This is a genomic window from Bradyrhizobium sp. HKCCYLRH2047 (genome assembly GCF_051168175.1).
Taxonomy (GTDB): Bacteria; Pseudomonadota; Alphaproteobacteria; order Rhizobiales; family Xanthobacteraceae; genus Bradyrhizobium.
Map to the genome: position 1 here is coordinate 56,426 of NZ_JBNPUM010000001.1, position 56,057 is coordinate 112,482.

General features: G+C 66.3%; 51 protein-coding genes and 1 tRNA gene (2 of these 52 running past the window's edge). 27 read left to right on the plus strand and 25 right to left on the minus strand.

Going from position 1 to position 56,057, the window contains the following annotated elements; translation table 11 throughout:
* Both ACQR1D_RS00250 and ACQR1D_RS00255 read left to right on the plus strand, forming a co-directional pair.
* Positions 1-1,139, plus strand: the 3' portion of a protein-coding gene (locus tag ACQR1D_RS00250) for a hypothetical protein (RefSeq protein WP_434838858.1). It extends 94 nt beyond the left edge of the window; only the last 1,139 of its 1,233 coding nucleotides appear in the window; its start codon lies off the left edge, out of view; the stop codon is at positions 1,137-1,139.
* Between the two features lie 523 nt (positions 1,140-1,662).
* Positions 1,663-2,697, plus strand: a complete 1,035-nt coding sequence (locus ACQR1D_RS00255) for a hypothetical protein (protein ID WP_434838857.1) — start codon at positions 1,663-1,665, stop codon at positions 2,695-2,697.
* A 41-nt stretch (positions 2,698-2,738) separates the two neighbouring features.
* Here the strand turns inward: ACQR1D_RS00255 and ACQR1D_RS00260 are convergent, their stop codons facing one another.
* Entirely contained in the window at positions 2,739-3,074 is a 336-nt protein-coding gene (locus ACQR1D_RS00260) for an MmcQ/YjbR family DNA-binding protein (RefSeq protein ID WP_315800673.1), read from the minus strand.
* A 191-nt stretch (positions 3,075-3,265) separates the two neighbouring features.
* On the opposite strand from ACQR1D_RS00260, the gene ACQR1D_RS00265 reads away from it, so the two are divergent.
* Positions 3,266-3,874, plus strand: a complete 609-nt coding sequence (locus tag ACQR1D_RS00265; protein WP_434838896.1) for a hypothetical protein — start codon at positions 3,266-3,268, stop codon at positions 3,872-3,874.
* A 47-nt stretch (positions 3,875-3,921) separates the two neighbouring features.
* On the opposite strand, the gene ACQR1D_RS00270 is transcribed toward ACQR1D_RS00265, so the two are convergent.
* Positions 3,922-4,680, minus strand: a complete 759-nt coding sequence (locus tag ACQR1D_RS00270) for a DUF7168 domain-containing protein (protein ID WP_434838856.1) — start codon at positions 4,678-4,680, stop codon at positions 3,922-3,924.
* Positions 4,681-5,141: 461 nt separating this feature from the next.
* Here ACQR1D_RS00270 and ACQR1D_RS00275 point away from each other — a divergent pair, with 461 nt between their 5' ends.
* Both ACQR1D_RS00275 and ACQR1D_RS00280 read left to right on the plus strand, forming a co-directional pair.
* Complete coding sequence (locus ACQR1D_RS00275) at positions 5,142-6,197, plus strand: sugar phosphate isomerase/epimerase family protein (RefSeq protein ID WP_434838855.1); 1,056 nt, start codon at positions 5,142-5,144, stop codon at positions 6,195-6,197.
* A gap of 11 nt (positions 6,198-6,208) precedes the next feature.
* On the plus strand, positions 6,209-7,384 hold the full coding sequence (locus ACQR1D_RS00280) for a Gfo/Idh/MocA family protein (RefSeq protein ID WP_434838854.1): 1,176 nt from the start codon (positions 6,209-6,211) through the stop codon (positions 7,382-7,384).
* A gap of 87 nt (positions 7,385-7,471) precedes the next feature.
* Here ACQR1D_RS00280 and ACQR1D_RS00285 read toward each other — a convergent pair.
* From ACQR1D_RS00285 to ACQR1D_RS00295, 3 genes are all read right to left on the minus strand, one after another.
* Positions 7,472-7,561: transfer RNA gene (locus ACQR1D_RS00285), tRNA-Ser, on the minus strand.
* A 230-nt stretch (positions 7,562-7,791) separates the two neighbouring features.
* Positions 7,792-8,448, minus strand: a complete 657-nt coding sequence (locus tag ACQR1D_RS00290) for an outer membrane protein (protein WP_409997874.1) — start codon at positions 8,446-8,448, stop codon at positions 7,792-7,794.
* A gap of 473 nt (positions 8,449-8,921) precedes the next feature.
* Positions 8,922-10,061 (minus strand): ROK family protein, encoded by a 1,140-nt coding sequence (locus ACQR1D_RS00295; protein ID WP_316238515.1) that lies wholly within the window; start codon positions 10,059-10,061, stop codon positions 8,922-8,924.
* 350 nt (positions 10,062-10,411) lie between these two features.
* Between ACQR1D_RS00295 and rplU the strand changes: the two genes are divergently transcribed.
* From rplU to ACQR1D_RS00310, 3 genes are all read left to right on the plus strand, one after another.
* Positions 10,412-10,795, plus strand: a complete 384-nt coding sequence (rplU, locus tag ACQR1D_RS00300) for a 50S ribosomal protein L21 (RefSeq protein WP_035648644.1) — start codon at positions 10,412-10,414, stop codon at positions 10,793-10,795.
* 139 nt (positions 10,796-10,934) lie between these two features.
* Complete coding sequence (gene rpmA, locus ACQR1D_RS00305) at positions 10,935-11,204, plus strand: 50S ribosomal protein L27 (protein ID WP_434893702.1); 270 nt, start codon at positions 10,935-10,937, stop codon at positions 11,202-11,204.
* A 142-nt stretch (positions 11,205-11,346) separates the two neighbouring features.
* Positions 11,347-11,937 carry a GNAT family N-acetyltransferase gene (locus ACQR1D_RS00310; RefSeq protein WP_434838853.1) on the plus strand — a complete coding sequence of 197 codons (591 nt, stop codon included), beginning with the start codon at positions 11,347-11,349 and terminating at the stop codon, positions 11,935-11,937.
* 162 nt (positions 11,938-12,099) lie between these two features.
* On the opposite strand, the gene ACQR1D_RS00315 is transcribed toward ACQR1D_RS00310, so the two are convergent.
* Positions 12,100-13,017, minus strand: a complete 918-nt coding sequence (locus ACQR1D_RS00315) for a DMT family transporter (protein ID WP_434838852.1) — start codon at positions 13,015-13,017, stop codon at positions 12,100-12,102.
* Between the two features lie 201 nt (positions 13,018-13,218).
* Here ACQR1D_RS00315 and obgE point away from each other — a divergent pair, with 201 nt between their 5' ends.
* The 11 genes from obgE to ACQR1D_RS00370 all read left to right on the plus strand — a co-directional run bounded on the left by obgE (position 13,219) and on the right by ACQR1D_RS00370 (position 24,399).
* Positions 13,219-14,289 (plus strand): GTPase ObgE, encoded by a 1,071-nt coding sequence (gene obgE / locus ACQR1D_RS00320; RefSeq protein ID WP_315800681.1) that lies wholly within the window; start codon positions 13,219-13,221, stop codon positions 14,287-14,289.
* A 317-nt stretch (positions 14,290-14,606) separates the two neighbouring features.
* The gene (gene proB, locus ACQR1D_RS00325) at positions 14,607-15,743 is read left to right on the plus strand and encodes a glutamate 5-kinase (protein WP_315800923.1); all 1,137 of its coding nucleotides are present in this window, start codon (positions 14,607-14,609) and stop codon (positions 15,741-15,743) included.
* A gap of 74 nt (positions 15,744-15,817) precedes the next feature.
* Positions 15,818-17,107: a glutamate-5-semialdehyde dehydrogenase gene (locus ACQR1D_RS00330; protein WP_316180345.1), complete on the plus strand. Its 1,290-nt coding sequence runs from the start codon at positions 15,818-15,820 to the stop codon at positions 17,105-17,107.
* Between the two features lie 63 nt (positions 17,108-17,170).
* Positions 17,171-17,794, plus strand: coding sequence for a nicotinate-nucleotide adenylyltransferase (locus ACQR1D_RS00335; protein WP_315800924.1), 624 nt, complete (start codon positions 17,171-17,173; stop codon positions 17,792-17,794).
* 310 nt (positions 17,795-18,104) lie between these two features.
* Entirely contained in the window at positions 18,105-18,461 is a 357-nt protein-coding gene (rsfS, locus tag ACQR1D_RS00340; RefSeq protein ID WP_316180344.1) for a ribosome silencing factor, read from the plus strand.
* Positions 18,462-18,517: 56 nt separating this feature from the next.
* Positions 18,518-19,000: a 23S rRNA (pseudouridine(1915)-N(3))-methyltransferase RlmH gene (rlmH, locus tag ACQR1D_RS00345; protein WP_315800684.1), complete on the plus strand. Its 483-nt coding sequence runs from the start codon at positions 18,518-18,520 to the stop codon at positions 18,998-19,000.
* A gap of 33 nt (positions 19,001-19,033) precedes the next feature.
* Complete coding sequence (locus ACQR1D_RS00350; protein ID WP_316180342.1) at positions 19,034-20,404, plus strand: murein hydrolase activator EnvC family protein; 1,371 nt, start codon at positions 19,034-19,036, stop codon at positions 20,402-20,404.
* On the plus strand, positions 20,401-21,753 hold the full coding sequence (locus tag ACQR1D_RS00355; RefSeq protein ID WP_315715943.1) for a S41 family peptidase: 1,353 nt from the start codon (positions 20,401-20,403) through the stop codon (positions 21,751-21,753). Before ACQR1D_RS00350 ends, ACQR1D_RS00355 begins: the two co-directional genes overlap by 4 nt.
* A 182-nt stretch (positions 21,754-21,935) precedes the next feature.
* Positions 21,936-23,156, plus strand: a complete 1,221-nt coding sequence (locus ACQR1D_RS00360; RefSeq protein WP_434838851.1) for a divergent polysaccharide deacetylase family protein — start codon at positions 21,936-21,938, stop codon at positions 23,154-23,156.
* A gap of 88 nt (positions 23,157-23,244) precedes the next feature.
* Positions 23,245-23,751 (plus strand): RNA pyrophosphohydrolase, encoded by a 507-nt coding sequence (locus tag ACQR1D_RS00365; protein WP_315715941.1) that lies wholly within the window; start codon positions 23,245-23,247, stop codon positions 23,749-23,751.
* A gap of 141 nt (positions 23,752-23,892) precedes the next feature.
* Entirely contained in the window at positions 23,893-24,399 is a 507-nt protein-coding gene (locus ACQR1D_RS00370) for an RNA pyrophosphohydrolase (protein ID WP_434838850.1), read from the plus strand.
* Positions 24,400-24,483: 84 nt separating this feature from the next.
* On the opposite strand, the gene ACQR1D_RS00375 is transcribed toward ACQR1D_RS00370, so the two are convergent.
* The 6 genes from ACQR1D_RS00375 to ACQR1D_RS00400 form a co-directional block, all read right to left on the minus strand.
* The gene (locus ACQR1D_RS00375) at positions 24,484-26,172 is read right to left on the minus strand and encodes an adenylate/guanylate cyclase domain-containing protein (protein WP_316180336.1); all 1,689 of its coding nucleotides are present in this window, start codon (positions 26,170-26,172) and stop codon (positions 24,484-24,486) included.
* Positions 26,173-26,336: 164 nt separating this feature from the next.
* A complete protein-coding gene (locus ACQR1D_RS00380; RefSeq protein ID WP_315715938.1) occupies positions 26,337-26,744 on the minus strand; it encodes a F0F1 ATP synthase subunit epsilon in 408 nt (135 codons plus the stop codon).
* Between the two features lie 98 nt (positions 26,745-26,842).
* Positions 26,843-28,285, minus strand: a complete 1,443-nt coding sequence (gene atpD, locus ACQR1D_RS00385) for a F0F1 ATP synthase subunit beta (protein WP_434838849.1) — start codon at positions 28,283-28,285, stop codon at positions 26,843-26,845.
* Between the two features lie 96 nt (positions 28,286-28,381).
* Complete coding sequence (locus ACQR1D_RS00390; RefSeq protein WP_315800690.1) at positions 28,382-29,260, minus strand: F0F1 ATP synthase subunit gamma; 879 nt, start codon at positions 29,258-29,260, stop codon at positions 28,382-28,384.
* Between the two features lie 155 nt (positions 29,261-29,415).
* Positions 29,416-30,948, minus strand: a complete 1,533-nt coding sequence (gene atpA / locus ACQR1D_RS00395; protein WP_172112905.1) for a F0F1 ATP synthase subunit alpha — start codon at positions 30,946-30,948, stop codon at positions 29,416-29,418.
* Entirely contained in the window at positions 30,948-31,508 is a 561-nt protein-coding gene (locus tag ACQR1D_RS00400) for a F0F1 ATP synthase subunit delta (RefSeq protein ID WP_315800691.1), read from the minus strand. The genes atpA and ACQR1D_RS00400 overlap by 1 nt, the downstream gene beginning before the upstream one ends.
* A 77-nt stretch (positions 31,509-31,585) precedes the next feature.
* On the opposite strand from ACQR1D_RS00400, the gene ACQR1D_RS00405 reads away from it, so the two are divergent.
* Positions 31,586-31,927, plus strand: a complete 342-nt coding sequence (locus tag ACQR1D_RS00405; RefSeq protein WP_434838848.1) for a hypothetical protein — start codon at positions 31,586-31,588, stop codon at positions 31,925-31,927.
* Positions 31,928-32,162: 235 nt separating this feature from the next.
* Complete coding sequence (locus tag ACQR1D_RS00410) at positions 32,163-32,708, plus strand: septal ring lytic transglycosylase RlpA family protein (protein WP_316215523.1); 546 nt, start codon at positions 32,163-32,165, stop codon at positions 32,706-32,708.
* A 120-nt stretch (positions 32,709-32,828) separates the two neighbouring features.
* Here ACQR1D_RS00410 and ACQR1D_RS00415 read toward each other — a convergent pair whose 3' ends face one another.
* The gene (locus tag ACQR1D_RS00415; protein WP_434838847.1) at positions 32,829-35,039 is read right to left on the minus strand and encodes a primosomal protein N'; all 2,211 of its coding nucleotides are present in this window, start codon (positions 35,037-35,039) and stop codon (positions 32,829-32,831) included.
* Positions 35,040-35,472: 433 nt separating this feature from the next.
* On the opposite strand from ACQR1D_RS00415, the gene ACQR1D_RS00420 reads away from it, so the two are divergent.
* Positions 35,473-36,375, plus strand: coding sequence for a tyrosine recombinase XerC (locus ACQR1D_RS00420; protein ID WP_434838895.1), 903 nt, complete (start codon positions 35,473-35,475; stop codon positions 36,373-36,375).
* An 82-nt stretch (positions 36,376-36,457) separates the two neighbouring features.
* Positions 36,458-37,048: a DUF4337 domain-containing protein gene (locus ACQR1D_RS00425; protein WP_315800696.1), complete on the plus strand. Its 591-nt coding sequence runs from the start codon at positions 36,458-36,460 to the stop codon at positions 37,046-37,048.
* A 201-nt stretch (positions 37,049-37,249) separates the two neighbouring features.
* Here the strand turns inward: ACQR1D_RS00425 and ACQR1D_RS00430 are convergent, their stop codons facing one another.
* The 11 genes from ACQR1D_RS00430 to ACQR1D_RS00480 form a co-directional block, all read right to left on the minus strand.
* A complete protein-coding gene (locus tag ACQR1D_RS00430; protein WP_316180326.1) occupies positions 37,250-37,789 on the minus strand; it encodes a hypothetical protein in 540 nt (179 codons plus the stop codon).
* A gap of 130 nt (positions 37,790-37,919) precedes the next feature.
* On the minus strand, positions 37,920-39,323 hold the full coding sequence (lpdA, locus tag ACQR1D_RS00435; protein WP_315800698.1) for a dihydrolipoyl dehydrogenase: 1,404 nt from the start codon (positions 39,321-39,323) through the stop codon (positions 37,920-37,922).
* 45 nt (positions 39,324-39,368) lie between these two features.
* Complete coding sequence (locus ACQR1D_RS00440; RefSeq protein WP_315800699.1) at positions 39,369-40,115, minus strand: SDR family oxidoreductase; 747 nt, start codon at positions 40,113-40,115, stop codon at positions 39,369-39,371.
* A 66-nt stretch (positions 40,116-40,181) separates the two neighbouring features.
* Positions 40,182-41,423, minus strand: a complete 1,242-nt coding sequence (gene odhB / locus ACQR1D_RS00445) for a 2-oxoglutarate dehydrogenase complex dihydrolipoyllysine-residue succinyltransferase (RefSeq protein ID WP_315800700.1) — start codon at positions 41,421-41,423, stop codon at positions 40,182-40,184.
* Between the two features lie 136 nt (positions 41,424-41,559).
* On the minus strand, positions 41,560-44,517 hold the full coding sequence (locus ACQR1D_RS00450; protein WP_434838846.1) for a 2-oxoglutarate dehydrogenase E1 component: 2,958 nt from the start codon (positions 44,515-44,517) through the stop codon (positions 41,560-41,562).
* A 139-nt stretch (positions 44,518-44,656) separates the two neighbouring features.
* Positions 44,657-45,541 carry a succinate--CoA ligase subunit alpha gene (sucD, locus tag ACQR1D_RS00455; protein ID WP_172112915.1) on the minus strand — a complete coding sequence of 295 codons (885 nt, stop codon included), beginning with the start codon at positions 45,539-45,541 and terminating at the stop codon, positions 44,657-44,659.
* Between the two features lie 55 nt (positions 45,542-45,596).
* Positions 45,597-46,793, minus strand: coding sequence for an ADP-forming succinate--CoA ligase subunit beta (sucC, locus tag ACQR1D_RS00460; RefSeq protein ID WP_434838845.1), 1,197 nt, complete (start codon positions 46,791-46,793; stop codon positions 45,597-45,599).
* 127 nt (positions 46,794-46,920) lie between these two features.
* Positions 46,921-47,889 (minus strand): malate dehydrogenase, encoded by a 969-nt coding sequence (mdh, locus tag ACQR1D_RS00465; protein ID WP_315800703.1) that lies wholly within the window; start codon positions 47,887-47,889, stop codon positions 46,921-46,923.
* 227 nt (positions 47,890-48,116) lie between these two features.
* A complete protein-coding gene (zapE, locus tag ACQR1D_RS00470) occupies positions 48,117-49,298 on the minus strand; it encodes a cell division protein ZapE (protein ID WP_316215518.1) in 1,182 nt (393 codons plus the stop codon).
* Between the two features lie 191 nt (positions 49,299-49,489).
* Positions 49,490-50,029, minus strand: coding sequence for an RNA 2',3'-cyclic phosphodiesterase (thpR, locus tag ACQR1D_RS00475; protein WP_315800705.1), 540 nt, complete (start codon positions 50,027-50,029; stop codon positions 49,490-49,492).
* A gap of 205 nt (positions 50,030-50,234) precedes the next feature.
* Complete coding sequence (locus ACQR1D_RS00480; protein ID WP_315800706.1) at positions 50,235-50,867, minus strand: arylesterase; 633 nt, start codon at positions 50,865-50,867, stop codon at positions 50,235-50,237.
* 55 nt (positions 50,868-50,922) lie between these two features.
* Here ACQR1D_RS00480 and ACQR1D_RS00485 point away from each other — a divergent pair, with 55 nt between their 5' ends.
* The 4 genes from ACQR1D_RS00485 to ACQR1D_RS00500 all read left to right on the plus strand — a co-directional run bounded on the left by ACQR1D_RS00485 (position 50,923) and on the right by ACQR1D_RS00500 (position 55,978).
* Entirely contained in the window at positions 50,923-51,660 is a 738-nt protein-coding gene (locus ACQR1D_RS00485) for an ABC transporter ATP-binding protein (RefSeq protein WP_315800707.1), read from the plus strand.
* A complete protein-coding gene (locus ACQR1D_RS00490; RefSeq protein WP_434838844.1) occupies positions 51,657-54,227 on the plus strand; it encodes an ABC transporter permease in 2,571 nt (856 codons plus the stop codon). The genes ACQR1D_RS00485 and ACQR1D_RS00490 overlap by 4 nt, the downstream gene beginning before the upstream one ends.
* Positions 54,228-54,503: 276 nt before the next feature.
* Positions 54,504-55,295: a Bax inhibitor-1/YccA family protein gene (locus ACQR1D_RS00495; RefSeq protein ID WP_315800709.1), complete on the plus strand. Its 792-nt coding sequence runs from the start codon at positions 54,504-54,506 to the stop codon at positions 55,293-55,295.
* 155 nt (positions 55,296-55,450) lie between these two features.
* The gene (locus ACQR1D_RS00500) at positions 55,451-55,978 is read left to right on the plus strand and encodes a GNAT family N-acetyltransferase (protein ID WP_316180312.1); all 528 of its coding nucleotides are present in this window, start codon (positions 55,451-55,453) and stop codon (positions 55,976-55,978) included.
* Positions 55,979-56,019: 41 nt separating this feature from the next.
* Here ACQR1D_RS00500 and ACQR1D_RS00505 read toward each other — a convergent pair whose 3' ends face one another.
* Positions 56,020-56,057, minus strand: partial view of a DUF2794 domain-containing protein gene (locus ACQR1D_RS00505; RefSeq protein WP_315800711.1) — the final stretch only. The gene runs 328 nt beyond the window's last position; only the last 38 of its 366 coding nucleotides appear in the window; its start codon lies beyond the right edge, outside the window; the stop codon is at positions 56,020-56,022.

Consider the following 56,057-nt stretch of genomic DNA (forward strand, 5'->3'; position numbering starts at 1 on the left):
GCGACTTCAAGTACGGTGGCGGCACCGTTCTGGACTCGCGCATCCTGCGGGCTGTCTTTGCCGAGGACCGGCTGTGGCTGCTCAGCAGTGACGGGCAGCTCTGGAGCATGACGGAAGCCGGTGAAGGGATCGACGTGGCGACGCCGGACCGCGTGATCGAGCTGTTCGTACAGCACGGACATGCGGCGATCGTGACCTGCCCAAGAGACTCCTGCACGCAATGGACACCGAACGCGCGATGGACTTTGCGCGGATGGCGAGGCAACGATTGGGAAACGACCGGTGAGATCGTAACGCACGGCGAGAACTTCGTCACCGCAATTGCCACCGGCGATACGACCACGCTGGTGACGGTAAAGCGGATGATCAATCTAGCGGGCGGCGTCCAGACCGAGACGGCGCTGAGCTGGCCGTCCTCCGTCACGTCCTCTCACATGTTCGATCCATCGCAGCCGTTAGACCGGCAGCAGCCCAAGGCACCATTCCCGTTTCCGCTCACCTATCTGTATCGGCCCGAATCAGGGCCAACGACGCCGTTGAAGGCCTGGCCGGTCGGCGCCGTCCTCGCCACCTCGAAACACATCTTCGTCGGTTATAGCGTGGGCGAGTGGGGCGGCGGGCTGAAGCGGATCGATCGGCTGACCGGCATCCTATCCGAGATCGAGGATGTCGACGGCGACCTGTGCGGCGGCAACCTGAATCCGGCGTGCGATCCGGTCAACGGCATAGCGATCATTCCATGGAGACCGGACTGCATCGCCGTCGCGATCGGCTTGATCCACATGAGTTCGCATGGGCGCATGGTGGAAGTGTGCGACAACGCCGTCCGCCCGCTCTACACCCACGAGATCCAGGCGCGTCCCGCCACGACTCCCGGCGGACCGGACGGGAGCATGTGGACGACCACGACAGCCTTCTTCGGGTTGCAGCAGACGGGCGAAGATCTGCTCGCGATGGGGCATGACGGCCTGTACCAGATCAGCCGGGGCGATACGGTTCGGCAAATCCCGTTGCCGCACTTCAAGGATGTGGATGGCGTCGCGGTGAGCTTCGACATTCCCGGCCTGGTGCTGGTGCTGACCACCGCCAATCGGCGCTTCTCGGTAAGCAGCAGCACGCCGATGCTGGTACCGCGCTAGTCAGTCCTCCTCGCCCTGGCACGCCGCGATCGGTCTCGCTTCGACGAGCGACGTTCGACTATCGCACGTCCTGCTCGGCGACTTGCGCGTCAGCCTGATCTCCCAACGCCGCTCACGCGGCGGTTGTGACTCCAAAGACGCAGGTCGCCATCGTTCACCACTGCCACTGCCGCTACACGCGCGGCGCGGTTTCGAAACCGGCGAATCCGTGTTAACCATTGGTTTAGAACATGGGTGTTGGGCGCACGGCTGACCGGCCCGGCCCCGCGCGGACCAGAACCTTCCGGGCGCCGCCTCATTACGTGGCGCTTGTGACCGCAAGCCCTCCGCATCATCGGCGGACCAGGGCGCGGGAGACGCCAACGATTTCTTCGCGCGACGCCAGCCCGGCCGCAAGAACGAAGGCCCGCTTCGAGGCGGGCCGCTGCCCGATTCCCCATCAGACGTGCACCCGATGCCGGCGCGGTCAGCGCTGCGTGCAAACGCAGCGTCGCGCCCATCACCACCGATTGGAGCAGCCCCGATGGCTGATGAGTCCGTAGTCGCATCCATCATTCCCTGGCGAGAGCCGAAGACGGCCAAGCCGCGTCCGAAGCGCGCCAAGGTCGTCAAGCCACGCCCGCGGCCCCGAGCCGACAAGGCCGAGAAAGCCAAGATGGCGGCGCTCGACGACGAGATGCTCGCGTCCGAGACGCTGATCATGCCGGACTTCCTGGACTACGTGAACGAGCCGGCGAAAGCGCCGGCCGTTGCCGAGGCGTCGCGCACGGGGGCGGCTGCCAGCGCGGCCGCCGCGGCGATCCCGGCCGCAGCGCCGCCGGCCACGATACCGCCGCGCGATGCGCCGGCCGCGACCGAGGGCGAGGTCGTGCCGGCCGCCGCGCCGATCACGCCGACGAAGCCCGCGCGCGCTGGCATCACCGCCTCGTCGGTCCTGCTGCAACTGGCCGCACTGGCGCTGGCCGCGGTCGGCATGGCCATGAACGGCTGGTTCGCCCATTCGCTCGGCTCGAACAGCACCGCGGGCTATATGTTCCTGGCTGTCGGCGTCACCGCCGACCTCGTCGCGCTGGTGATGCCGACCTGCGCCGCGCGGCTGTGGCAGGCGCGCCACCGCGCCTCGGCACTGACCGGCTGGGCGGTGTGGCTGATGACCTTCGTGTTCGCGGTCACCGCCGGCATCGGCTTCGCCTCCACCAACATCAGCGACGTCACCTTGGCGCGCGCCTCGCGCGTGACGCCCGCGGTGCAGGCGGCGCAGACCGCGCTCGCCGACGCCATGACCGCGCGCGACCGCGAGTGCAAGGGCGGCGTCGGCAAGTTCTGCCGCGAGCGCGAGGCCGCCGTTGCCGAGCGCCGGCTGGCGCTGGACGCGGCGATGTCCACGGTCAGCCAGACCGCCGATCCGCAGACCGAGGCCGCGATCAAGCTGGTGGCGTGGGTGTCGCGCGGCGTGGTGAAGCCCTCCGCCGACGACTTCGTCATGCTCCGCCTGATCCTGCTGGCGCTCCTGCCGCAGATCGGCGGCATCCTGCTGATGGTCGGGCGAAGGGTGTGAGAGTTCTTGTCGCCGCCGGCGATTGTTTCGCCGGGGTCGGCTCAGCGCCTGCTGCGGCCGCGTGAACGCTGCGGACGATGCGCGGCGCGCCACGCGCTCTCGAGCACGCTGCGCAGGCGAGCGGCATCGACGTCGGCGAGCGACACGGTGGTCCAGCCCTGATCACCCCATTTGTTGGGGACCCGGCGAAACACGCCGGGCTGCAGGCCGGCATGGTGCTCCTGCTCGTCGGGCGAGAGCAGGACATTGGCGGATGCGCCATCAGCGGCGAGGGTCGCGAAGGTCCGGTGCAGCTTGAACGCGGTGCGATCGAAGTGAGGCGCCTCGGTCGCTCCGGCGAACGACAGAGCGAGGCTGCGAAATTCGTCACCGGTCATCTCGACGCGCCCCTTGCGATCGTATTCGAAGGATATGACTAGCACCGGCCAGCGCGGTCCGCCATGCGGTGTCCCCGCCGCCCTGCACGCGAACGTGAAGACCGCCACCCCAAGCCCTTGATGCACGTCAAAACTAAACGCCATCGTTTCTATATGGCTTGTCGCAGGATGCGATCAAAGGAGAGCAAGACATGGCGGCACAGAGCACGATGCAGGTTTACTTGAACTGGGCCAGGGAGCGCCTCCATGAGATGGATGCAGCGCTGGAGTCGCTCGGCGTCAAGGCAGCCGAGGCCGAAGCAGCATCCAAAGTGACGACCGGCGAGATCATGGCGGACCTGAAGAAGCGCCGCAGCGATCTCGAGGCCCTGCTCAAGACGCAAGCCGAGGCCGGCGAAGCCGCGCTGGCCAGCGCGAAGACGGAACTGGACGCGCACTGGGCCGGATTCGAGGCGCAGATGAGTGCCTATTTCGAAGCGGCCGGCAGGCAGGCCGCGCAGCAGCAGGCGACCTTCAAGGACATTGCCGCCGCCCAGGCCAAGGCTTGGCGCGAGTCGGCCGACAGGTTTCGCGAGGCCGCGACCAAGGTGACGACGGCCGGCACCACCGACCTCGACGCCGTGCTGAAGCAGCTCAAATCCGACGCGTCGGCGGCCGGCGCCCATCTCGAGAAGCTGAAACAGACGGGCAGCGAGTCCTGGTCGGTGCTCAGTGCCGCCCTGAGCGAATCCCGCAAGGCGTTCGATCAGGCCAATCAGGCGGCCTGGAATGCGTTGAAGGGGCCGGGCGCGAAGAGCTGAGGGCAAGCCCGCAACAGCGAGAAGGCAACGACCGTTGGGGACTGAGTTCAGTTCCCGTTCGGTCGATTCCGTTGCGGGGCGCCGCTCACGCCCGGACTGATCGCGAGCGTGGTGCCGGCGGCACCTCCGGCCTCATAGGCGGCCGTCGACACCATCCGGCTCGTGCTTCGCGCCGACCGCAGCTTCAGATCGAGCTTGTCGAACTCGGCATCGACCACCGAGGTCTTGAGCACGACCAAGCCGCGGCCGGTGGTTTCGTTGGCCTGATCGCGGCTCGCCTTCATTGCCACGAGGCGGTCGGCGATCGACACCACCATGCCGAGGGCGAAGGAGGCATTGGCGAGATGCCGGTCCTGATGCCGGAACCGGCGGTACTCGGCCGAGGTCTTGTAGCGGCCGAGCTCGGCGCGCACGGCGTTGTCGATCAATTCCGCCAGATAATGCGCAACCTCGACATCCGCCGGGAGACCGAAGAACACGTAGCTCGCTTCGCCGGCCGGGTTCTTCTCGCGCCAGACCCGGCAATCGCAGAAATGCGCGATCGCGCCGATGCAGTCGTCCAGCGGAATGCGCTTCTTGCGATGGGTTTCGTAGACCTTGCGCTCGCACGCCGACGCCCGCAGCTCGAGGTCGGACAGCGACAGGTCGTGGCGATCGAGCAGTTCAGCGACCTTGGCGGCCGCGGACAGCGCCTCGTCCTCGGTGCAGCCATTGGCGATGGTTTTCGCGCGCAACGCCTGGATGCGGGCCTTGAGCCTGTCGAGGGCGACAGGATCAGCGGCGGGACGATCGAATGTCTGGCTCACCGGTCAGGCTCCAAAGAAGGCGCGGCAGGATTGCGCCGTGGACACGAGCACCCACCACAGACGCCGACGACCGACGTCGTGTGATCCCTCGTTCTCATCAATGCGCAAAGCGTCGTGCGTCCCAGGCCAGTGACATCGCAGGCGTCATTCATGGTGCTGGTGAGCCGTTGGAGGACCGCAATCGACTTGGCTCGTCATTGGCAGATGGAGCAACCGGGGACATTCGCAGACAGCACTCATCGACTGTATCTCACGGGCCTCGCGCCTTGAAAAGCCTGGCGGGGGGATGCCGAGGACCGGCGTTACGGCCGGGATTGCAGTGCGCGCAGCGCGAGCGTCCGACGCAGCAAATTGAGACTGGTGGTGAAACGCAGAGTGGTTCCAGCGTGGCGGATGCGCCGGTGCGATGGCACTATCGGAGAGCGTGCACGGGCGCATCCACGGGGAGAAGGGAGCATGCGATGAAGCAGATCAAGGGTCCCGCCATCTTTCTCGCCCAGTTCGCCGGAGATACTGCGCCTTTCAATTCGCTGGATTCGATTTGCGGATGGGCGGCCTCGCTCGGCTATGAGGGGGTTCAGATCCCCAGTTGGGACGGCCGGCTCTTCGACCTCCATAGGGCGTCCGAGTCGCAGGACTATGCCGACGAGGTGAAGGGCATTGCGGCGCGCCACGGATTGGCGATCACCGAGCTCTCGACGCATCTCCAAGGCCAGCTCGTTGCCGTTCACCCGGCCTATGATGCGGCCTTCGACGGGTTCGCGGCGCCCGAGGTTCGCGGCAATCCGCAAGCGCGGACCGATTGGGCCATAGATCAGGTCAAGCGGGCGATCCAGGCTTCACGGCGGCTCGGGCTCACCGCGCATGCGACGTTTTCCGGCGCCTTGGCGTGGCCCTACATCTATCCATGGCCGCAGCGTCCACCTGGACTCGTCGAAGCTGCGTTCGACGAACTCGCGCGGCGCTGGCGCCCCATCCTCGACCATGCGGAGGAACATGGGGTCGATCTCGCCTATGAGATCCATCCTGGCGAGGACCTGCACGACGGCGTCTCCTACGAGATGTTCCTGCAGCGGGTGGGCAATCACAAGCGCGCCAATCTGCTGTACGATCCCTCGCACTTCGTTCTGCAGCAGCTCGATTATCTCGCCTACATCGATATCTATCACGAGCGCATCAAGGCGTTTCACGTCAAGGACGCCGAGTTCAATCCGACCGGGCGCCAGGGCGTCTATGGCGGATTCCAGAGCTGGGCCGATCGGGCCGGCCGCTTCCGCTCGCTCGGGGACGGCCAGGTCGATTTCGGCGCGATCTTCTCGAAGCTGACGCAATACGGCTATGGCAGCTGGGCCGTGCTGGAATGGGAGTGCGCCATCAAGCATCCCGAACAGGGTGCGCGCGAGGGCGCCGAGTTCATCAGGAGCCATATCATCGAGGTCACAGAGAAGGCCTTTGATGATTTCGCCGGCTCCGGCGCGGACGACGTGGCGAACCGCAAGATGCTGGGCCTGTCCTGAGGGAGGAACAGATGGCCATCGACGCAAGCCACGAAGCCGGTCGCCATGCGCGCATCCGGCTGGGAATGGTCGGCGGCGGACAAGGGGCCTTCATCGGCGCCGTCCACCGCATCGCCGCACGCATCGACGACCAGTTCGAGCTGGTGGCCGGCGCGCTCGCGTCCGATTCCACCCGCGCCAAGGCCTCGGCCAAGGAGATCGGGCTTGCCGACGATCGCGCCTATGGCTCGTTCGAAGAGATGGCCAGGGCCGAAGCGGCGCGCACTGACGGCATCGAGGCGGTCGCGATCGTCACGCCGAACCACGTGCACGCCCCGGTCGCGAAAGCCTTCCTTCAGGCCGGCATCCATGTGATCTGCGACAAGCCGCTGACGACGACCTTGGCCGAGGCCGAAGAGCTGGTGGCCCTGGTCCGATCGACGGGCAAGGTGTTCGTGGTGACGCACAACTACACCGGCTATCCGATGGTGCGGCAGGCGCGGGCGATGGTCGCGAGCGGCGAGCTCGGCGACATCAGGCTGGTGCACGCCGAATATCTCCAGGACTGGCTGACCGAGCGGCTGGAGCAGAGCGATCACAAGCAGGCGGCGTGGCGCACCGACCCCGCCCGCTCCGGCCCGGGCGGCTGCATCGGCGACATCGGGACGCACGCCTACAACCTCGCCTGCTTCGTCAGCGGGCTCGAGCTCGATGAGCTGCTCGCGCAGCTGTCGACCTTCGTCCCGGGGCGTCGTCTCGACGACGACGTCCAGATCCTCCTCAGATGGAAAGGCGGCGCGAGGGGCATGCTGTGGGCGAGCCAGGTGGCGGTCGGTCATGAGAACGGCCTGACCTTGCGCGTCTCCGGCAGCAAGGGCGGCCTCGAATGGGCGCAGGAGAATCCGAACCAGCTCTGGTTCACGCCTTACGGACGGCCCAAGCAGCTCCTGACCCGCGGCGGGGCGGGCACGCTCGGCGCGGCCGCGCGCGTCACCCGCATCCCCTCCGGCCACCCCGAGGGCTATCTCGAAGGCTTTGCCACCATCTACGCCGAGGCCGCCCACGCCATCCGCGCGGCCAGGGTCGGCGAGAAGCCGGATCGCGACGTGCTCTTCCCGACCATCGAGGACGGCCTGGCCGGCGTGAAGTTCATCGATGCAGCCGTCAGATCATCGGCCGCCAAGGGCGCGTGGATCCGGATGAGTTGACGCCGACACGCCGTCCCGAAGCTTCTGGCGTTATAGGCGCTCGAACGCCAGCCGGAAGACTGCAACGGACATCTGCGAACGTTTTGCTGGCGGAGAGGGAGGGATTCGAACCCCCGATAGGCTTGCACCTATGCCGCATTTCGAGTGCGGTGCATTCAACCACTCTGCCACCTCTCCAGGCGCAAATCAGGGGCGAGCCCCCGGGTCGGGCGCCGTTCTAGGGCACGATGCGGGGAGTGACAAGGCAGCCGGTCGAAATTTTCCGGGGGCTCGCGCAGGCGCGCCATTGCGGTCCGCTCGGGGAAGCGGACCGCACGCGGCGGCTGAACGGCTGCACCGCTCGCCCCGCGCTCCGACGGCCCCAGACTGACGCGGGCCGTCGAACCCGATGGTCTGCGCAGCGCCCGTCAGCGGAACAGGTCGAAATGGTAGTTCAAGCCGACCCGCACGGAGTGGATCTTGGCCGCCCGCCAGTCCGGCAGGTCGTCGTGCTTGAGATCTGTGTAGAGATATTCGAGCTTCGCCGACCATTTCGGCTGGAACGCCCATTCGGCGCCAGCGCCCGCGGTCCAGCCCATCTTCATCTTGTGGATCGGCCCGTCCTTCAACTCGCCCGCCGCAAGACCCGCCGTACCATACAGCCACAGGCGCTGGTCGAGCACCGCGATGCCGGCGCGTGCGCGGCCGGAGGTGAGCCAGGGCATGCTGACGGCCGGATTGACGACGTCGCCCTTGCGCGAGAGGCCGGTGAATTCGAGATCGTTCTCGATGCCGACCACGAACATCGGCGAGATCTGGTAGTTGTAGCCGGCCTGCCCGCCGCCGATCACGCCGGACAGCTTGCCGCCATTGCCGCCGGCGGCGTTCGTGAAGGAGTCGTTTCCGGTGAAGGCGCCGCCGACATTGGCGCCGGCATAGAAGCCGGTCCAGGAGAACGGCGCCGGTGCGGCCGCATAGGCCGGCGCCTTGTAGGAAGTCGCCGCCAGGTCCGCCGCCTCCGCCCCGCCGCAGCCCAGCGCCGCCAGCGCCATGGCGGCCATCCCGTATCTCGCGCGTCCGATCATCATGTCCTCACACTCCATCCGGCGCGAGATTGCGCCGTCAAAATCCCACCGCATTTGGGACATTGATTTATAAACCGACTAGTCGGTTTGTAAATAGATCTGCGTGATATCGATGGCGATTTCTGCCTGCGGTCGGCGCGGCGGCCGGCGACGGGAGGTCAGGGACAAAGGTGGGACCGCCGTACGCTGACACATACCGGCGGTCCCGTGTCGCTACATCTTGGGGAAACCGACGGAAGAGACGGGGGTCAATCCGGCCGGCCTGAGCGACACCGGCGACCCTGGGCCATCTGCGCGTGCATCGCAATGCGAACCGTTCCTTAACCTAACCAGTCAAGGTTACCGGGTTCCATCCCATCCGACTGGTTGTACGGCGGTTTTCCGCACGTCCTGGCGCGGGGAGACACCCCTGCTGCAGCGCAACATTGCCCTCCCGTCAGGCCCTGGCAGACACGGTGCGGCCGCGTCAATGCTCAATCCTTCTTCTTCTTGGCCGCCTTCTTGTCGTCGGCCTTGTCCTCCTTGGCCTTGTCGTCCTTGTCCTTGCGGCCGTTCTCCTTGCGGCGGTTGGTGAAGCGGGCATTGCCCAGGCCGGTGCCGATGGTCAGCACGCCCCAGCGCTCGAACTCCTGCATGAACGGCACCTCGGAGAGCCCCTGCACGACGCCGTCATTGTGCATCAGCACCGCGGTGTCGTGGTCGCCGATCATCGGGATCGCCTCGACCAGGCTGGCCGGCAGGTTGAACTTGCTGCTCTCCCAATTGCCCGGCAGGTTCTGCGCGCCCTTTTCGATCGAGCCGTCCTCGTTGATGACGCCGGGACAGGCGATGCCGATGAAAGGCGCAAGCTTGAGGCCCTCGGTGTCAGCCTCCTCGATCAGCCCCTTCAGCATCTTGGCGAGCCGCTTGACCGCACCTTCCCGCGTGGGCTCGTCATCGGCATGGCGCCAGAGATCGGACTTCCACACCGACGCTTTCGACAGATCCGGCGACTTCTTCCAGGCGGTCTCGACGACGCCGCAGCGGATGTTGGTGCCGCCGATGTCGACGGCGAGGATGCTGTCATGGGCCTCGAAGATCCACGACGGCGCCAGATGCAATGCGCCGATCAGGCCGGCATCGTCGGGATGATAGCGGATCGGCTCCAGCTCGACGCCAAAGCCCTCGTCCTTGAGGATGATCTCGGTGCGCGCGATCGCCAGCTCGCCCAGGCGAGAGTCGCGAAAACCGCCGCCGACCACGATGCATTCGGTCTTGGCCCAGGCCTTGGTGCGCAGGAAGCGGCGGGTGACATGGGCAAGCTCCTGGGCGAACTCCTCGATCGCCGAATGCACCACGGCCGAGGCCTCGGTGTCGTCGCCGACCAGGATCGCGTCCAGCGTCTTCTTGCTGATGGTCTCGCTGTCCTCGTCGCCGAACGGGTCCTTGCCGGACTTGCGCAACGGCTTGCGCCAGCGCTCCAGGATCTTGCGGAAGGCGCCCTTGGAGGCGCGGTCGCCGAGGAAGCCGTCCTCGTCCTTGAGCTCGATGTTGAAGCTGTCGATCTCGACCGACGGCAGCCGCGCGGCGCCGTGGCGGGCGATGCCCGTGGTGGTCATGACGTCGTCGGCCATGTGATCCTGCCCTGTTGTACGTTGGGCTCGAACAACGGCGGAGGGAACAGTTGGTTGCGGGTCCGGTGCGCCGGGTCGAGCGAATAGCGGCCGGGGGGGCCGGGCATCCGTCCGGCCGGCAACCGTTCATTCACCTTGACTCGCCGGCTCACCCCGCTATAAGCGCCCGATCGACCGGCGCGGGCGTTCCTGCGCCGTTTGTCGTTGCGCTCTTTTCGGAGGCGTCAAAGCCTCGGGCGTAACTGCCGGCCCCGATCGGGCCGGACTCCATGAACCATAACGACTGAACAAGAAGCCGACCCGGGGCCATCGCGCTCTGAGGCCGGGATCGAACACGAAGGATGAGAACGATGTTCGCAGTCATCAAAACCGGCGGCAAGCAATACCGCGTCGCCCCGGATGATGTGCTCGAGATTGGCAAGATCGACGGTGAGCCCGGGACGATCGTGCAGCTGAACGAGGTGCTGGTGGTCGGCGGCGATACGCCGGTGCTGGGCATCCCTGCGGTGGCCGGCGCGTCCGTGGCCGTCGAGGTGCTGGACCATAAGCGCGGCCCCAAGGTCATCGCGTTCAAGAAGCGTCGCCGCAAGAATTCCCGCCGCAAGCGCGGCTACCGTGACGAGCTGACCCTGATCCGCGTCTCGGAGATCCTGACCGACAACGCCAAGCCGACCAAGGGCCCACGCCCGAAGAAGGCCAAGGCGGAAGCCCCGGCGGCCGACGCCGCGGAGTAAGCGTGCCGGCGCGCGTCTCGCGCGCCGCACCGGCTTGATCCTCATCGCGCGTGGATTTTTTGTCCGCGCAGGTTGCAAATGTGAATGATCCCTTAGCGGAATCGCGCTAAAGGTGATCGCAAGAGATCGGAGACGAGCGATGGCTCACAAAAAGGCAGGCGGTTCATCCCGCAACGGACGCGACTCCAAGGGCAAGCGCCTCGGCATCAAGGCGTTCGGCGGCGAGCGCGTGATTCCCGGCAACATCATTGCGCGTCAGCGCGGCACGACCTGGCATCCCGGCCTCAACGTCGGCATGGGCACGGATCACACGATCTTCGCGAAAATCGACGGCGTCGTCGAATTCCATGTCCGCGCCAACCGCACGTTCATTTCGGTGCGTCCGGTAGCCGCCGAGGCTGCTGAATAGAATACGGTGGAACGATACGCGTCCGCCGGGTCCTGATGAACCGGCGGAGCGCCAGATGGCTCCAGGGGAGGCGGGACAACCGGCCTCCCCTTTTCATTTTCGCTGATCCGAAACTGATCCCGAAGCGTCGATGGAGCCCGACATGCTGCAGGACATCACCACCCCCACCTTGCGCGAGGCGAGACCTTGCGTCCTCGAGACCCCCCGGCTGACGCTGCGGGCGCCGGTGCTCGCGGACGTGACAGCCATCGCCCGGCTCGCCGACGACCGTTTTATCGCCGAGAATACCCGCCGCCTGCCGCATCCCTATTCGGAGGTCGATGCCGCTCGCTTCGTTCGCGGGCTGGAGCAGACGGGTGAGACCGCCTTCCTGATCGAGCACCTCGACACGCCGATCGGGATGGTCGGGATCAATCGACCAGCAACAGGCCGCGCCGAGCTCGGCTACTGGCTGGGCGTTGCGCATCGGGGCCGCGGCTTCGGCACCGAAGCCGCGCGCGCCGCGATCGACCATTTCTTCGAGACGAGCGAGGACAATGTGCTGATCGGGCACGCCCGCGTCAGCAACCCAGCCTCGCGCAACATCCTCGAAAAGTGCGGCTTCCAATGGACCGGCGTCGAGCTGCACCGCTTCGAGGTGATCGGCTCCTCCGCCCCGGTCGACGCCTTCCGCCTGACCCGGGGGGTCTGGTCGTCGCTGAAGGCCTGGGCCAATGCGGGGCGGCGGATTTAGCCGAGGCGACCGCTCCATCACTCGTGTCGTCCCGGCCTCGAGCCGGGACCCATAGCCACCGAAATCGGTGGTGGGATCACGCTGGAGCCACAGCCTTCTCCACCACAGGCCGCACGGAGTCTGGGTCCCGGCTCGAGGCCGGGACGACGGCGGTGAACGCCGCTACACCGGGGGATTCACCGCACCCTGTCCCTGCCCCAGGCTGCGTTCGCGCAAGTAGATGTACAGCCCCGCGCCGATGATGATAATGGCGCCGATGATGGTCGCCGGGTGCGGCACATCGCCGAACACGACGAAGCCGAACAGCACGGCCCAGACGATCATCGTGTACTGATAAGGCACGACGACCGAAGCCGGGGCCAGCTTCAGCGAGCGGTTGACGCAGAAGAGAGCGGTCACCGAGATGAGACCGGCGGCGGCGAACTGCACCAGGCTGCCGGGTGTCGGCGTCACCCAGCCGAACGAGGACATCGCGGCGCCGAGCAGGAAGGTGCCGACGAACTGCGACGACGCCATCACGATGTCGGGCGTCGAGCGCAGCGAACGCGTGATCAGCATCAGCACCGCGAACGACAGACTGCCGCCTAGCGCGATCAAGGCCGGCAGGCTGAAGGTCTGCGCCGAGGGCCGCAGCGCGATCAGCACGCCGCAGAAGCCGATCAGGATCGCGGTCCAGCGCCGCCAGCCGACATGCTCGCGCAGCACCAGCGCAGACAGCGCGGTGACGAAGATGGGGCCGGCGAGATAGTAGGTGATGACGTCGGCGAGCGGCAGATAGACGGTCGCGAGAAAGAACGCCGCGACCTCCAACGTCGACAGGATCACGCGCACCAGCTGCAGCCAGGGACGCTCGAGCTGCAGGAACGCGGCGCGGTTGCGCCAGATGAACGGCGCGAGCAGCAGCAGCGCCGCACAGGCGCGCAGCCACAGCAGCTGGCCGACGGCATAGGTCGAGACCAGGAACTTGCCCAAGGCATCGCCGAACGAGAACATCGCGATCGACAGCAGCATCAGGCCGATGCCGGCGAGCCGCGCCGAGCGCTCGTCGTTGGCGGTGGAGATTCGGGACAACACGCTCATGACGAGGCTGCCTTATCAGCCCGACCGCGGTGGCTCCAGCCCTTCCGCCGAAAGCGTGACGCAGCCCTGCCGCAACCCCTGCGCAACGCTTGTCCAAGTCGTGCGCAGCGCGGCTTTACCGCTCGAAATTAAGGCTTCGGGCCGAATTAAACCCATTCCGCGGTTGCCGTGGGGACCCGCCTCGCCTACGTAGGGCGCATCATGAAATTCCTCGATGAAGCCAAGGTCTATGTGCGCTCCGGCGACGGCGGCAACGGTTGCGTTGCGTTCCGGCGCGAGAAGTTCATCGAGTTCGGTGGGCCGAACGGCGGCAATGGCGGCCGCGGCGGCGACGTGATCATCGAGGCTGTCGATGGACTCAACACCCTGATCGACTACCGCTACCAGCAGCATTTCAAGGCCCAGAAGGGCGAGAACGGCATGGGCAAGGACCGCCACGGCGCCGGCGGCAAGTCCGTGGTGCTCAAGGTTCCCGTCGGCACCCAGATCTTCGACGAGGACCGCGAGACGCTGATCCACGACTTTACCGCGGTCGGCGAACGGTTCGTGCTGGCCGAGGGCGGCAATGGCGGCTTCGGCAACGCGCACTTCAAGTCGCCGACCAACCGGGCGCCGCGCAACGCCAATCCCGGCCAGCCCGGCGAGGAGCGCTGGATCTGGCTGCGCATGAAGCTGATCGCCGATGCCGGCCTGGTCGGGCTGCCGAATGCCGGCAAGTCGACCTTCCTGTCCAAGGTCTCGGCCGCCAAGCCGAAGATCGCCGATTATCCGTTCACCACCCTGCATCCGCAGCTCGGCGTCGTGAATTCCGACGGCCGCGAGTTCGTGCTGGCCGACATTCCCGGCCTGATCGAGGGCGCGCATGAGGGCGCGGGCCTCGGCGACCGTTTCCTCGGCCATGTCGAGCGCTGCCGTGTGCTGCTGCATCTGGTCGATGCCACCTGCGAGCACGCCGGCAAGGCCTACAAGACCGTGCGGCACGAGCTCGAGGCCTATGGCGGCGAGCTGACCGACAAGATCGAGATCGTCGCGCTGAACAAGATCGACGCGGTCGACCCGGACGAGCTGAAGAAGCAGAGAGACCGGCTGAAGCGCGCCGCCAAGAAGACGCCGCTGCTGATCTCCGGCGCCACGGGCGAAGGCGTCAAGGAAGCCCTGCGCAAGCTCGCCGACGTCGTTGGGGAGTCGCCGGTCTCCAACAAGGCCAAGAACGCGGTCGAGAATGCTGCGACCGAGGAGCCGTGGGCGGCCCCGGTGCCACCGCAGGGCTGAGGCTCGAACCGAACCTTGCGCTGCGGACTGAGCCCGGCGCATATGTCGCAGCACCAAATTCGTATCTTACCTCTGAAGGACTGCCGACCGGCATTCGCTCAAGGTTGTTTGCAAGCGATCGCCTAGAGATCGGTGCACTCCCTCCCCCTTTGTGGGGGAGGGTTGGGGAGGGGGGTGCCCCGGCGGCGGTCTTGCCGTGTGGACCCCCACCCCCGACCCCTCCCCGCAAAAGGGAGGGGAGCGCACCACCTTTCGTGGCGCCAGCTCCACTCGATCTTGAGAGTCCGCCCATGGCAGCTGACTTGACCGAATTCACCATGGCACCCCGTCTCGAAAATTTCCGCCGCATCGTCGTCAAGGTCGGCTCGTCGCTGCTGGTCGATTCTGAGGCCGGCGAAGTCCGCGCCTCCTGGCTGACGGCGCTGGCCGCCGACATCGCCCGGCTGCATGGCCGCGGCTGCGAGCTGCTGGTGGTGTCGTCGGGCTCGATCGCGCTCGGCCGCAGCCGGCTGAAGCTGCCGCGGGGACCATTGAAGCTGGAGGAGAGCCAGGCGGCGGCCGCGGTCGGCCAGATCGCGCTGGCGCGGATCTGGTCGGAGGTGCTCGGCGCCCATGGCATCGGCGCCGGCCAGATCCTGGTGACCCTGCAGGACACCGAGGAGCGCCGCCGCTATCTCAACGCGCGCTCGACGATCGCCAAACTGCTGGAATGGCGCGCGGTGCCTGTCATCAACGAGAACGATACGGTCGCCACCGCCGAAATCCGCTACGGGGACAATGACCGTCTCGCCGCCCGCGTCGCCACCATGGCCAGCGCCGACCTGCTGGTGCTGCTGTCGGACATCGACGGCCTCTACACCGCGCCGCCCGCGCAGGATCCCAACGCCCGGCTGATCCCCGTGGTCGAGAGCATCACCGCCGACATCGAGGCGATGGCCGGCAGCGCGGCATCCGAACTGTCCCGCGGCGGCATGAAGACCAAGATCGAGGCCGCGAAGATCGCGACCACCGGCGGCACCCACATGCTGATCGCCTCCGGCAAGATCGAGCATCCGCTGGCGGCGATCGCCAATGGCGGCCGCTGCACCTGGTTCCTGACCCCGGCCAATCCGGTCACCTCGCGAAAACGCTGGATCGCCGGCTCGCTGGAGCCGAAGGGCACGCTGACGATCGACGCCGGTGCGGTCAACGCCCTGCGCGCCGGCAAGAGCCTGCTGCCGGCCGGCGTGATCAAGGTCGAGGGACAGTTTGCCCGCGGCGACGCGGTGGTGGTGCGCGGGCCCGACACCCACGAGATCGGCCGCGGCCTCATCGCCTACGACGCCGATGACGCCGAACGCATCAAGGGCCGCTCCTCGCCTGACGTCGCAATCATTCTCGGCGTGTCGGGACGAGCGGAGATGATCCATCGCGACGATCTGGTGATCGGCCCGGCGGGCGTGGGGCCGGCCTAGAGCCCCGCCGCCGACGTTCGCAAATGGCCGCTTTCCGTGCTACTGGAGAGCCTTAATTCAAGGTTGAACCGCCCATGACCGCGCCTCTCAAGGCTATCGACGGCAGCGCCGATCTGCCCCAGCTGATGAACGATCTCGCCAAGCGCGCCCGTGCGGCGGCGCGTGTGCTGTCGCTGGCGCCGGCCGAGCAGAAGAACCGCGCGCTGGAGGCGATGGAGCGGCGGATCCGCGCCCGCGCCGACGCCATCATCGCCGCCAATGCCGAGGACGTCGCCGACGCCAAGGCGGCCGGCATGACCTCGTCCTTCCTTGATCGCCTGACATTGACCCCGGCCCGCGTCGCCGCGATGGCGGACGGCATCGCCGTGGTACGTGGCGTCGCCGATCCGGTCGGCGTGGTCACCGAGAGCTGGCAGCGGCCGAACGGCATGACCATCGAACGCGTGCGGGTGCCGCTGGGCGTGATCGCCGTGATCTTCGAGAGCCGCCCCAACGTCGCGGCCGACGCCGGCGTGCTCTGCCTGAAGTCCGGCAATGCCGTGATCCTGCGCGGCGGCTCGGACTCGTTCCGCTCCTGCCGCGCCATCCATGAATGCCTGGTGGAGGGCCTGCGCGAGGCGGGCCTGCCGGAGGCCGCGATCACGCTGGTGCCGACGCGCGACCGCGCGGCCGTCGGGCTGCTGCTGTCGGGCCTGAACGGCGGTGTCGACGTGATCGTGCCGCGTGGCGGCAAGAGCCTGGTCGCGCGCGTCGAGGCCGAGGCGCGCGTGCCGGTGTTCGCGCATCTCGAAGGCGTGAACCACGTCTATGTCGATGGCGCCGCCGACCTGGAGATGGCCAAGTCGATCGTGCTGAACGCCAAGATGCGCCGCACCGGCGTGTGCGGCGCGGCCGAGACCTTGCTGATCGATCGCGCCTCGCAGGACAAGATCAAGCCGCTGGTCGACCTGCTGATCGGCGCCGGCTGCGAGGTGCGTGGCGACGATGCCGTGCGCGCGGCCGATGTGCGGGTGAAGCCGGCCAGCAACGAGGATTGGGACACCGAATATCTCGACGCCATCATCGCCGCGAGGGTCGTCGACGGCGTCGATGGCGCGATCGCTCACATCCACGCGCATGGCTCGCATCATACCGATGCGATCGTCACCGACGACAATGCGGCCGCCGACAAGTTCCTCAACGAGGTCGACTCGGCGATCGTGCTGCACAACGCCTCGACCCAGTTCGCCGACGGCGGCGAATTTGGTTTTGGCGCCGAGATCGGCATCGCCACGGGCAAATTCCATGCGCGCGGCCCAGTCGGCGTCGAGCAGCTCACCAGCTTCAAATACCGGATCCACGGCACCGGGCAGACGCGGCCATGACGGCCGCATCTTGTGGTTGAGTCGCACGAGCAGCAGGGGGCAGCCGTGACCGACACCACAGCCATGCGCCTTGCGATCCGCCAGGCGCTGCCGCCCTACAGTGACGGCATGCGCATCGGCCTGCTCGGCGGCTCGTTCAATCCGCCGCACCAGGCGCACCGCGCGATCAGCCTGTTCGCGCTGAAGCGGCTGCAGCTCGACCGTGTCTGGTGGCTGGTCACGCCGGGGAATCCGCTCAAGAACAATGGCGGGCTGCATGCGCTGGCCGAACGCGCCGAAGCGGCGCGCAAGGTCGCCGCCGATCCGCGCATCGAGATCAGCTGTCTCGAATCCGTCATCGGCACTCGCTACACTGCCGACACGATCGATTATCTGCGCCGGCGTGCCTCCCGCCTGCGCTTCGTGTGGATCATGGGCGCCGACAATCTCGCGCAGTTCCATCGCTGGCAGAAGTGGCAGCACATCGCGGCCCAGGTGCCGATGGCTGTGGTCGATCGTCCGCCCCGCAGCTTCCGCGCCCTGAACGCGCCCGCCGCACGCGCCCTGGCGCGGTATCGTATACCGGAAGCGCAAGCCAGCCGTCTGGCCGACCGCGCCGCTCCAGCCTGGGTCTACCTCACCGGCCTGAAGCTCAGCCTGTCCTCGACGGGGCTGAGGAACCCGGACGGCAGTTGGAAGTCGTTCTGAATGGCCGCGCATTCCCATCGCGCGCGGCACCGGATATGCATGGAACTTTCCGTCCCCCGCTACGGTCCGAAGCGGGACGGCGTCGACGCTGTCGGGCCGGACGACCGGGGTACTGGATTGTTGAAACCATTAACCCCACATGCCTAGTATGGTCAGCAGGCCGGGTTGGATTCGGCCTGCGATACAGTGAAAGGAATGGTCCCTGACCACATCTGTATTGTCCCAGTCGGCCTTACCCAAGACGAAGGCAACGACGACCAAGTCGGCGACAGCCAAGTCAGCGCGTAAGACGTCGACCCAAGATGCGGCCTTGCAGGCGCAACCCGACGCCGACAAGACCCTGCGCACGATCCTCTCCCGCCTCGAAGACATGAAGGCGGAGGAGACGATCACGATCGATCTTCACGGCAAATCGGCCTATTCCGACTACATGGTCATCACCACGGGCCGCTCGAACCGGCACGTCGGGTCGATCGCGGAAAACGTCGCCAAGGGCCTGAAGGAAGCCGGCACCAAGAAACTCCACATCGAGGGCCTGCCCAATTGCGATTGGGTGCTGATCGATTCCGGCGACGTGATCGTGCACGTGTTCCGACCCGAGGTTCGCGAGTTCTACAATCTCGAGCGATTGTGGACTCAAGGGCCGAACCCGGCCAAGGCGGTCTAGGCGGCCCCACGCCGCGGCGGATGCGAATCGTGGCGCGCACGTGCTAGTCCGTGCGCATGCGCCTGATCGTGGTCGCCATCGGCCGGTTGAAGCAGGGTCCCGAGCGGGAGCTCGCGGAGCGCTACCGCGAGCGTTTCGACGACATCGGCCGAAAGCTCGGCTTTCGCGGCCTCGACATCCATGAAATCCCGGAAAGCCGCGCGCGCGATGCGGCGACACGCATGACCGAGGAGGCCGCCGCGATATCGGCGGCGGTCCCGGACAAGTCCGTGCTCGTCTGCCTCGACGAGCGTGGCCGGAATGTCGACAGCACAACCTTTGCGGGTTATCTTGGGCGCTGGCGGGACGAAGGCATTCCGGCTGCCGTCTTCGCAATCGGCGGCGCCGACGGACTTTCGCCCGATTTGCGGCGCAGAGCCAAGCTCGGGGTTGCGTTTGGCGCCGCCACCTGGCCGCACCAGATCGTCCGCGTCCTGCTGCTCGAGCAGATTTACCGTACTGCTACGATCCTTGCCGGTCACCCCTATCACCGCGCTTGAACAAGGGACGATGGGAGCACAATAAGGACCTCGATGTTCGCTGCGCGGCCCCTCTCCTGCTCCCCAAGACCTGTCCGCGGCGGCCAGTCCTGCCGTGCGTCGCTCATCGCGCTCGTTGTGGTGTTCTCCGGATGTCCGGCGCTGGCGCAGAGCGGACTCCGGCCATCCATCCCCGGTACGGCATCACCGACGCCGGCCACCCCGGAGCAGTTGAAGCAGCGCGAACAGGAGCTCGAGGCCGCCCGCGCGGCCCAGAAGGCCGCCGCTGAGGCCCAGGAGCGGCTGAAGGCCGACATCGCCGCGCTTGGCGAGGATCGCGGCAAGCTCAACCAGCAACTGATCGACGTCGCGGCGCAGGTGCGGAGCGTCGAAGTGCGCGTTGCCGAGGCCGAAACGCGGCTGCGCGGGCTCGACGGCCGCGAGCAGGATCTGCGGACGTCGCTGGAAACGCGGCGGACCGAGATCATCGAGGTTCTTGCCGCACTGCAGCGCGCCGGCCGCCGCACCCCGCCGGCCCTGCTCGTCCGTCCCGAGGATGCGCTGCAATCCCTGCGGACCGCGATGCTGCTGGGCTCGGTGATCCCCGAGATGCGAAGCCGAGCCGAAAAGCTCTCGACCGATCTCGGCGAGCTCGTCGCCATCCGCAAGACGATCGCCAGCGAACGCGACAAGCTCGCCGGCGACCGCGACAGGCTGCGCACCGATCAGACCCGTCTCGCGGCCCTGGTGGAGGAACGCCAGCGCAAGCAGAGCTCGGCCGAAAAGGACATGGAAGCCGAAAGCGCGCGCGCCGCCGTGCTGGCCCAGCAGATCGACTCGCTGCAGGGGCTGATCACGACGATGGAGCTGGACCTCAAGAGCGCGGCCAAGGCTGCGTCGACGGCGAGCCTGCAGGGGGTGCCGGTCAACAGCAAGCCGGACGCGAATGCGCTGCGCAACCCAGGCCGCAAGGCGCCCGCGATCGCGTTCGCCTCGACCAAGGGCATGCTGGCGTTTCCTGTCAACGGCACCAAAATCCGCGAATTTGGCGCATCGGACGGTGCCGGCGGCTCGGATAAAGGCATTTCTTTGGCAACCCGGCCAGGGGCTCAGGTCACAACCCCGTGTGATGGCTGGGTTGTGTATGCGGGTCCCTTCCGTAGCTACGGACAACTCTTGATCCTCAACGCCGGTGGCGGGTATCATGTCCTGATCGCCGGGATGGAGCGCATTTCCGTCAACATCGGGCAGTTTGTTCAGACGGGAGAGCCGGTCGCGATCATGGGTAACAGCTCCCAGGTTGCCTCCATTCTCGCTACCAACGCGAGTCAACCAGTGCTCTATGTCGAGTTCCGTAAGGACGGCACTCCAATCGATCCAGGCCCATGGTGGGCCGCAAATGAAGGCGAAAAGGTACGCGGATGATGCGTAAGACTTCGGTAATTCTCCTGAGCGCGGCCACCGGTGCGGCATTGACCCTGTTCGTCTCGCAACCGCGCGCGGTGTTGATGGGATCGACGGCGCGCGCCGCGACCGCCGATACCTATCGCCAGCTCAACCTGTTCGGCGACGTGTTCGAGCGGGTGCGCAGCGATTATGTCGAGAAGCCCGACGATTCGAAGCTGGTCGAGTCCGCGATCAGCGGCATGCTCTCGGGCCTCGATCCGCATTCGAGCTACATGGATGCGAAGAGCTTCCGCGACATGCAGGTGCAGACCCGCGGCGAGTTCGGCGGCCTCGGCATCGAGGTGACGATGGAAGACGGCCTGATCAAGGTGGTGTCGCCGATCGACGATACGCCGGCCTCGAAGGCAGGCATCCAGGCCAACGACATCATCACCAATCTCGACGACGAAGCCGTGCAGGGCCTGACCCTCAACCAGGCGGTCGAGAAGATGCGCGGCCCGGTCGGCACCAAGATCAAGCTGAAGGTCGTGCGCAAGGGCGCCGACAATCCGCTGGACGTGACGCTGACCCGCGACAACATCCGCGTCCGTTCGGTGCGCTCGCGCACCGAGAGCGACGACATCGCCTATATCCGCATCACCACCTTCAACGAGCAGACCACCGAGGGCCTGAAGAAGAGCATCGCCGACCTGCAGAACCAGATCGGTGACAAGCTGAAGGGCTACATCATCGACCTGCGCAACAACCCGGGCGGCCTGCTCGAGGAGGCGGTCACCGTCTCCGACGCGTTCCTGGAGCGCGGCGAGATCGTCTCGACCCGCGGCCGCAATGCCGAGGAGACGCAGCGCCGCGCGGCACATGCCGGCGACCTCACCAAGGGCAAGCCGGTCATCGTGCTGATCAATGGCGGCTCGGCGTCGGCGTCGGAGATCGTGGCCGGCGCGCTGCAGGACCACAAGCGCGCGACGCTGGTCGGCACCCGCTCGTTCGGCAAGGGCTCGGTGCAGACCATCATCCCGCTCGGCGCCGGCAACGGCGCGCTGCGGCTGACCACCGCGCGCTACTACACGCCGTCGGGCAAATCGATCCAGGCCAAGGGCATCGTGCCCGACATCGAGGTGCTGCAGGACGTGCCGGATGAGCTGAAATCGCGCACCGACACCAAGGGCGAGGCGTCGCTGCGCGGCCATCTCAAGAACGACGGCGACGAGAAGACCGGCTCGCAGTCCTACGTGCCGCCGGACACCAAGGACGACAAGGCGCTCAAAATGGCTGCCGACCTGCTCCATGGCATCAAGAACAGCGCCAACACCCCGGCGCCGACCGAAAAGGCCGCGGCCGACAAGCCGGCCAAGGCGGCGAACTGAGGCCGCCGCCGGAGCAGCAGCCGACAGACGCGAAGTGGGTTTGAAGGGCGGCCTCCAGGCCGCCCTTTGTTTTTTGGACGGCTTCTCGTTTGCGGCTCCGCCGATCTACGGGCTTTCGGACACTGGCCCTGCGTCCGAATCCCTGCCGTGGTATCGTCGACCCGATTGATTCGGGAATTTCGATGACAGAGACGGCCGACGAACTGAGCGCCCCGCTCGGACAGACGGAAAAGCGTCGCAGGCGCCGCGTTCGGCTTCCCTTCACGGCCCTGCAGGCCCTTGCGATGCTGCTGGGGCTGTTCCTGGTCGCGTTTGCCGGCTTTGCGATGTTCAACGACAATCCACTCGGTGGCGAGCCGGTCGCCCGCGTCGCGATCAACGAGGGCGCAAAGCCCGCCGACGACAAGGCTACCGCCAAGCCGGATGGCAAGCCAGACGCAAAGGCCGACCACGGCGCGGCCCCCGCGGCCAAGCAGGAGGGCGGCGAGCGCAAGACGGTCACCATCATCGACGGCTCCAGCGGCGCCCGCCAGGAGGTCGCGATCGGTGCCGGTGGCGAGACGGCAGAGCCTGGATCGGCCACGCCGGCTGCGAGCCAGATGCCCGGCGTCGACCCGCGGCTGCTGGAGAAGTCGCGCTACGGCATGATCCCAGTGATGGCCGACGGGCTGAAGCCGTTCACCGCCTATGCGGCCGAGGCCGACCGCGCCAAGGCGGCGCGCATGCCGGCCGTCGCGATCGTGATCGGCGGTCTCGGCGTCGGCGCCGCCAAGACGGCGGACGCGATCATGAAGCTGCCGCCGGCGGTCACCCTGGCCTTCACGCCCTATGGCTCCGATCCGACCAAGCTCGCCGAGCGCGCCCGGGCGCAGCGCCACGAGATCCTGCTGCAGGTCCCGATGGAGCCCTACGACTATCCCGACAACGATCCGGGTCCGCAGACGCTGCTCGCAACACTCGGACCGGACCAAAACATCGACCGGTTGTTCTGGCACATGAGCCGGCTGCAGGGTTACGTCGGCATCGGCAACTTCATGGGTGCGCGCTTCGTCGCAACGGAAGCGGCGATGCAGCCGATCGTGAACGAGGCCGCCAAGCGCGGTCTGGCCCTGTTCGACGATGGCGCAGCCCCGCGCAGCGTGGCGGCCTCACTGGCCACGGGGCTCGCGATGCCGTTCGCGAAGGGCGACGTCGCCATCGACGCGGTGCCGACCCCGGTCGAGATCGACAATGCGCTCGCCAAGCTCGAAAGCCTGGCCAAGGAACGTGGCGTCGCCGTCGGGACCGCCTCGGCGCTGCCGGCCTCGATCGACCGCATCGGCACCTGGATCAAGGGGCTCGACCGCAAGGGCATTCTGCTGGTGCCATTGACAACCGCGATGCTGAAATCAAAATCGAATTGAACGAACGTGCGCCGGCCCGACTGGCGACGTGACAGCGGGAGGCCTGCGCAGCGAGGCGCAGGGTGCCCGCAGGAAGGCCGAGACCGGAATGACGCGCTACGAGGACCTGCCTTACCGCACCTGCGTCGGCATCATGCTGATCAATTCGGAGGGGCTGGTTTTCATCGGTCGCCGCGCCGGCGGAATCGAGCATGTCGACGACACCCATGTCTGGCAGATGCCGCAGGGCGGCGTCGATCCCGGCGAGGATGCCTGGGAGGCGGCCAAGCGGGAGCTGTATGAAGAGACCAGCGTGCGCTCCGTCGAGAAGCTGGCCGAGGTCGGCGACTGGCTGACCTACGACATTCCGCGCACGGTCGCAGGCCGTGCCTGGAAGGGGCGCTATCGCGGCCAGCGCCAGAAATGGTTCGCGCTGCGCTTCACCGGGGCCGATGCCGAGATCGACGTCGAGCGGCCCGGCGGCGGCCACCACAAGGCGGAATTCGTCAGCTGGCGCTGGGAGCCGATGAAGAACCTGCCGGGGCTGATCGTGCCGTTCAAGCGGCCGGTCTATGAGCGCGTGGTCAAGGAATTCGCTCCACTCGCAGGCGATTGAATCGCGATCCCCGCCCTCGACGCGGTACCCGACATCCGCTAGTCCGCTTCTGCGCAGGAGCTGCAGGGAATCTCTGCAGATGCGTCGCGACGATGCCGTCATGATGCACTGCCATGCGAACGACAGCTCATGGATTCGAGGATGACCGAGACCAGACCCTATCGTCCGAATGTCGGCATCGCGCTGCTCAACGCCGAAGGGCTCGTCTTCCTTGGACGCCGCTTTCGCGACGACGGGCCGGAGATCGTGCTGCCCGGGCTCGAATGGCAGATGCCGCAGGGCGGCGTCGACCCCGGCGAGGATCTTCAGGCGGCAGCGCGGCGCGAGCTGTGGGAGGAGACCGGCATTCGCGACGCCGACATCCTCGGCGAGACCGACTGGCTGACTTACGAATTTCCGCCATTCGAGGATCCGAACCACCGGCTCGCGCGCTTTCGCGGCCAGCGTCAGAAATGGTTCGCGATGCGCTTCACCGGCCGGGAGGCCGACATCGATCCGGTGACGCCGCGCAACGGCCAGCCGGCCGAGTTCGACGCCTGGCGCTGGGAGCAGCTCGCGCGCGTGCCGGACTTGGTGGTGCCGTTCCGCCGCGAGGTCTATCGTGCGGTGGCGGAGGCCTTTGCGCATCTCACCGAAGCTGGCGACTGATCCACGTCGAAGAGTGAGGCTCTGCGTCATTCCGATCTCGCGCTCAGCGCGCCTCGGAAAGCAATGTCGAGAGAGTTCGCCGGCTCAATTGTCCTCGACCGTGAACGGCCCGATCGCAATCACCCGGCAGTCGCTGTCGCGCGTGGCGCAGTCGGCCAGCGCGCCGCCGATCGCCGTCTCCTCACGGTCGCCATTGAGGCTGAAGCCGGGGTGGCCGGCCGTTCCGACCGCGACTGCATTCCAGCCCGACGTCGCGGCCTCAAGGCGCCGCGCCACCTCCTCGCGCGCCTCCGGGGCGATCGCCTGATGGATGGCCGCGTGGAAGAAGCCGGTGGCTTTCATCACGGTCGGTATCGGCACCACGAAGGCATCGTCGAGCGCAACGATGATGCAGGCGGTTCCCGCCTGAGCGCCGCAGGCTTCCAGATTGCGCCGAACCACGTCGTCGACGAGGTCGCCGCCGACGCTGTAGAAGAACTGGCCACCGGGCCCGAGCGCGATCGCCTTGGTCCGTCGCGCCGTCCCGTAGTTCGCTTCGAGCCGGGCGCGGCCGGTATCACGCACCAGCGGCATCTCGGCCGCGCTGAAGGCGCGTTCGGTCAGCGGGTCGTGGCGCACCCAGGGCTGCGGCGGCAACGGCGGCTTGCTGTGCACGTAGACGACATTGTCACCAACGGCGTAGAGCTCGCATTTGCGCGGTCCGTTCGCGTTGTCCGCGCGCTGCTGGCACTGCTCCAGCGCGGCCGACTTCGCCGCGTCGTCGCTCGCCTGCCCGGTGACGTAGGCGCTGACGCCGTTGATCGTGGTCGCGAACGCCTTGTGCTCGGGCGCCGGCACGTAGTCGCGCGCCAGCGCAATGCGAGTCCGCTCGCTCACGAACGGCACGGCTTCAGGTGCAAACTTCTCGGCAGCGACAGAGGATGAAGGCGAGGGCGACTGTTGCGGCTGCGGCGAGTCGGCCGGCTGCATGGCGACGGACGACTGCGTCGGCGCGGGGGATGGAGATGAAGACGGGACCGAGGACGGCGAAGCCGGCGTGGCCGACAGCCGTGCCAACGCTTCCGCCGCCGCCTTGGCGGCATCGCGCTGCGCGGGATGCGGATCGCGATAATCCAGGTAGAGCTCGGTCCCGACCCCGACCGCGCCGAGCGCAACCAGGGCGGCCGTAATTCGCCAGATCATGCGGAGCCCGCCGCCGCGGGCGGCTTTCTTTTCTTCCGGCGGCGCGTAGGTGCCGTCCTCGCGGCGCATCGCCACGCGAAAGGCGTGCACCGGGGTGGGGATGTTCTTGACCTCCCGCGCGCCCATGTCGGCGAACTGCACCGACAGCTTGTTGGCAACCTGCTCATGGACGGCGCGCGAGATGCAGATGCCGCCGACGTCGGCGAGGCCCTCGAGGCGCGCTGCAATGTTGACGCCGTCGCCGAGCAGATCGCCGTCGCGCTCGACGACGTCGCCGATGGTGATGCCGATGCGATAGCTCATCTGCCGGCTCGGCGGATAGGCCATGTTGCGCGTGCGCAGGCTCTCCTGGATGTCGATCGCGCAACGCACCGCTTCGACCGCGCTGGGAAATTCCGCGAGCACCGCATCGCCGGCGGTGTTGAAGATGCGGCCGCCGGCGCGCGCGATGAAGTCGTCAACGACCTCGCGATAGGCCGCCAGTCGCCGTAGCGTTTCTTCTTCATCCTCCGCGACCAGGCGCGAATAGCCGGCGATATCGGCGGCGAAAATCGCCGCGATCTTGCGTTTCAAGACGATCTGTCCTGCCATGTCACCGCGCCCGCTGGATCGGCCGGGAGCATGCCGTCAGATCGGTGAGCATGCAACCGGCCCCTTGAAGTAGTCATCGACCGGCGCACGACGTTCGAGCCCCAAACGAAAATGGCCGGGCAGAGCCCGGCCATGAACGTTCATTCATACGTCGTGCGGTTGGATCAATGCAGCGCGGTCGTATTGAGCTGCTGCTGGATCGTCTTGAAGTGATCGAGCCGCTCGATCGCGCGATCGAGCTCGTTGCCCTGCTTCTCGTTCAGCTTGGATTCCATGCCGGCGATCTCGGCCGCGAAGGCGGTCTGGTCGAGCTCCTTCAGCGACGTGGCGACGTCGGCGAGAACCGTCAGACCTTTGTCCGAGATCTCGGCAAGACCGCCGAGCACGATGATCTTCTGCTGCGATCCGCCTGATGTCACTGTCAGGATGCCCGGCCGCAGCGTCGCCACGAACGGCGCGTGGCCCGCGAGCACGCCGAAATCACCCTCCTGGCCGGGAACGTCGACCTGGTCGACCTCACCCGAGAAGGCGATCTTTTCCGGCGAGACGAGATCGAAATGGAAAGTAGCCATGAGGAAACCTGCGAGTAGCGAATAGCGAATGGCGAGTAGTGAATGGAGAAGGGAGCAGCGGATAACCCTATTCGCTACTCCCTATTCGCCATTCGCCCTTAGGCGACTTCCGCCGCCAGCTTCTTGCCCTTCTCGACCGCCTCGTCGATGTTGCCGACCATGTAGAAGGCGGCCTCCGGCAGGTGGTCGTACTTGCCTTCACACAGGCCCTTGAAGCCCTTGATGGTGTCGGCGAGGTCGACGAACTTGCCCGGCGATCCCGTGAAGATTTCGGCGACGTGGAACGGCTGCGACAGGAAGCGCTCGATCTTGCGGGCGCGGGCCACCGTCAGCTTGTCCTCTTCCGAGAGCTCGTCCATGCCCAGGATGGCGATGATGTCCTGCAGCGACTTGTAGCGCTGGAGGATCTGCTGGACCATGCGCGCGGTTTGATAGTGCTCCTCGCCGACGACCAGCGGGGACAGCATGCGCGACGTGGAGTCGAGCGGGTCCACCGCCGGGTAGATGCCCTTTTCCGAGATCGCGCGGTTGAGCACGGTGGTCGCGTCCAAGTGCGCGAACGACGTCGCCGGCGCCGGGTCGGTCAAGTCGTCGGCCGGCACGTAGATCGCCTGCACCGAGGTGATCGAGCCCTTGTTGGTGGTGGTGATACGCTCCTGCAGCGCGCCCATGTCGGTGGCGAGCGTCGGCTGATAACCCACCGCCGACGGGATACGGCCGAGCAGCGCCGACACTTCCGAGCCCGCCTGCGTGAAGCGGAAGATGTTGTCGACGAAGAACAGCACGTCCTGGCCCTGGTCGCGGAAGTGCTCGGCGACGGTGAGGCCGGTCAGGCCGACGCGGGCGCGGGCGCCGGGCGGCTCGTTCATCTGACCGAACACCAGCGCGCACTTCGACTTGACGCTCGGATCCGGATTGTGCGGATCGGCGTTGACCTTGGACTCGATGAACTCGTGATAGAGGTCGTTGCCCTCTCGCGTACGCTCGCCGACGCCGGCGAACACCGAGTAACCGCCGTGCGCCTTGGCGACGTTGTTGATCAGCTCCTGGATCAGCACGGTCTTGCCGACGCCGGCGCCGCCGAACAGGCCGATCTTGCCGCCCTTGGCATAGGGCGCCAGGAGGTCGACGACCTTGATGCCGGTGACGAGAATTTCAGCTTCCGTCGACTGGTCGGTGTAGCTCGGCGCGTCCGCGTGGATCGGGCGCAGGCCTTCCGCCTTGACGGGGCCGGCTTCGTCGATCGGCTCGCCGATCACGTTCATGATGCGGCCGAGCGTGCCCTCGCCGACCGGCACCCGGATCGGCGAGCCGGTGTCGGTCACCTCCTGGCCGCGCACCAGACCTTCGGTGGTGTCCATCGCGATCGTGCGGACGGTGGATTCACCGAGATGCTGGGCGACCTCGAGCACAAGGCGGTTGCCGGCGTTCTTGGTTTCGAGCGAATTGAGAATGGCCGGCAGGTGACCTTCGAACTGCACGTCGACGACGGCGCCGATGACCTGGGTGATGCGACCGATCTGGTTGGCTGCGGTAGCCATTGAGTGTCTCTCCTTACGATCCGTATACGAAACCACGGTCGGCTCGACCGGGATATGTTCCTGGGTTGCGCTTCAAAGAGGCGCGACGCGATCTGGCTAGACCGCCTCGGCGCCCGAAATGATTTCGATCAGTTCCTTGGTGATCATCGCCTGACGCGTGCGGTTGTAGATCAGCGTCTGCTTGCGGATCATCTCGCCGGCGTTGCGCGTGGCATTGTCCATCGCCGACATCTGCGCACCGTAGAACGAGGCGTTGTTTTCGAGCAGCGCGCGGAAGATCTGCACGGCGAGATTGCGCGGCAGCAGCCCGGCGAGGATCTCGTCCTCCTCCGGCTCGTATTCGTAAGGCGCCAGCGGCGCAGCATTGGCAGGCCGCGCCTCGACCACCAGCGGAATGATCTGCTGTGCCGTCGGGATCTGCGCGATCACCGAGCGGAAGCGCGAATAGAACAGCGTGCAGACGTCGAACTCGCCGGCCTCGAAGCGGGCGATCACCTTCTTGGCGATCTCGTCGGCATTGGCAAAACCGATCTGGCGAACCGAGCGCAGATCCATGTGCTCGACGATCTGCTTGTCGAACTGACGGCGCAGTTGCTCGTAGCCCTTGCGGCCGACGCAGAAGAATTTCACTTCCTTGCCCTGGTTCATCAGGGCTAGCGCACGCTCGCGCGCCAGACGCACGATCGAGGAGTTGAACGCGCCGGACAGGCCGCGCTCGCCGGTGCAGACCAGCAGCAGATGCACCTGGTCGCGCCCGGTGCCCGCGAGCAGGCTCGGGCCGCCGGCGGAGGCGATGGTGGCGCTCGCGATGTTGGAGATCACGGCGTCCATCTTCTCGGCATAGGGACGCGCCGCTTCGGCCGCCTGCTGCGCGCGGCGCAGCTTGGAGGCGGCGACCATCTGCATGGCCTTGGTGATCTTCTGCGTCGCCTTGGTCGAGGCGATGCGGACCCGCATGTCTTTCAGTGACGCCATTGTTCGTCTAGCTCACCCCGGCGGCCGATCCCCTGGAGACCCGACCGCTCAACCCTGAGATTGGTCATGCCCGGCCTGATGCTGGGCATGAGATGTCACGTTGTCCACCCCGAAGGCGTGGATGGCCGGCCGGAGCCGGCCACGACCTCTAGCGATCAGGCGAAGGTCTTGGCGAAGCCTTCGACCACCGCCTTCAGCTTGGCGGCGCTGTCGTCGGACAGATCCTTGCTGTCGCGGATCGCGTTCAGGAGGTCGGCATTCTTGCCGCGCAGCAGCGACAGGAGGCCGTCCTCGAAGGCGCGCACCTTGCCGAGCGGAAGCGCGTCGAGATAGCCGTTGGTGCCGGCCCAGATCACGCAGACCTGCTCTTCCATCTTCAGCGGCGAGAACTGCGGCTGCTTCAGGAGCTCGGTCAGGCGCGAACCACGGTTCAGCAGGCGCTGGGTCGAGGCGTCGAGGTCGGAGCCGAACTGCGCGAACGCGGCCATCTCGCGGTACTGCGCCAGCTCGCCCTTGATCTTGCCGGCGACCTTCTTCATCGCCTTGGTCTGCGCCGAGGAGCCGACGCGCGACACCGACAGACCGACGTTCACCGCAGGACGAATGCCCTGGAAGAACAAATCGGTCTCCAGGAAGATCTGGCCGTCGGTGATCGAGATGACGTTGGTCGGAATGTAGGCCGACACGTCGTTGGCCTGCGTCTCGATGACCGGCAGCGCGGTCAGCGAGCCCAGACCATGGTCCTTGCCGAGCTTCGCAGCGCGCTCCAGCAGGCGGGAGTGCAGGTAGAACACGTCGCCCGGATAGGCTTCGCGGCCCGGCGGGCGGCGCAGCAGCAGCGACATCTGGCGATAGGCGACGGCCTGCTTGGACAGATCGTCATAGATGATGACGGCGTGCATGCCGTTGTCGCGGAAGTACTCGCCCATCGTGCAGCCGGTGAACGGCGCGAGATACTGCATCGGGGCCGGATCGGAGGCGGTCGCGGCGACGACGATCGAGTATTCCAGCGCGCCCTGCTCCTCGAGCACCTTGACGAACTGGGCGACGGTCGAGCGCTTCTGGCCGACGGCGACGTAGACGCAGTACAGCTTCTGGCTCTCGGGAGCGCCAGCGACGTTCAGCGGCTTCTGGTTCAGGATGGTGTCGAGCGCGATCGCGGTCTTGCCGGTCTGGCGATCGCCGATGATCAGCTCGCGCTGGCCGCGGCCGACCGGGATCAGGGCGTCGATTGCCTTCAGGCCGGTGGCCATCGGCTCGTTGACCGACTTGCGCGGAATGATGCCGGGCGCCTTGACGTCCACGCGCTTGCGCTCGGTGAACTGGATCGGACCCTTGCCGTCGATCGGGTTGCCGAGCGCGTCGACGACGCGGCCAAGCAGGCCCTTGCCGACCGGCGCGTCCACGATGGCGCGGGTGCGCTTGACGGTCTGGCCTTCCTTGATCTCGCGGTCGGCGCCGAAGATGACGACGCCGACGTTGTCGGTCTCGAGGTTCAGCGCCATGCCGCGGGTGCCGTTCTCGAACTCGACCATCTCACCGGCCTGGACGTTGTCGAGACCGTAGACGCGGGCGATACCGTCGCCGACGGACAGCACCTGTCCGACTTCGGTGACTTCGGCTTCCTGCCCGAAATTCTTGATCTGGTCCTTGAGGATCGCGGAAATTTCCGCGGCGCGGATGTCCATCAGCCTGCCTCTTTCATCGCGTGCTTGATCGAGTTGAGTTTGGTGCGAAGCGAACTATCGATCATGCGGCTGCCGAGCTTGACGACGAGCCCGCCGATAATCGCTGGATCGACTTTCACGTTGAGCGCGACGTCCTTGCCGGTCACCGTCTTCAGTGAGGCCTTCAAGGCGTCGAGATTCTTGTCCGAGAGCGGCTCGGCGACGACGACGTCGGCCGTGGCCTCTCCCTTATACTTGGCGACCAGCGCGTTGAAGGCGCGGATCACGTCGGCGACCGCGAACAGGCGGCGGTTGGTGGTCAGCACACGCAGCACGTTGGCGGCGACGCCGGCGATGCCGGCCTTGTCCAGCACCGCATTGAGCGCCTTGAGCTGCACGTCCGCGCCGAACACCGGGCTGCGGACCAGGCGCTTGAGGTCGGCGCTCTCATCGAGAAGGGCATTGAACTTGTCGAGATCGGCCTTGACCGCATCGACGGACTTTTCGTCACGGGCCAGTTCAAACAGGGCCGTCGCGTAACGACCGGACACACCGGATACGGAGGGATCTTCAGCAGCCACAGACGTGCTCTTTTTATATGCGCCCAACCCACAAGAGGGACACCGGCGCGCCGCTGCGGCGCAAACCAGTTAAGCCCTTGGAATTCAAGCAGGACTTTGATTTTCGATCGCCGCAAGAGCAGCTTGATCACGAAAAGCGGCGCTTTGCTAACATAGCGTACGCGCAGCCGCAACAAGCGGTGGCCCGCTATTCGGCACCTTGTTGCCGCGCTGCGGTCGGAGCCCGGGACGGACCCGGAAGCGGCGCGATCGCCGCCGGCGGCGCACCCCGAACCCAGTACCGACGATCCGCGTATTCGTTCCGCCTGTTGCTGCATGGCCGCTATGTCCGTTTGGCCTTGACTGTCGCCTTGGCGGCTCCAGCGGCGATCGGCCGGATCGATATCAATTACTTGGCAACATCTTCACAACCTCAATGACGACTTAACACGACAGTACTTGAAAGTATTAATTAGTTACTGAAGCGTTAAACGGGCGGATTACGGAATTTTCGGTGATGAAGATCACCAGTCCCAAGATATTCCGATCCGAGCGGAACAATTTCTACTGCCCCATTCGTGCCTCATTGCGACATCAAACGGCGCGCGCCTCAACACCTGACGGGGGTCCACTGGCTGCAGAACGCAGCAATACTGTTTCGAGGGACAGATCCAGATGCTGAAACTGAAGAACCTCTCGGCTGGCAAGATCGCCGGCTCGCGCACCGCGCTCGCTGTTGCCGTGACGCTGATCGTCGGCGGCAGCGCCACCGAAGCCTCGGCCCGGTCCAGGCACCACCATCACCACGCGCGCCACCACCATCATCATATGGCGCGCCAGGCCGCCCAGCCCGCGGCAGACTCGTTTTCGAACGGCTGGTCGAACAACTCGTCCTGGATGAACGCCAACGCATCGGTCGCGCCGTCGTCCGGAACGGGCCGCACCTTCTCCGGCATGGCATCGTACTACGGCAACGAGTCCGGCAGCCGCACCGCATCCGGCCAGCGCATGAACGCCAATGCCATGACCTGCGCCCACCGCTCGCTGCCGTTCGGCACCAAGCTGCGCGTCACTCATGGCGGCCAGAGCGTCATCGTCACTGTCAACGACCGTGGCCCATTCATCCGCGGCCGTGTGCTCGACCTTTCGACGGGCGCCGCCCGCGCCATCGGCCTGACCCGCGCCGGCGTCGGCCGCGTCACCGCCGAGGTGGTGTCGTAAGTCACCCATCTATCCGCGCGTCATTGCGAGCGCAGCGAAGCAATCCAGGGCTCCTTTGGGACTCTGGATTGCTTCGTCGCTTCGCTCCTCGCAATGACGGCGGTGATGGCGTGCCTTGTGCTACAAGAAGCTCTGCGGGTCGACGTCGACCTCGAGCTTGAGATTGCCCCTGGGCTTCTCCGCATGCGCCAGCCAGTGGCGCAGATAATCCGACAGATCGAAATTGCGCGCCGACTTGAGCAGCAGCCGGAAGCGGTAGCGGCCCTTGATGACGGCGAGCGGCGCCTCGGCCGGTCCGAGCAGCAGCACGCCCTCCTCTGAAGGCGCTGACGCCACCAGCCGGCGCGCGAAGCCCTCCGCGGTCGGCCTGTCCCCTGCCGAAATGATCAGGCTCGCCAGCCGGCCGAACGGCGGGTAACCCGTGCGCTCGCGGACGTCGATTTCGCTGGTGTAGAACGCCTCGCGGTCGCAGGCGATCAGCGCCTTCATGACCGGATGCTCGGGCTGGTGCGTCTGCAGATAGCCCCTCCCCCTGCCCTGCTCGCGGCCGGCGCGGCCGATCACCTGGTTGAGGAGCTGCCAGGTGCGCTCGGCGGCGCGCGGATCGCCGTTGCCGAGGCCGAGATCGGCGTCGACCACGCCGACCAGATTGAGCCGAGGGAAGTTGTGGCCCTTGGCCACGAGCTGGGTGCCGATGATGAGGTCGACGCGGCCTTCCGCGATCTCCGTGAGTTCGGCGCGCATGGTCTCGATCGAGGTGATCAGGTCGCTCGACAGCACCATGCTGCGCGCGTCGGGAAACAGCGCGGCCGCCTCCTCCTGCAGCCGCTCGACGCCCGGGCCGACCGCGACCAACGATTCCTCGGCGGCGCAATGCGGACAGGCCGGCGGCCGGGCCATCGAGAACCCGCAATGGTGGCAGACCAGGCGCTGGCGAAAACGATGGTCGACCAGCCAAGCGTCGCAGATGGTGCAAGCAAAACGGTGGCCGCAGGCGCGGCACAAGGTCAGCGGCGCATAGCCGCGGCGATTGAGAAACAGCAGCGCCTGCTCGCCGCGCTCGATCGCGGTGCGGATCTCACCCGCCAGCCGCGGCGAGATGTAGCGGCCGCGCGGCGGCGGCTCGCGCCTGAGATCGATCGCTTCGATGTGCGGCATGTGCTGGCCGCCGAAGCGCGACGGCAGCGCGACGCGCTGGTAGCGGCCCTTGCGCGCATTGACCTCGGTCTCGACCGAGGGCGTCGCTGACGCCAGCACGACCGGGAATTTGGCGATGTGGCCGCGCACCACCGCCATGTCGCGGGCGTGGTAGTGCGCGCCCTCGTCCTGCTTGTAGGCCTGGTCGTGCTCCTCATCGACGACGATCAGGCCGAGATCGGCGTAGGGCAGAAACAGCGCCGAGCGCGCGCCGACCACGACCGGCGCCTCGCCGGCGGCGATCGCCGCCCAATTGCGCTGGCGCGTGCGCGGCGTCAGCTCGGAATGCCATTCCAGCGGGCGCACGCCGAAACGGCGCGAGAAGCGGTCGAGGAACTGCCCGGTCAGCGCGATCTCCGGCATCAGGATCAGCGACTGCCGGCCGCGGCGGACGGTCTCGGCCACCGCCTCGAAATACACCTCGGTCTTGCCGGAGCCGGTGACGCCATCGAGCAGCGCGACCTGAAAGCCGCCATCGGCGGCCAGCGCCCGCATCGCCTCGACGCCGGCCAGCTGCGCGTCAAAGAACTCGGGCTGGGCGAAGGACGGGTCCGGCGTCGGCGGCGGCAAGGCCCGCGGCATCGCCTCGACCGTCAGCGTCCCCTCGTCGACCAGGCCGTCGATCACGCTGCTGGAGACGCCGATCTCGCGGACGAGGTCGGACTTTCCGTGCAGCAGGCCATCCGACACCGCCTCGATCACCCGCCGCCGCGCCGGCGTCAGCCGCTTTGGCGGCTCGCCGACCAGCCGGACGCCGAGGCGAACGCGCTCCGGCCCGAGATGCTCGCCCATGCGAAGGCACATCCGCAGCACCATGCCGCGCGGCGACAGCGTGTAATTGGCGACCCAGTCGACCAGCGACCGCAGCTCCGGCTTGAGCGGCGGCACGTCGAGCTTCTCGCTGACGTCCTTCAGCCTGTTGTGCAGTCGCGGATCGGGATTGGCGTTCTCCGCCCACACCACCGCCAGCACCTCGCGCGGCCCCAGCGGCACGCCGACGACATCGCCGGGCTTCAGCGCCATGCCGCGCGGCACGCGGTAGGAATAAGTGTGGTCGAGCGCGACCGGAACCAGCACGTCGACCACGCCGGCCGTGCTGACTGCACCTGGAAAGAGATCGGTCGGGCGGTCCATGAGGGCGGAGATAGCCTTGCTCGGGCTGAAGCGAAAGCCGCCCGGCAAAGTTAGCGAACGGTAAAGGACGAGGATGCGATATATATAGATGAACCGACGGGTTGAGACCGAGCTTCTCGCCGCGAGCGCCGCTGCGCTCCCTCGCCCCACTCTTGCGGGGAGAGGGCTGGGGTGAGGGGCAGACGCACGGGACGTGTTCGCCGTGAGACCTGTACCCCCTCACCCGGATTGCATCTGACGATGCAATCCGACCTCCCCCCGCAGGCGGGGAGAGGCGCAGACCGCATTCGCGGCGGCCGACAAGCTCGCAGGACCTTGTCCCATCGCTGGGCACGCACGCATGGCAAAGCAGACGCGACCACCTGAAACGGATGCCGACGATGCGCCGGAGTTCTCCGACCTGATCGGCGCCGATGACGGCGTGGTGCGCGCGATGATGCAGTGGCTGGCGCATCTGCGCAGCGAGCGCCGGCTGTCCCCGAAGACGGTCGAGGCGTATGCCCGCGACCTGCGGCAATGCCTGCAATTCCTCTGCACCCATTGGGGTGAACCGGTGACATTGGCGCGCTTTGCGGTGCTGGAAGCCGCCGACGTCCGGGCCTTCATGGCGATGCGGCGCGCCGACGACATCGCCGGACGCTCCCTGATGCGGACGCTGGCAGGCTTGCGCTCGTTCGGTCGTTTCCTGGAGCGCGAGGGCAAAGGCAAGGTCGGCGCCCTCTCGGGAATCCGCGCGCCAAAGATCGCCAAGAGCCTGCCGAAGCCGCTGCCGATGGACGCCGCCAAGCGCCTCGCCGATGCCGACGAGCGTGCCGGCGAGACCCGCGAGACCTGGGTGCTGGCTCGCGACGCCGCGGTCATGGCGCTGCTGTATGGCTCCGGCCTGCGCATCTCCGAGGCGCTCGGATTGAAACGCCGCGAGGTGCCGCGGCCGGGCGAAGGCGACGTGCTGGTCGTGACCGGCAAGGGCAACAAGACGCGCATGGTGCCGGTGCTGCAGAACGTGCTGCAGCTGATCGACGAGTACGCCAGGCTCTGCCCCTACCCGCTTCCGGGAGCTGGGCCGATGTTCGTCGGCGCCAAGGGCGGTCCGTTGAGCCCGCGCATCATTCAGCTCGCGATGGAGCGGCTGCGCGGCGCGCTCGGCCTGCCCGACAGCGCCACGCCGCACGCGCTGCGCCACTCCTTCGCCACGCACCTGCTGTCGCGCGGCGGCGATCTGCGCGCGATCCAGGAGCTGCTCGGCCACGCCTCGTTGTCGACCACGCAGATCTATACCGGCATCGATTCTGAACGGCTGCTGCAGGTCTACGCGTCGGCGCATCCGCGGCGCTGACACCGTTCCGTCACATCGTTTCCCTTGCGCGACCACCGTGGTTCCGGCAATCGTCTCCCTCGCTTGATCCGGAGGGGAACAGATGAGCGCACATGAGAGCATGGAGCATGCGGAGCACGCCGAGCATGCGTCCGGCGAGAACAAGAAGATCGCGCTGCTGATCGCCGTCATCGCGCTGTTCCTGGCGCTGTCGGAAACGCTCGGCAAGGGCGCGCAGACCGAATCGATCAGCAAGAACGTCGAGGCATCCAACCTCTGGGCCTTCTTCCAGGCCAAGACCGTGCGCCGCACCGTGGTGCAGACCGCGGCCGAGCAGGGCAAGCTGAACCTGCCGGCGCTGCCGGACGAGGCGGCCAAGGCGGCGTTGCAGAAGCAGATCGATGACTGGCAGAAGAATGCCGCGCGCTATCGTTCGGAGCCGGAGACCGGCGAAGGCAGCGAACAATTGGCCGAACGCGCCAAGCATGCCGAGCACGAGCGCGACGAGGCGACGGCGAAATATCACCACTACGAATTGGCGTCAGCCGCTTTCCAGATCGGCATCGTGCTGGCGTCGGCGACGATCATCACGGGAATGATCGTTCTGGCCTGGGCCTCCGGTGGGCTCGCGCTGATCGGGATCGCCATGACGCTGCTCGGCCTGTTTCAGCCGCATCTCTTGCATCTGCATTAGCCACGAAAGCCGTCATTCCGGGGCAAGGCCACAGGCCTTGAACCCGGAATCTCGAGCTTGGCTTGCGTTCATTCTCAACAATCTCGAGATTCCGGGCTCAATCGCCGGCACGCTGCCGCTTTGCGGCTGCACACGGAGGATTGCCCCGGAATGACGCGGGTGGTAAGCAGGCGAATGATGCCGCCCAATGGCTCTTCTTGATCAGCGCGCCTGCACGCTGCGGCGGAAGCGCAGGATCTGGCGAACCACGCGGGCCGACCAGCCGCGGGTATTGCCCCGAAGCAACTCGCCGACGACCTCACGGACACGCTGCTTGATCGGCTCGACGAGGGCCGAGGCTTTGCTGCGCAGCGTGAGCACGGCCTCATACAGCCAGGCGAACCAGCCCATCTGCAGCAGCTTGCTGCGCGTGACGTCGAAGATGAATGCGGTGACACCGACACCGACGATCTTGCCGGACACGATCGTGGCCAGCGCGAGCTTCCACTGATGGTGCATCAGCAGCCACATGCCAAGCAGCTTGAGCGGAAACAACAGCACGACCGGCACGACGAAGACGATCAAGGTCAGCGCCGGAGACAGCGTTTCGATCCGCGCGGCAAGCCAGTGCTTCAAGCTCCGCAGCGGAATCGCGGCGACGATGCGCGCCACGACCGGCTCCAGATGGTCCCACAGCCAGGCCTCGATCAGGAAGATGATCGCAAGCAGAACCCAGAACGGCTGAAGCAGGCGGCGCAGCATCGGACTCCATCTCCGCCGGGCCCCGAGGGTTGAGGCCGCTATGACGATAGGACCTCGCGCCTTGCCGTTCGGTTCAGCGTCATAAGCGGGGCGTTTTGTCGCACCCACCTAAGGCGCCTCCGGGCGTCCATCACATATGGATGGCCCGCTTACCCACCGCAAGCGCGGCTTCCTTGACGGCCTCCGAGCGCGTTGGATGCGCGTGGCAGGTGCGCGCAAGATCCTCAGCAGAGCCACCGAACTCCATCAATACGGCGGCCTCGTGAATTATTTCCCCGGCTTCGCGGCCGATGATATGGGCGCCAAGCACGCGATCGGTCTTCGCATCGGCGAGGATCTTCACGAAACCGTCAGTGGTCTGGTTGACCTTGGAACGGCCGTTCGCGGTAAACGGAAACTTGCCGACGGTATAGGCGACGCCGGCCTGCTTCAGCTCGTCCTCGGTCTTGCCGACGGAGGCCACTTCGGGCGTGGTGTAGACCACGCCCGGAATGACGTCGTAGTTCACGTGGCCGGCCTGGCCCGCGAGAATCTCCGCGACAGCGACGCCCTCGTCTTCGGCCTTGTGCGCGAGCATCGGGCCCGCGACGACGTCGCCGATGGCGTAGACGCCGGGCACGCTGGTCGCGAAATGATGATCGATCTGGACGCGGCCGCGATTATCGATGATGACGCCCGCTTCCTGCAGACCGAGTCCCTCGGTGTAGGGCACGCGGCCGATCGCCACCAGCACGACATCGGCTTCGATCTTTTCAGCCGCTCCGCCCGCTGCGGGCTCGATGGTCGCCGACAGCGTCGCGCCCGACGTGTCGACGCCGGTGACCTTGGCGCCGAGCTTGAACGCAAAGCCCTGCTTTTCGAGGATGCGCTGAAATTGTTTTGCGATCTCGCCGTCCATGCCGGGCAGGATGCGGTCGAGGAATTCGACCACGGTGACCTTGGCGCCGAGGCGGCGCCACACCGAGCCGAGCTCAAGGCCGATCACGCCGGCGCCGACGACGAGCAGGCTCGACGGCACCTTGTCCAGCGACAGCGCGCCGGTCGAGGACACGATGCGCTTCTCGTCGATCTCGATGCCCTTGAGGCGCGCGATGTCCGAGCCGGTGGCGATGACGATGTTCTTGGTCTCGACGGTCTGCGCAGCACCGTCATTGCCGGTGACCTGCAGCTTGCCGGTGCCGAGGATCTTGCCCTTGCCCACGAGCACGTCGATCTTGTTCTTCTTCATCAGGAACTCGACGCCCTTGACGTTGCCGTCGATGCCCTGCTGCTTGAAGTTCATCATCGCCGGCAGATCGATCTCCGGCGCCGGCACCTTGATGCCCATCTTGGCGAAGGAGTGCCCGGCCTCCTCGAACAATTCAGACGCGTGCAGGAGCGCCTTCGACGGCATGCAGCCGACATTGAGACAGGTGCCGCCGAGGGTGGCGTTCTTCTCGACCACGGCCACCTTCATGCCGAGCTGCGCCGCGCGGATGGCGCAGACATAACCACCGGGGCCGGTGCCGATGACGACGAGATCGTAGTTAGCCATGATCGAATGTTCCGTAAGCTTTGTAGTCAGAGATGATGACGGTCGTCAGCGTCCGCCCGACACGTCGAGAATGGCCGAAGTGACATAGGAAGCCTCGTCCGACAGCAGCCAGACGATGGCATTGGCGATTTCCTCCGCGGTGCCGACGCGCTTCATCGGCACCATCGGCGCGAGGCGATGGGCGCGATCGGGCTCGCCGCCGGAGGCGTGAATGTCGGTGTCGATCAGGCCGGGGCGAATGGCGGCGACGCGGATGCCCTCGCTCGCGACCTCGTGGGCCAGACCGATGGTGAAGGAATCGATCGCCCCCTTCGAGGCGGCGTAGTCGACATAGGTGTTCGGCGAGCCGAGCTTGGCGGCGACCGACGACAGGTTGATGATGACACCACCCTGGCCGCCATGCCGCGTCGACATCCGCTTCACGGCCTCGCGGGCGCAGAGGATGCTGCCGGTGACGTTGACCGCCATCAGCCGCTCGATGCGCTCCGCGCTCATCTCGTCGACGCGCGAGGTCGGGCCGACGATGCCGGCATTGTTGATGAGCGCGCCGAGCGTGCCGAACTTGTCGGCGGCCTTGAACAGCGCGAGGATGTCGTGCTCGCGGCCGACGTCGCATTTGACGGCGATCGCCTTGCCGTTCTTGGCCTCGATCGCGGCGACCGTGCTCTGCGCTGCCGCCTCGTTCGAGGCGTAGCCGACCACGATCTTGAAGCCGCGCGCCGCGGCGGCAAGGGCAGTGGCGCGGCCGATGCCGCGGCTGCCGCCGGTGATCACTGCAACCCTGTCGGTCATGCTGGCCCCCGTTAGGTCTGAGGCGCGCTGCCAGGCGCGCCTCAATTCGTCAAGTCGTCGTTCGCCTCAGAGATCCAGCACCAGCCGCGCCGGATCTTCCAGGCTCTCCTTGACGCGCACCAGGAAGGTCACGGCTTCCTTGCCGTCAATGACACGATGGTCGTAGGACAGCGCCAGATACATCATCGGCCGGACCTCTATCTTGCCGCCGACCACCACCGGCCGTTCCTGGATCTTGTGCATGCCGAGAATGCCGGACTGCGGCGCGTTCAGGATCGGGGTCGACATCAGCGAGCCGTAGATGCCGCCATTGGTGATCGTGAAGGTGCCGCCCTGCATCTCGTCGATCTTGAGCTGACCGTCGCGGGCGCGGCGGCCGAAATCGGCGATGCCCTTCTCGATGTCGGCGATCGACTTGTGGTCGCAGTCGCGCACGACCGGGACGACCAGTCCCTTGTCGGTGCCGACGGCGACGCCGATGTGGTAGTAGTTCTTGTAGATGAGATCGCTGCCGTCGATCTCGGCGTTCACGGCCGGGATGTCCTTCAGCGCCTGCACGACGGCCTTGGTGAAGAAGCCCATGAAGCCGAGCTTCGAGCCGTGCTTCTTCTCGAACACATCCTTGTACTGGCTGCGTAGCGCCATGACGTTGGTCATGTCGACCTCGTTGAAGGTCGTCAGCATCGCCGCGGTGTTCTGCACGTCCTTGAGGCGGCGCGCGATGGTCTGGCGCAGCCGGGTCATCTTCACGCGCTCCTCGCGCGCGGCGTCATCCGCCGGCGACGGCGCACGCACTTGCACGGAAGCCGCCGGCTGATTGACCGGGGTCGGGGCGGAGGCGGCGCGCTCGATCGCCGCCAGCATGTCGCCCTTGGTGACGCGGCCATCCTTGCCAGAGCCCGGCACGGTGGTGGCATCGACGCCGCTCTCGGCGGAGAGCTTGCGCACCGACGGGGCCTGCGGCGTATCGGCGGGCAGCGCCTTGGCCGGCGCTGGAGCGGCAGCAGGGGCAGCCGCGGCGGGCTTCGCCGGAGCCGCGGCGGGAGCAGCAGCGGCCGACTTCGCAGCGGCCGCGCCATCGGTGATCTGGCCGAGCAGCGCGCCGACGGCGACGGTCTCGCCATCCTTGGCGATGATCTCACCCAAGGTGCCGGCCGACGGCGCGGGCACCTCGATCGTCACCTTGTCGGTCTCGAGCTCGACGAGGGGCTCGTCGACCGCCACGGCGTCGCCGGCCTTCTTGAACCAGCGGCCGATGGTGGCTTCGGTGACGGATTCACCCAGCGTCGGAACGCGAATTTCAGTCATGGTCTTTGTCCTCAATAACCCGTGCGGTCATAAAGCCGGTCCGCCATCGCCTTGCGGCGGGCAAGCGATGCGGGACGGACGATCAACGCGATGTACTTGCGCCCCGCAGGTTGCGGGGCGCGTCAAAAAGGCAGGTTCAGTTCAAGGCTTCGTCGAGCAGCGCCTTCAGCTGGGCGAGATGCTTCGACATCAGGCCCGTCGCGGTCGCTGCAGAGGCGGCACGGCCGGCATAGCGCGGACGCTTGCTCTTGCCGCCGGTCTGGTTCATCACCCATTCCAGATAGGGCTCGATGAAGTGCCAGGCGCCCATGTTGCGCGGCTCTTCCTGGCACCACACCACTTCGGCGTTCTTGAAGCGGCCGAGCTCGGCGACCAGCGCCTTGAGCGGCACCGGATAGAGCTGCTCGACGCGCATCAGGTAGACGTCGTTCAGCCCGCGCTTCTCGCGCTCGTCATAGAGGTCGTAATAGACCTTGCCCGAGCACAGCACGATGCGGCGGATCTGCTCGTCCGGCACCAGCCTGGTCTTGTCGTCCGCCTGCATCTGCGCGTCATCGTACAGGATGCGGTGGAACGTCGTGCCCTTGGCGAGCTCCTCGAGCCGCGACACCGCGCGCTTGTGGCGCAGCAGCGATTTCGGCGTCATTACGATCAGCGGCTTGCGGATCTCGCGATGCAACTGTCGCCGCAGCACGTGGAAGTAGTTCGCCGGCGTGGTCGGATAGACCACCTGCATGTTGTCCTCGGCGCACATCTGCAGATAGCGCTCGAGGCGTGCCGACGAATGCTCGGGGCCCTGGCCCTCGTAGCCGTGCGGCAGCAGGCAGACCAAGCCGGACATGCGCAACCATTTACGCTCACCCGACGAGATGAACTGGTCGAACAACACCTGGGCGCCGTTGGCGAAGTCGCCGAACTGCGCCTCCCACAGGGTCAGCGCGGTCGGCTCGGCGAGCGAATAGCCGTATTCGAAGCCGAGCACGGCTTCTTCGGACAGCAGTGAGTTGATGACCTCGAAGTGGCCCTGCTCCGGCGCCAGATGGTTGAACGGCGTGTAGCGGCTCTCGTCCTCCTGGTCGATCAGCACCGAATGGCGCTGCGAGAAGGTGCCTCGCTCGCTGTCCTGACCGGAGAGACGAACCTTGTGGCCTTCGAGCAGCAGCGAACAGTACGCCAGCGCTTCGCCGGTCGCCCAGTCGAGCCCGATGCCGCTGTCGATCGCCTTGGCGCGGTTCTCAAGGAAGCGCTGGATCGTCCGGTGCACGCGGAAGCCGTCCGGCACCTTGGTGATCTTGCGGCCGATCTCCTTGAGGCGGTCGATCTCGACGCCGGTAACGCCGCGGCGCGCCTCCTCCTCCTGGTCGGCGGATTTGAAGCCTGCCCACTTGCCGTCGAGCCAGTCGGCCTTGTTCGGACGATAGGACGTACCGGCCTCGAACTCGGCGTCGAGACGGGCGCGCCAGTCGGCCTTGGCCTTCTCGACCTCGCCCTCGGTCATCACGCCTTCGGCGACCAGACGCTTGGAGTAGATCTCCAGGGTCGACGCATGGGCGCCGATCTTCTTGTACATCACCGGCTGGGTGAAGGCCGGCTCGTCGCCCTCGTTGTGGCCATGCCTGCGGTAGCAGAACATGTCGATCACGACCGGCTTGTGGAATTTCTGCCGGAACTCGATCGCGACCTTGGCCGCGAACACCACGGCCTCGGGATCGTCGCCGTTCACGTGGAAGATCGGCGCGTCGATCATCTTGGCAACGTCGGACGGATACGGCGACGACCGCGAATAGCGCGGATAGGTCGTGAAGCCGATCTGGTTGTTGACGATGAAATGAATCGAGCCACCCGTCCGGTAGCCCTTCAGGTCTGATAGCGCGAAGCACTCCGCCACGACGCCCTGGCCGGCGAACGCCGCGTCGCCATGCATCAAGAGCGGCAGCACCGAGATGCGCATGTCCGGCGGATCGCCGTGCTGGTCCTGCTTGGCGCGGACCTTGCCGAGCACCACGGGATCGACGATCTCCAGATGCGACGGATTGGCAGTCAGCGACAGATGGATGCGGTTGCCGTCAAACTCGCGGTCCGAGGAGGCGCCGAGGTGGTACTTGACGTCGCCGGAGCCTTCGACCGCGTCGGGATTGGCCGAGCCGCCCTTGAACTCATGAAACAGCGCGCGATGCGGCTTGCCCATCACCTGAGTCAGCACGTTGAGGCGGCCGCGGTGCGGCATGCCCAGCACGATCTCCTTCACGCCGAGATTGCCGCCGCGCTTGATGATCTGCTCCAGCGCCGGAATCAGCGACTCGCCGCCGTCGAGGCCGAAGCGCTTGGTACCGGTGAACTTGACGTCGCAGAACTTCTCGAAGCCCTCGGCCTCGATCAGCTTGGTCAGGATGGCGCGACGGCCCTCGCGGGTGAACGAGATTTCCTTGTCCGGTCCCTCGATGCGCTCCTGAATCCAGGCCTTCTGCGCGGCGTTCGTGATGTGCATGAACTCGACGCCGAGCGTCTGGCAGTAGGTGCGCTCGCAGATCGCGACGATCTCACGCAGGCTGCCGTATTCGAGGCCGAGCACGTGATCGAGGAAGATCTTGCGGTCGTAGTCGGCCTCGGTGAAGCCGTAGGAGCGCGGATCGAGTTCCTCACGGTTGCGCGGCGCCTCGATGCCGAGGGGATCGAGCTTGGCGTGGAAGTGGCCGCGCATGCGGTAGGCGCGGATCAGCATCAACGCGCGGACAGAGTCGCGGGTGGCCTGATTGACGTCGGCCACCGACAGTTCGACGCCCTTCGTCTGGGCCTTGGCGGCGAGCTTCTCGCCGACCTTCTTTTCGACGACGGCCCAGTTGCCGTCCAGCGCCGAGGTCAATTCGTCGCGGGGGGAGACCGGCCAGTTGCTGCGCGCCCAGGAGGGGCCCGACGCATTCTTCTGCACGTCGGCCGGCGCGTCCTTCAGGCTCTTGAAGAACTCCTGCCACTCCGGGTCGACCGAAGCGGGGTCCTTCTCGTAGCGGGCGTAGATCTCATCGATGTAGGTGGCATTGGTGCCCTGCAGAAAAGACGACAGGGCGAAGGCGGCGTTCGCATCTTGGCGAGACATGGTGGCGTCCTGGTAATTTCGATGCGCCCAATCAAAACGGCGCAATGCCTGACCCGCGGGGGACGCGGATCAGGCTCGGGTTAGGACCGTTTACCTTATTTATTGTAAATATTCGCGCCGAAAAGCACTAAGTCCTGAATCAGGATTTCAACTTTTCGACAAGCGTCTTGCCAAGCCGCGCCGGAGACGGAGAGACTGTAATACCAGCAGCTTCCATCGCAGCGGTCTTCGAGCCGGCATCGCCCTTGCCGCCCGAGATGATCGCGCCGGCATGGCCCATACGGCGGCCGGGAGGGGCGGTGACGCCGGCGATGAATCCGACCATCGGTTTCTTGCGGCCGCGCTTCGCCTCGTCCTTGATGAACTGTGCCGCGTCCTCCTCGGCCGAGCCGCCGATCTCACCGATCATGATGATCGAGGTCGTCTTGGGGTCGGCCAGGAACATCTCGAGCATGTCGATGAACTCGGTGCCCTTGACCGGGTCGCCGCCGATGCCGACCGCCGTGGTCTGGCCCAGGCCCTCGGACGTCGTCTGGAACACCGCTTCATAGGTCAGCGTGCCCGAGCGCGACACGATGCCGACCGAGCCGGGCTTGAAGATGTTGGCCGGCATGATGCCGATCTTGCACTCGCCGGCGGTCATGACGCCCGGGCAGTTCGGCCCGATCAGGCGCGACTTGGATCCCACAAGCGAGCGCTTGACGCGGACCATGTCCAGCACCGGGATGCCCTCGGTGATGCAGACGATCAGCGGGACCTCGGCGTCGATCGCCTCGCAGATCGCGTCGGCCGCGCCCGGCGGCGGCACGTAGATCACGGATGCATCGGCGCCGGTGGCCTCGCGGGCCTCCTTGACGGTGTCGAAGACCGGCAGGCCGAGATGGGTCGAGCCGCCTTTGCCCGGCGAGGTGCCGCCGACCATCTTGGTGCCGTAAGCGATCGCCGCCTCGGAGTGGAAGGTGCCGTTCTTGCCGGTGAAGCCCTGGCAAATGACCTTGGTGTTCTTGTCGATGAGGATGGACATCGTGCTTTCTCTAAAAGCGTTGCGGTGAGGAATGAGCGAGCGCCTGAAACGGCGCTCAGCCTCCCTTGACGGCCTTGACGATCTTCTGCGCGGCGTCGTCGAGATTGTCGGCGGGCAGCACGTTCAGACCGGACTCGCTGATGATCTTCTTGCCGAGATCGACATTGGTGCCCTCGAGGCGCACCACCAGCGGCACCTTCAGGCCCACTTCCTTGACCGCGGCCACGACGCCCTCGGCGATGACATCGCACTTCATGATGCCGCCGAAGATGTTGACCAGGATGCCCTTCACGTTCGGGTCGGCGGTGATGATCTTGAAGGCAGCCGCGACCTTCTCCTTGCTGGCGCCGCCGCCGACGTCGAGGAAGTTGGCGGGCTCCATGCCGTAGAGCTTGATGATGTCCATCGTCGCCATGGCGAGGCCGGCGCCGTTGACCATGCAGCCGATGGTGCCGTCGAGCGCGACGTAGTTGAGGTCGTACTTCGACGCCTCGATCTCCTTGGCGTCCTCCTCGGTCTCGTCGCGCAGCGCGACGACTTCCGGGTGCTTGAACAGCGCATTGGAGTCGAACGAGACCTTCGCGTCCAGGACGCGCAGCTGGCCCTGCTTGGTGACGACCAGCGGGTTGATCTCGAGCATCGCCATGTCCTTGGCGACGAAGGCGTTGTAGAGCTGGGTGGTCAGCTTCTCGGCCTGCTTGGCGAGGTCGCCGGAGAGCTTCAGCGCCTTGGCGACGGCGCGGCCGTGATGGCCCATGACGCCAGTGGCCGGATCGACCGAGAAGGTGATGATCTTCTCAGGCGTGCTGTGGGCGACGTCCTCGATGTTGACGCCACCTTCGGTCGACACCACGAAGGCGACCCTCGAGGTCTCCCGGTCGACCAGCAGCGACAGATAGAATTCCTTGTCGATGTCCGAGCCGTCCTCGATGTAGAGGCGGTTGACCTGCTTGCCGTCCGGACCGGTCTGCACGGTCACCAGCGTGGCGCCCAGCATTTGCTTGGCGAACTCGTTGACCTCCTGGATCGACTTGGCGAGGCGGACGCCGCCCTTGTCGCCGGCCGAGGCCTCCTTGAACTTGCCCTTGCCGCGGCCGCCGGCGTGGATCTGGCTCTTCACGACCCAGACCGGGCCACCGAGCGTCTTCGCCGCCGCATCCGCGTCCTCCGGACGGAGAACCGGCACGCCCTTCGAAATCGGCACGCCGAACTCGTGCAGCAGTGCCTTGGCCTGATATTCGTGAATGTTCATAAGCGCTTGCTCCCCGAACCCGCGATGGGGTGACGACCAGAATTGTTGTTAGGATGTCTGGTATACCATATACCAAACATCCTGCAACTCGATGTGGGCGAGACTACGCCCCGTGAATGACCCCTGATCAGCGGCCGAGCAGGTCGGGCGCGATCTTCTTGCAGGCGTCGACCAGGCCCTGGACGGCGGCGACCGACTTGTCGAACGCCTCGCGGTCCTTCCCGGCCAGCTCGATCTCGACGATGCGCTCGACACCCTTGGAGCCGATCACGACGGGCACGCCGACATACATGTCCTTGACGCCGAACTCGCCGTTGAGATGCGCCGCGCAGGGCAGCACGCGCTTCTTGTCGCGCAGATAGCTCTCGGCCATCGCGATCGCCGAGGCCGCCGGGGCGTAGTAGGCCGAGCCGGTCTTGAGCAGGTTGACGATCTCGGCGCCGCCATTGCGGGTGCGGTCGACGATCTCGTCGATGCGGGCCTGCGAGGTCCAGCCCATCTTGACGAGATCCGGCAGCGGAATGCCGGCGACGGTCGAGTACTTGGTCAGCGGCACCATGGTGTCGCCATGGCCGCCGAGCACGAAGGCAGTGACGTCCTCGACCGAGACGTTGAACTCATCGGCCAGGAAGTAGCGGAAGCGCGCGGAGTCGAGCACGCCGGCCATGCCGACGACCTTCTTCGCCGGAAGGTTCGAGGCCTTCTGCAGCGCCCAGACCATCGCGTCGAGCGGATTGGTGATGCAGATGACGAACGCATCGGGGGCGTACTTCTTGATGCCGGCGCCGACCTGCTCCATCACCTTCAGGTTGATCGACAGCAGATCATCGCGGCTCATGCCCGGCTTGCGCGGCACGCCGGCGGTGACGATGCACACCTTGGCGTTGTCGAGCGCCTCGTAAGAGTTGGCGCCGGTGAAGTGCGCGTCGAAGCCATCGACCGGCGAGGACTGCGCGATGTCGAGCGCCTTGCCCTGCGGAACGCCTTCGGCAATGTCGAACATCACGACGTCGCCGAGCTCCTTGAGGCCGACGAGGTGAGCCAGCGTTCCGCCGATCTGACCGGAGCCAATCAAAGCAATCTTGTCGCGCGCCATGGCAAATTTTCCTTTGAACCCGAAGGGGTGAGGGAGGTTGAAAAGTCGAGTGGGTGGTTATCCCTTTCGCCCGGGCCGTTCAAGTCACGCTATGGCCAATTGGCGGGCGTGCCTTGATTTCGATCAGGACCGGGCGACGGCTGCTGATGATCCTTTCAGCATGATTGGCGTGGCCTTTTCGCGGCTGTGTGCCCGGCGGCAGGCGCTCGCCAAAACTCCGGTATTTGTCAGGTTTCGACCAACCCCGTGGAAGTCCCGGATGCCGCCGAGTCCTTCCGCCCGTGCGGCAGGGCCAGGTAGGAGTCCGAGCCCATCTCGATCAGGCGCGAGGTGGTCCGCTTGAACTCCATGGCCTCGATGCCCTCGGTCGCGACGTAGAGCGAAATCGGGTCGGCTTCGGCGGAGGCGATCAGCTTCACGGCGTTGTCGTAGAGCGTATCGATCAGGGTGATGAACCGCTTGGCGGCATTGCGCTCGGCCAGATCCATGACCGGAACGTGATCGATCAGGATCGTATGATAGTCGTGCGCGAGCCGCAGATAGTCCGAGGCTGCCAGCGGCTTCTCGCAGAGATCGGTAAAACCGAAGCGGGCGACGCCGTTGGCGGAGCACGGGACGTGCAGGATACGCCCCTTGATCGTCATGTCGCGCGGCTTGCACTTGGCATGACCCGTGAGCCGCGCCCAGGCCTTGTCGAGCGCCGCTCGCGCGTCGACATCGGCCGGCACCAGCCACATCTTCACGCCGGCCAGCTTCTCCAGCCGGAAATCGGTGCGCGCATCCAGCCGCATCACGTCCATATGGTCGGCGATCTGCTTGATGAAGGGCAGGAACAGCGCGCGGTTGAGGCCGCCTTTGTACAGGTCTTCGGGCGCGACGTTCGAGGTCGCCACCACCACGGTGCCGAGTTCGAACAGCCTGGCGAACAGACGCCCGAGGATCATCGCGTCGGCGATGTCGGTGACATGGAATTCGTCGAAGCAGAGCAGCCAGGCCTGATCGAAGATCGCCTGTGCCGTGAGCCCGATCACGTCGGCATCGGCGAGCTCGCCGCGCGCGATGTTCTGGCGGTAGCCGTAGATGCGCTCGTGCACCTCGGCCATGAATTCGTGAAAATGCGCGCGGCGCTTGTGCTCGACGGGACAGTTCTGGAAGAACAGGTCCATCAGCATGGTCTTGCCGCGCCCGACCTCGCCGTGGACATAGAGGCCGTTCGGCGGCTCGCTCTTGTCGGCAAAAAGGCGGCCGAACAAGCCTTGCTTGCGTGTCGGCTTGTAGGTCGAGAGGCGGCGCTCCAGCGCCGCCAGGGCGTCGGCGACCTCGGCCTGGGCGAGGTCGGCCTCGATCGCACCGGTATCGACCAAAGACTGATATTGCGCGCGGAACGCGTCTGACGGAGTGGACAGCATGAGCCCACTCTAGGTCACGAGACTTACGGAAAATGCAATCCGCAAATGGTGGAAGCCGCCATGCGTCGGAGCCGTGAGGTCGTGGTATATGGCACGCAAACGCCGCCGTGACCGTTAGTCCCTGGCTAACGACGTTAGTCTTCGCTCCTGGCCTCAGCGAGCGGCTGGCTTGAACGACCGCGCTCCAGACCTCACCCCGGGGAAAGGTCGTAGGCGTCCTCGACCACGTAGGGGCCACCGCCGGTCGAGGCGCGCGACGAGAACAGCACGAAGCGCTCGGCCGTGAACACGCGGCTCGGGAAATAGCCGCGGACGGAGAGATAGTCGGCAACGTCCTGGCTCGACGCATCGTGCAGCCGCGCCAGCGTGACGTGGGGCACGAATTTGCGACCTTCCGGATCGAGCCCGATCCGCTGCATGAGCCGCTCGAGCTCGGCCTGCAGCTCGATCAGGGGGCGGCTCGGCGCGACGTTGGCAACGACGGCGCGCGGCTTGCGGCCGCCGAAGCTGGAGAGACCCTGCACCGTCACTTCGAACGGCTTGCGGTTCACCCGCCACAGCATCGAGGCGATCTCGTTGGCGGAGGCGCCGTCGATGTCACCGATGAAGCGCAACGTCACATGGTAATTTTCGGGATCGATCCAGCGGGCGCCTGGGAGGCCACCCCGCAAACCGGAAAGCGTGTGGCCAACCTCGGCCGGGATTTCCAGTCCAGTAAACAGACGCGGCATCGTTTCAGGACTCCCGATGCTGGAGGCTGATCTCGAAAATTGACGAGATCATGCCTTCGAGAAATGATCGACGACGAATCGCCAATGCATCATTCCTACCGAACTTATATGACTCCGCGACGGAAGGCGGGTTAACGCCGGTAAAAGCTGCGGAAAACCCGGCCCTTAAGGTTATCGCAAATGATCGACGCGGCGCTTCGTTCCGTCATTGCCCACGAAGTGGACGCAGGAATGCTTCCGCCGTAGGCAACATCCGGGACACGATGATGTCGACGCCGGCTGCGGTGGGGTGGATGCCGTCGGCCTGGTTCAGCTTGGGGTCGGCGGCGACACCGTCGAGAAAGAACGGATACAGCGGGACGCCGAATTCCTTGGCCAGATCGGGATAGATCGCGTTGAATTTCGCGGCATAGTCGCTGCCGTAGTTCGGCGGCGCCAGCATGCCGCACAGCATGACGGCGATGCCCCGCGCCTTCAGCCGGGTCACGATCTCGGTCAAGGCCTTGCGCGTCACCGCGGGATCGATGCCGCGCAGCGCATCGTTGGCGCCGAGCTCGACGATGACGGCCTCGGTCCCGTCAGGCACCGACCAGTCGAGCCGATCGCGGCCGCCGGACGAAGTATCCCCGGATACGCCGGCATTGGTGAGGTCGATCGGCAGGCCCTGGGCCTGCAACGCCTTCTGCAGCTTGGCTGGAAACGCATCCGAGGCGGACAGGCCAAGACCCGCGCTCAAGGAATCGCCGAGCACGACCAGCTTGATCGGCTTGACGTCGTCAGCGCCCGCAAACGCGGGCCCGACTGTCATCAAGGCGAGCATCAACACGAGTATGTGCACGAAGATATGTCCGCGCCTCTCGACCCGGCTTGCGGAGTTGCCATATGACCGAGCCATGGACAGTCTCATCGAAACCTCGCGTTTGGCCGGCCTTGCGCCGGACACCATTACCATCTCCAACGTCAACCTCTCGCTCGGCACCGGAGCGGCACGTGTTCATATCCTCAAGGACATCAGCCTGCGGGTGGGACAGGGCGAGACGATCGGCCTGATCGGCCCCTCGGGATCGGGGAAGTCCACGCTGCTGATGGTGATGGCGGGGTTGGAACGTCCTGACAGTGGTGAGGTGGTGGTCGGCGGCACCGCTTTCAATGCCCTGGACGAGGACGCCCTGGCCCGGTTCCGGGGTCGCCAGGTCGGCATCGTCTTCCAGTCCTTCCACCTGATCCCGACCATGACCGCGCTGGAGAATGTGGCAGTGCCGCTCGAGCTGGCCGGCCATGCCGGCGCCGCGGAGCGTGCCGCCCGCGAGCTCGAGCAGGTCGGGCTCGGCCACCGTCTGCATCACTATCCGACGCAGCTCTCCGGCGGTGAGCAGCAGCGCGTGGCATTGGCCCGCGCTCTCGCTCCCGACCCCGCAATTCTCGTGGCCGACGAGCCGACCGGCAATCTCGACGAGACCACCGGCCAGCAGATCGTCGACCTGCTGTTCACCAAGCATGCCGAGCGCGGCATGACGCTGGTGCTGGTGACCCATGACAGCGGCCTCGCGCATCGGTGCGACCGGGTGGTGCGGCTGCGCTCGGGACGGATCGAAGCCGAGAGCGACGCACACGAGCAAGCCGACGCATGAGCACGGTGTCCGAACCGATCGCGGGCGGCCGCATGGCCGCGTTGCCGGTGCGCTACGCGCTGCGCGAGCTGCGCGGCGGCTTGCGCGGCTTCTACGTCTTCATCGCCTGCATCGCGCTCGGCGTGCTCGCCATCGCCGGTGTCGGCTCGGTGGCGGCCAGCCTCAATGACGGGCTGGTCCGCGAGGGCCGGACCTTGCTCGGCGGCGACGTCGCTTTCTCGCTGTTTCAGCGCGAGGCCAAGCCCGAGGAGATCGCCTTCCTGCGGACGCGCGGCCAGGTCTCGCTGGCGGCAACCTTGCGGGCGATGGTGCGCGCCGGTGACGCCAAGCTGGCCTTGGTCGAGCTCAAGGCGGTCGACGGCGCCTATCCGCTGCTGGGCAAGGCCGAGCTGCAGCCCAACCTGCCGCTACCGGACATTCTCGCCGAACGCGACGGCGTGTTCGGCGCGGCGGCCGATCCGGCACTGCTGGCGCGGCTCGACCTCAAGGTCGGCGACACCGTCAGCATCGACACCGTCCGCTTCCAGATCCGCAGCGCGCTCCAGGCCGAGCCAGATAAATTGTCCGGCGGCATCGGCCTTGGGCCGCGTTTCCTGATCAGCGAGGCCGGCCTGCGCGCCACGTCGCTGCTGCAGCCGGGCAGCCTGGTGCGCTGGACCTACCGGGTCCGGCTGCCCGACAATGCCAAGGACGACCACGCCGCAGCGTCCTTCATCGCCGACACCCGCCTGACCTTGCCGTCGGCCGGGTGGGAGATCCGCAGCCGCAGCAATGCCTCGCCGCAGCTCGAGCGGACGATCGGCCGCTTCACCCAGTTCCTCACCCTGGTCGGTCTCGCCGCGCTGCTGGTCGGCGGCGTCGGCGTCGCCAACGCGGTCAAGAGCCATGTCGACCGACGCACCGAGGTGATCGCGGCGTTCAAGGCCCTCGGCGCCACCAGCCGCGACGTGTTCGGCATCTACCTCGTGCAGGTGATGGTGCTCGCCACGATCGGTTCGATCATCGGCCTCTGCGCCGGCGCGGCCCTGCCCTTTGCCATCGTCGGGCTGTTCGGCAACATCCTGCCGCTGCCCGTGATCCCGGCTATTCATTCCGACGAGCTGGCGCTGTCCTTCGTCTATGGCCTGCTCACCGCACTGGCGTTCGGTTTGTGGCCGCTCGGGCGCGTACGCGACGTGCCGGTGGCGGCGTTGTTCCGCGAGGCGGTCATCGCCGAATGGCACCGGCCGCGCTGGAGCTATCTGGTGCTGATCGCGGGCACCGTCGCGCTGCTGATCGCGGTCGTGATCGGCCTGTCCTACGACAAGCGCATCGCCGCGGTGTTCGTCGTCGCCGCCGCGCTGGTGTTCGTGCTGTTGCGCGGCATTGCCGCCGCGGTGATGGCAATTGCGCGCGCCCTGCCGCGCAGCCGCTTCCCGATGCTGCGGCTGGCGGTCAGCAACATCTACCGCCCGGGCGCGCTGACACCGTCCGTGGTGCTGTCGCTCGGACTGGGTCTCGCGGTGCTGGTCACGATCACCCAGATCGACGGCAATCTGCGGCGGCAATTTCTGGCGCAACTGCCGGAGCAGGCGCCGTCGTTTTTCTTCATCGACGTCCCCTCCGGCGAGGCCGACCGCTTCCGCGGCTTCCTCAAGGACCTCGCCCCTCAATCCGCTGTCGAAGACGTGCCGATGCTGCGCGGGCGCATCGTCTCCGCCCGCGGCGTCCGCGCCGAGGACCTCAAGGCGACGACGGACACCGAATGGGTGCTGCAGAGCGATCGCGGCCTGACCTATACCGCCGAGATTCCCAAGGGCTCGAAGGTGGTCGAGGGCGAGTGGTGGAGCGAGACCTACAGCGGACCGCCGCTGGTCTCGATCGAGAAGCGCATCGCCGACGGCCTCGGCCTCAAGCTCGGTGACGACATCGTCGTCAACGTGCTCGGACGCGATATCACGGCGCGGATCGGCAACATGCGCACCATCGACTGGCAGGGGCTCGGCATCAACTTCGTGCTGGTGTTCTCCCCGAATGCCTTCAAGGGCGCGCCGCACACCCATGTCGCGACCCTGACCGAAGCGCGCTCCGATGCCGCCGAGGATGCCCGTGTCATCCGCAAGGTGGCCGACGCCTTCCCGATGGTGACCAGCGTGCGGGTCCGAGAGGTGATGGAGACCGTGGGCTCGGTGGTCTCCAACCTCGCGCTCGCCATCCGCGGCGCCAGCGCGGTGACCTTGATCTCGGCCATCCTGGTGCTCGGCGGCGCACTGGCCGCCGGCCACCGCCACCGGGTCTACGACGCGGTCATCCTGAAGACCCTGGGCGCGACGCGGCTGCGGCTGCTCGGCGCCTACGCGCTCGAATATCTGATGATCGGGTTTGCCACCGCCGCGTTCGGCGTCATCGCCGGCTCGGTCTCCGCTTGGCTGATCGTGACCCGGCTGATGACCTTGAGCTTCGCCTGGCAGGCGGGCAGCGCCGCGCTGGTCGTCTTGGCGGCGCTGATCGTGACCGTCGGCCTCGGACTGGCCGGCACCCTGCTCGCGCTGAACCAGAAGCCGGCGACGGTTCTTCGGAATCTCTAGCGGCTTGATCGAGCGCTTGCGCGCTCATGCCGCACGGTTAACGCGATTTATACGGCTGAGACGCGTTCGGAGCGACATTCAGCCGCGCGTGGAAGCTTGCGGCGGATATGCTAGTTTCCCATCTAGGGAATGGGCTCAGAGACCTGCCAAAGATGGCGAATTTGCCGATGACGCAAATTTAATATCGATGGCAGCGGGTATGAGATAGGGTTTTTCGAGAACCGGCTGAAGGTCCTGCCAGGATCGGGCTGCCGGGCAACCAACGGGAATTCGACCATGTCGGACCTCAACCGCAACTATGCTTCACCCTTTGGCCGGGTGGCCGGGCGCGCCGATGCCGCGACCGTCGACGCCGGTCTGCGCGCCTACATGCTGCGCATCTACAATTACATGAGCATCGGCCTGGCCATCACCGGCCTCGCGGCGCTCGGCGTCTACATGGCGTCGGTGACCGGCGATCCGGCGGCCGGCGTGTTCAAGTTCGGCAACGCCTATCTGACGCAGTTCGGCTACGCGATGTTCGTGAGCCCGTTGAAGTGGCTGTTCATCCTGGCCCCTCTGGTCATGGTGTTCGCGATCTCGGCCGGCATCAACCGCCTCGCGCCGTCGACCGCTCAACTCCTGTTCTGGGTGTTTTCGGCCTTGATGGGCATCTCGCTGTCGTCGATCTTTCTGGTGTACACCCACACCTCGATCGTGCGGGTGTTCTTCATCACCGCGGCGACGTTCGGCGCGCTGAGCCTCTACGGCTACACGACCAAGCGTGACATGACGGGCATGGGCTCGTTCCTGTTCATGGGCCTGATCGGCATCGTGCTGGCGAGCCTGGTGAACCTGTTCCTGGCGAGCTCGATGCTGCAGTTCATCGTCTCGGTGATCGGCGTGTTCGTGTTCGCCGGCCTGACCGCCTGGGATACGCAGCGCCTGAAGAACGAGTACATCTACGGCTACGCCTCCGCGGGCGGCGACATCGCCGAGCGCGCAGCGATCACCGGCGCGCTGTCGCTGTACCTGAACTTCATCAACCTGTTCACGCTGCTGCTGCAGCTGCTCGGACAGCGCGACTGATCCAACCGCTCGAACGAGCGACCTTCGAAGCCCCGGCCTCACCGCCGGGGCTTTTCGTTTGCACAAACCCGATTGCGACCGGCGCAAAGCGGCAGCGACAGCCATGCCGCGAGGCCGGATTGATCGCCGCGTCCGCATGGGTATGCTTGCACCCCATGTCGAACATTGAAATCCGGCCCACCCAGGAGGCCGACCTCCCGGCCATCACCGCCATCTACGGCCAGGCCGTCCGCGAGGGCACGGCCACCTTCGAGCTCGACCCTCCGGATCTGGCGGAGATGACGCGCCGCTTCCGGGCGCTCCGCGACGGCGGCTTCCCCTATTTCGCCGCCCTGCTGGACGGAGAGGTGGTGGGCTATGCCTATGCCGGGCCCTACCGGCCCCGCCCTGCCTATCGCTTCACGGTGGAGAACTCGGTCTATCTCGCTCCCGCCAGCCAGCGTCGCGGCATCGGGATGCGACTGATGCGGCGGCTGATCGACGCCTGTGAGGAGGGAGGCTTTCGCCAGATGATCGCCGTCATCGGCGACTCCGCCAATGCCGGCTCGGTCGGGCTGCATACCGCCTGCGGCTTCCAGATGATCGGCACCCACCCGAGCGTCGGCCTGAAATTCGGCCGCTGGCTCGATACCGTCATGATGCAGCGCCCGCTCGGGGCCGGGAGCAGCGACGTCCCGGCGTAAGCGACGCCGGTCGAAATGTCGTGATCACCCGGCGGGTCGGATCAGACCAGCGCCGGCTTCGGCGCGATCGCCAGCAACA

Excerpts from the sequence above, each read along its gene's own strand:
- ACQR1D_RS00255 (WP_434838857.1), top strand. The coding sequence starts at position 1,663 with ATGGCTGATGAGTCCGTAGTCGCATCCATCATTCCCTGGCGAGAGCCG.
- ACQR1D_RS00260 (WP_315800673.1), bottom strand. The coding sequence starts at position 3,074 with ATGACCGGTGACGAATTTCGCAGCCTCGCTCTGTCGTTCGCCGGAGCG.
- ACQR1D_RS00265 (WP_434838896.1), top strand. The coding sequence starts at position 3,266 with ATGGCGGCACAGAGCACGATGCAGGTTTACTTGAACTGGGCCAGGGAG.
- ACQR1D_RS00275 (WP_434838855.1), top strand. The coding sequence starts at position 5,142 with ATGAAGCAGATCAAGGGTCCCGCCATCTTTCTCGCCCAGTTCGCCGGA.
- ACQR1D_RS00280 (WP_434838854.1), top strand. The coding sequence starts at position 6,209 with ATGGCCATCGACGCAAGCCACGAAGCCGGTCGCCATGCGCGCATCCGG.
- ACQR1D_RS00290 (WP_409997874.1), bottom strand. The coding sequence starts at position 8,448 with ATGATCGGACGCGCGAGATACGGGATGGCCGCCATGGCGCTGGCGGCG.
- ACQR1D_RS00295 (WP_316238515.1), bottom strand. The coding sequence starts at position 10,061 with ATGGCCGACGACGTCATGACCACCACGGGCATCGCCCGCCACGGCGCC.
- rplU (WP_035648644.1), top strand. The coding sequence starts at position 10,412 with ATGTTCGCAGTCATCAAAACCGGCGGCAAGCAATACCGCGTCGCCCCG.
- rpmA (WP_434893702.1), top strand. The coding sequence starts at position 10,935 with ATGGCTCACAAAAAGGCAGGCGGTTCATCCCGCAACGGACGCGACTCC.
- ACQR1D_RS00310 (WP_434838853.1), top strand. The coding sequence starts at position 11,347 with ATGCTGCAGGACATCACCACCCCCACCTTGCGCGAGGCGAGACCTTGC.
- ACQR1D_RS00315 (WP_434838852.1), bottom strand. The coding sequence starts at position 13,017 with ATGAGCGTGTTGTCCCGAATCTCCACCGCCAACGACGAGCGCTCGGCG.
- obgE (WP_315800681.1), top strand. The coding sequence starts at position 13,219 with ATGAAATTCCTCGATGAAGCCAAGGTCTATGTGCGCTCCGGCGACGGC.
- proB (WP_315800923.1), top strand. The coding sequence starts at position 14,607 with ATGGCACCCCGTCTCGAAAATTTCCGCCGCATCGTCGTCAAGGTCGGC.
- ACQR1D_RS00330 (WP_316180345.1), top strand. The coding sequence starts at position 15,818 with ATGACCGCGCCTCTCAAGGCTATCGACGGCAGCGCCGATCTGCCCCAG.
- ACQR1D_RS00335 (WP_315800924.1), top strand. The coding sequence starts at position 17,171 with ATGCGCCTTGCGATCCGCCAGGCGCTGCCGCCCTACAGTGACGGCATG.
- rlmH (WP_315800684.1), top strand. The coding sequence starts at position 18,518 with ATGCGCCTGATCGTGGTCGCCATCGGCCGGTTGAAGCAGGGTCCCGAG.
- ACQR1D_RS00350 (WP_316180342.1), top strand. The coding sequence starts at position 19,034 with ATGTTCGCTGCGCGGCCCCTCTCCTGCTCCCCAAGACCTGTCCGCGGC.
- ACQR1D_RS00355 (WP_315715943.1), top strand. The coding sequence starts at position 20,401 with ATGATGCGTAAGACTTCGGTAATTCTCCTGAGCGCGGCCACCGGTGCG.
- ACQR1D_RS00360 (WP_434838851.1), top strand. The coding sequence starts at position 21,936 with ATGACAGAGACGGCCGACGAACTGAGCGCCCCGCTCGGACAGACGGAA.
- ACQR1D_RS00365 (WP_315715941.1), top strand. The coding sequence starts at position 23,245 with ATGACGCGCTACGAGGACCTGCCTTACCGCACCTGCGTCGGCATCATG.
- ACQR1D_RS00370 (WP_434838850.1), top strand. The coding sequence starts at position 23,893 with ATGACCGAGACCAGACCCTATCGTCCGAATGTCGGCATCGCGCTGCTC.
- ACQR1D_RS00375 (WP_316180336.1), bottom strand. The coding sequence starts at position 26,172 with ATGGCAGGACAGATCGTCTTGAAACGCAAGATCGCGGCGATTTTCGCC.
- ACQR1D_RS00380 (WP_315715938.1), bottom strand. The coding sequence starts at position 26,744 with ATGGCTACTTTCCATTTCGATCTCGTCTCGCCGGAAAAGATCGCCTTC.
- atpD (WP_434838849.1), bottom strand. The coding sequence starts at position 28,285 with ATGGCTACCGCAGCCAACCAGATCGGTCGCATCACCCAGGTCATCGGC.
- ACQR1D_RS00390 (WP_315800690.1), bottom strand. The coding sequence starts at position 29,260 with ATGGCGTCACTGAAAGACATGCGGGTCCGCATCGCCTCGACCAAGGCG.
- atpA (WP_172112905.1), bottom strand. The coding sequence starts at position 30,948 with ATGGACATCCGCGCCGCGGAAATTTCCGCGATCCTCAAGGACCAGATC.
- ACQR1D_RS00410 (WP_316215523.1), top strand. The coding sequence starts at position 32,163 with ATGCTGAAACTGAAGAACCTCTCGGCTGGCAAGATCGCCGGCTCGCGC.
- ACQR1D_RS00415 (WP_434838847.1), bottom strand. The coding sequence starts at position 35,039 with ATGGACCGCCCGACCGATCTCTTTCCAGGTGCAGTCAGCACGGCCGGC.
- ACQR1D_RS00420 (WP_434838895.1), top strand. The coding sequence starts at position 35,473 with ATGATGCAGTGGCTGGCGCATCTGCGCAGCGAGCGCCGGCTGTCCCCG.
- ACQR1D_RS00425 (WP_315800696.1), top strand. The coding sequence starts at position 36,458 with ATGAGCGCACATGAGAGCATGGAGCATGCGGAGCACGCCGAGCATGCG.
- ACQR1D_RS00430 (WP_316180326.1), bottom strand. The coding sequence starts at position 37,789 with ATGCTGCGCCGCCTGCTTCAGCCGTTCTGGGTTCTGCTTGCGATCATC.
- lpdA (WP_315800698.1), bottom strand. The coding sequence starts at position 39,323 with ATGGCTAACTACGATCTCGTCGTCATCGGCACCGGCCCCGGTGGTTAT.
- ACQR1D_RS00440 (WP_315800699.1), bottom strand. The coding sequence starts at position 40,115 with ATGACCGACAGGGTTGCAGTGATCACCGGCGGCAGCCGCGGCATCGGC.
- odhB (WP_315800700.1), bottom strand. The coding sequence starts at position 41,423 with ATGACTGAAATTCGCGTTCCGACGCTGGGTGAATCCGTCACCGAAGCC.
- ACQR1D_RS00450 (WP_434838846.1), bottom strand. The coding sequence starts at position 44,517 with ATGTCTCGCCAAGATGCGAACGCCGCCTTCGCCCTGTCGTCTTTTCTG.
- sucD (WP_172112915.1), bottom strand. The coding sequence starts at position 45,541 with ATGTCCATCCTCATCGACAAGAACACCAAGGTCATTTGCCAGGGCTTC.
- sucC (WP_434838845.1), bottom strand. The coding sequence starts at position 46,793 with ATGAACATTCACGAATATCAGGCCAAGGCACTGCTGCACGAGTTCGGC.
- mdh (WP_315800703.1), bottom strand. The coding sequence starts at position 47,889 with ATGGCGCGCGACAAGATTGCTTTGATTGGCTCCGGTCAGATCGGCGGA.
- zapE (WP_316215518.1), bottom strand. The coding sequence starts at position 49,298 with ATGCTGTCCACTCCGTCAGACGCGTTCCGCGCGCAATATCAGTCTTTG.
- thpR (WP_315800705.1), bottom strand. The coding sequence starts at position 50,029 with ATGCCGCGTCTGTTTACTGGACTGGAAATCCCGGCCGAGGTTGGCCAC.
- ACQR1D_RS00485 (WP_315800707.1), top strand. The coding sequence starts at position 50,923 with ATGGACAGTCTCATCGAAACCTCGCGTTTGGCCGGCCTTGCGCCGGAC.
- ACQR1D_RS00490 (WP_434838844.1), top strand. The coding sequence starts at position 51,657 with ATGAGCACGGTGTCCGAACCGATCGCGGGCGGCCGCATGGCCGCGTTG.
- ACQR1D_RS00495 (WP_315800709.1), top strand. The coding sequence starts at position 54,504 with ATGTCGGACCTCAACCGCAACTATGCTTCACCCTTTGGCCGGGTGGCC.
- ACQR1D_RS00500 (WP_316180312.1), top strand. The coding sequence starts at position 55,451 with ATGTCGAACATTGAAATCCGGCCCACCCAGGAGGCCGACCTCCCGGCC.